Annotated in this window: 48 protein-coding genes and 1 tRNA gene (2 of these 49 running past the window's edge); 27 read left to right on the forward strand and 22 right to left on the reverse strand. The window is 47.9% G+C overall.

The window, feature by feature from the left end; genetic code table 11:
• Positions 1–488, reverse strand: the start of a protein-coding gene (locus BC349_RS16035; RefSeq protein ID WP_187257802.1) for an alpha-ketoacid dehydrogenase subunit alpha/beta. Its footprint begins 1,906 nt before the window's first position; 488 of the gene's 2,394 nt are visible here — the first part of the coding sequence; its start codon is at positions 486–488; its stop codon lies off the left edge, out of view.
• A gap of 173 nt (positions 489–661) precedes the next feature.
• Here BC349_RS16035 and BC349_RS16040 point away from each other — a divergent pair, with 173 nt between their 5' ends.
• The 5 genes from BC349_RS16040 to BC349_RS16060 all read left to right on the forward strand — a co-directional run bounded on the left by BC349_RS16040 (position 662) and on the right by BC349_RS16060 (position 3,956).
• Positions 662–1,090: a DUF1573 domain-containing protein gene (locus tag BC349_RS16040; protein WP_187257803.1), complete on the forward strand. Its 429-nt coding sequence runs from the start codon at positions 662–664 to the stop codon at positions 1,088–1,090.
• Positions 1,091–1,114: 24 nt separating this feature from the next.
• Positions 1,115–1,546, forward strand: a complete 432-nt coding sequence (locus BC349_RS16045; RefSeq protein ID WP_187257804.1) for a DUF1573 domain-containing protein — start codon at positions 1,115–1,117, stop codon at positions 1,544–1,546.
• 98 nt (positions 1,547–1,644) lie between these two features.
• Positions 1,645–2,550, forward strand: coding sequence for a polyphosphate kinase 2 family protein (locus BC349_RS16050; protein WP_187257805.1), 906 nt, complete (start codon positions 1,645–1,647; stop codon positions 2,548–2,550).
• Between the two features lie 29 nt (positions 2,551–2,579).
• Entirely contained in the window at positions 2,580–3,770 is a 1,191-nt protein-coding gene (locus BC349_RS16055) for a pyridoxal phosphate-dependent aminotransferase (protein ID WP_187257806.1), read from the forward strand.
• A 112-nt stretch (positions 3,771–3,882) separates the two neighbouring features.
• Positions 3,883–3,956: transfer RNA gene (locus BC349_RS16060), tRNA-Met, on the forward strand.
• On the opposite strand, the gene BC349_RS16065 is transcribed toward BC349_RS16060, so the two are convergent.
• Entirely contained in the window at positions 3,954–4,511 is a 558-nt protein-coding gene (locus BC349_RS16065) for a cupin domain-containing protein (protein ID WP_187257807.1), read from the reverse strand. The two genes, BC349_RS16060 and BC349_RS16065, sit on opposite strands and share 3 nt — an antisense overlap.
• Before the next feature lie 97 nt (positions 4,512–4,608).
• Positions 4,609–5,316 carry a Crp/Fnr family transcriptional regulator gene (locus tag BC349_RS16070; RefSeq protein WP_187257808.1) on the reverse strand — a complete coding sequence of 236 codons (708 nt, stop codon included), beginning with the start codon at positions 5,314–5,316 and terminating at the stop codon, positions 4,609–4,611.
• 64 nt (positions 5,317–5,380) lie between these two features.
• On the opposite strand from BC349_RS16070, the gene BC349_RS16075 reads away from it, so the two are divergent.
• Entirely contained in the window at positions 5,381–5,989 is a 609-nt protein-coding gene (locus BC349_RS16075) for a methyltransferase domain-containing protein (RefSeq protein WP_187257809.1), read from the forward strand.
• A 15-nt stretch (positions 5,990–6,004) separates the two neighbouring features.
• Entirely contained in the window at positions 6,005–6,286 is a 282-nt protein-coding gene (locus BC349_RS16080; protein ID WP_187257810.1) for a hypothetical protein, read from the forward strand.
• 42 nt (positions 6,287–6,328) lie between these two features.
• Here BC349_RS16080 and BC349_RS16085 read toward each other — a convergent pair whose 3' ends face one another.
• Together BC349_RS16085 and BC349_RS16090 are read right to left on the reverse strand one after the other, a co-directional pair.
• Positions 6,329–6,748: a rhodanese-like domain-containing protein gene (locus BC349_RS16085; RefSeq protein ID WP_187257811.1), complete on the reverse strand. Its 420-nt coding sequence runs from the start codon at positions 6,746–6,748 to the stop codon at positions 6,329–6,331.
• Between the two features lie 237 nt (positions 6,749–6,985).
• Entirely contained in the window at positions 6,986–7,666 is a 681-nt protein-coding gene (locus tag BC349_RS16090; protein WP_187257812.1) for a carbonic anhydrase, read from the reverse strand.
• Positions 7,667–7,801: 135 nt separating this feature from the next.
• Between BC349_RS16090 and BC349_RS16095 the strand changes: the two genes are divergently transcribed.
• Complete coding sequence (locus BC349_RS16095) at positions 7,802–10,807, forward strand: DNA polymerase III subunit alpha (RefSeq protein WP_187257813.1); 3,006 nt, start codon at positions 7,802–7,804, stop codon at positions 10,805–10,807.
• Positions 10,808–10,841: 34 nt separating this feature from the next.
• A complete protein-coding gene (dinB, locus tag BC349_RS16100; RefSeq protein WP_187257814.1) occupies positions 10,842–12,023 on the forward strand; it encodes a DNA polymerase IV in 1,182 nt (393 codons plus the stop codon).
• Here dinB and BC349_RS16105 read toward each other — a convergent pair.
• Both BC349_RS16105 and BC349_RS16110 read right to left on the reverse strand, forming a co-directional pair.
• Complete coding sequence (locus BC349_RS16105; RefSeq protein ID WP_187257815.1) at positions 11,964–13,166, reverse strand: hypothetical protein; 1,203 nt, start codon at positions 13,164–13,166, stop codon at positions 11,964–11,966. The genes dinB and BC349_RS16105 overlap by 60 nt on opposite strands.
• Before the next feature lie 61 nt (positions 13,167–13,227).
• Positions 13,228–13,833, reverse strand: a complete 606-nt coding sequence (locus tag BC349_RS16110; protein ID WP_187257816.1) for a Crp/Fnr family transcriptional regulator — start codon at positions 13,831–13,833, stop codon at positions 13,228–13,230.
• Positions 13,834–14,063: 230 nt separating this feature from the next.
• Here BC349_RS16110 and BC349_RS16115 point away from each other — a divergent pair, with 230 nt between their 5' ends.
• From BC349_RS16115 to BC349_RS16145, 7 genes are all read left to right on the forward strand, one after another.
• Entirely contained in the window at positions 14,064–14,534 is a 471-nt protein-coding gene (locus tag BC349_RS16115; protein WP_187257817.1) for a c-type cytochrome, read from the forward strand.
• Positions 14,535–14,559: 25 nt separating this feature from the next.
• Positions 14,560–16,575, forward strand: a complete 2,016-nt coding sequence (nosZ, locus tag BC349_RS16120; RefSeq protein ID WP_187257818.1) for a Sec-dependent nitrous-oxide reductase — start codon at positions 14,560–14,562, stop codon at positions 16,573–16,575.
• A gap of 74 nt (positions 16,576–16,649) precedes the next feature.
• Positions 16,650–17,663: a nitrous oxide reductase accessory protein NosL gene (locus BC349_RS16125; RefSeq protein ID WP_187257819.1), complete on the forward strand. Its 1,014-nt coding sequence runs from the start codon at positions 16,650–16,652 to the stop codon at positions 17,661–17,663.
• 56 nt (positions 17,664–17,719) lie between these two features.
• Positions 17,720–18,895, forward strand: a complete 1,176-nt coding sequence (gene nosD, locus BC349_RS16130; protein ID WP_246457005.1) for a nitrous oxide reductase family maturation protein NosD — start codon at positions 17,720–17,722, stop codon at positions 18,893–18,895.
• Positions 18,892–19,602 carry an ABC transporter ATP-binding protein gene (locus BC349_RS16135; RefSeq protein ID WP_187257820.1) on the forward strand — a complete coding sequence of 237 codons (711 nt, stop codon included), beginning with the start codon at positions 18,892–18,894 and terminating at the stop codon, positions 19,600–19,602. Before nosD ends, BC349_RS16135 begins: the two co-directional genes overlap by 4 nt.
• Positions 19,603–19,610: 8 nt before the next feature.
• Complete coding sequence (locus BC349_RS16140) at positions 19,611–20,378, forward strand: ABC transporter permease subunit (protein ID WP_187257821.1); 768 nt, start codon at positions 19,611–19,613, stop codon at positions 20,376–20,378.
• Entirely contained in the window at positions 20,375–20,770 is a 396-nt protein-coding gene (locus BC349_RS16145; RefSeq protein ID WP_246457006.1) for a group III truncated hemoglobin, read from the forward strand. The genes BC349_RS16140 and BC349_RS16145 overlap by 4 nt, the downstream gene beginning before the upstream one ends.
• A gap of 19 nt (positions 20,771–20,789) precedes the next feature.
• Here BC349_RS16145 and BC349_RS16150 read toward each other — a convergent pair whose 3' ends face one another.
• The 8 genes from BC349_RS16150 to BC349_RS16185 form a co-directional block, all read right to left on the reverse strand.
• Entirely contained in the window at positions 20,790–21,359 is a 570-nt protein-coding gene (locus BC349_RS16150; protein WP_187257822.1) for a fasciclin domain-containing protein, read from the reverse strand.
• A gap of 140 nt (positions 21,360–21,499) precedes the next feature.
• Positions 21,500–22,144 carry a hypothetical protein gene (locus BC349_RS16155; RefSeq protein WP_187257823.1) on the reverse strand — a complete coding sequence of 215 codons (645 nt, stop codon included), beginning with the start codon at positions 22,142–22,144 and terminating at the stop codon, positions 21,500–21,502.
• Between the two features lie 171 nt (positions 22,145–22,315).
• The gene (locus BC349_RS16160; protein WP_187257824.1) at positions 22,316–24,382 is read right to left on the reverse strand and encodes an alpha-ketoacid dehydrogenase subunit alpha/beta; all 2,067 of its coding nucleotides are present in this window, start codon (positions 24,380–24,382) and stop codon (positions 22,316–22,318) included.
• Between the two features lie 57 nt (positions 24,383–24,439).
• Complete coding sequence (locus BC349_RS16165) at positions 24,440–25,051, reverse strand: fumarylacetoacetate hydrolase family protein (protein WP_187257825.1); 612 nt, start codon at positions 25,049–25,051, stop codon at positions 24,440–24,442.
• 133 nt (positions 25,052–25,184) lie between these two features.
• Complete coding sequence (gene pth / locus BC349_RS16170) at positions 25,185–25,763, reverse strand: aminoacyl-tRNA hydrolase (RefSeq protein WP_187257826.1); 579 nt, start codon at positions 25,761–25,763, stop codon at positions 25,185–25,187.
• Between the two features lie 182 nt (positions 25,764–25,945).
• Positions 25,946–26,530, reverse strand: coding sequence for a 50S ribosomal protein L25 (locus BC349_RS16175; RefSeq protein WP_187257827.1), 585 nt, complete (start codon positions 26,528–26,530; stop codon positions 25,946–25,948).
• Positions 26,531–26,556: 26 nt separating this feature from the next.
• Positions 26,557–27,525: a ribose-phosphate pyrophosphokinase gene (locus BC349_RS16180; RefSeq protein WP_187257828.1), complete on the reverse strand. Its 969-nt coding sequence runs from the start codon at positions 27,523–27,525 to the stop codon at positions 26,557–26,559.
• Between the two features lie 109 nt (positions 27,526–27,634).
• On the reverse strand, positions 27,635–27,838 hold the full coding sequence (locus BC349_RS16185; RefSeq protein ID WP_187257829.1) for a hypothetical protein: 204 nt from the start codon (positions 27,836–27,838) through the stop codon (positions 27,635–27,637).
• A gap of 92 nt (positions 27,839–27,930) precedes the next feature.
• Here BC349_RS16185 and radC point away from each other — a divergent pair, with 92 nt between their 5' ends.
• Complete coding sequence (gene radC / locus BC349_RS16190; RefSeq protein WP_187257830.1) at positions 27,931–28,623, forward strand: RadC family protein; 693 nt, start codon at positions 27,931–27,933, stop codon at positions 28,621–28,623.
• Between the two features lie 44 nt (positions 28,624–28,667).
• Here radC and BC349_RS16195 read toward each other — a convergent pair whose 3' ends face one another.
• From BC349_RS16195 to BC349_RS16220, 6 genes are all read right to left on the reverse strand, one after another.
• Positions 28,668–28,985 carry a DUF3467 domain-containing protein gene (locus BC349_RS16195; RefSeq protein WP_187257831.1) on the reverse strand — a complete coding sequence of 106 codons (318 nt, stop codon included), beginning with the start codon at positions 28,983–28,985 and terminating at the stop codon, positions 28,668–28,670.
• 48 nt (positions 28,986–29,033) lie between these two features.
• Entirely contained in the window at positions 29,034–31,076 is a 2,043-nt protein-coding gene (locus tag BC349_RS16200; protein WP_187257832.1) for a ComEA family DNA-binding protein, read from the reverse strand.
• Positions 31,069–31,908: a hypothetical protein gene (locus BC349_RS16205; RefSeq protein WP_187257833.1), complete on the reverse strand. Its 840-nt coding sequence runs from the start codon at positions 31,906–31,908 to the stop codon at positions 31,069–31,071. The genes BC349_RS16200 and BC349_RS16205 overlap by 8 nt, the downstream gene beginning before the upstream one ends.
• A gap of 143 nt (positions 31,909–32,051) precedes the next feature.
• Positions 32,052–33,011, reverse strand: coding sequence for a DUF1735 domain-containing protein (locus tag BC349_RS16210; protein WP_187257834.1), 960 nt, complete (start codon positions 33,009–33,011; stop codon positions 32,052–32,054).
• Between the two features lie 28 nt (positions 33,012–33,039).
• A complete protein-coding gene (locus tag BC349_RS16215) occupies positions 33,040–34,497 on the reverse strand; it encodes a SusD/RagB family nutrient-binding outer membrane lipoprotein (protein WP_187257835.1) in 1,458 nt (485 codons plus the stop codon).
• Positions 34,498–34,531: 34 nt separating this feature from the next.
• Positions 34,532–37,750 carry a SusC/RagA family TonB-linked outer membrane protein gene (locus BC349_RS16220; RefSeq protein ID WP_187257836.1) on the reverse strand — a complete coding sequence of 1,073 codons (3,219 nt, stop codon included), beginning with the start codon at positions 37,748–37,750 and terminating at the stop codon, positions 34,532–34,534.
• A 261-nt stretch (positions 37,751–38,011) separates the two neighbouring features.
• On the opposite strand from BC349_RS16220, the gene BC349_RS16225 reads away from it, so the two are divergent.
• The 10 genes from BC349_RS16225 to BC349_RS16270 all read left to right on the forward strand — a co-directional run bounded on the left by BC349_RS16225 (position 38,012) and on the right by BC349_RS16270 (position 50,751).
• The gene (locus BC349_RS16225; RefSeq protein WP_187257837.1) at positions 38,012–38,887 is read left to right on the forward strand and encodes a bifunctional 5,10-methylenetetrahydrofolate dehydrogenase/5,10-methenyltetrahydrofolate cyclohydrolase; all 876 of its coding nucleotides are present in this window, start codon (positions 38,012–38,014) and stop codon (positions 38,885–38,887) included.
• A 34-nt stretch (positions 38,888–38,921) separates the two neighbouring features.
• Positions 38,922–39,521 carry a 7-carboxy-7-deazaguanine synthase QueE gene (locus BC349_RS16230; RefSeq protein ID WP_246457007.1) on the forward strand — a complete coding sequence of 200 codons (600 nt, stop codon included), beginning with the start codon at positions 38,922–38,924 and terminating at the stop codon, positions 39,519–39,521.
• 68 nt (positions 39,522–39,589) lie between these two features.
• The gene (locus BC349_RS16235; RefSeq protein ID WP_187257838.1) at positions 39,590–41,506 is read left to right on the forward strand and encodes an OmpA family protein; all 1,917 of its coding nucleotides are present in this window, start codon (positions 39,590–39,592) and stop codon (positions 41,504–41,506) included.
• 60 nt (positions 41,507–41,566) lie between these two features.
• Positions 41,567–42,670 (forward strand): DNA-processing protein DprA, encoded by a 1,104-nt coding sequence (dprA, locus tag BC349_RS16240; protein ID WP_187257839.1) that lies wholly within the window; start codon positions 41,567–41,569, stop codon positions 42,668–42,670.
• A 124-nt stretch (positions 42,671–42,794) separates the two neighbouring features.
• Complete coding sequence (guaB, locus tag BC349_RS16245; RefSeq protein WP_187257840.1) at positions 42,795–44,300, forward strand: IMP dehydrogenase; 1,506 nt, start codon at positions 42,795–42,797, stop codon at positions 44,298–44,300.
• 89 nt (positions 44,301–44,389) lie between these two features.
• Entirely contained in the window at positions 44,390–45,997 is a 1,608-nt protein-coding gene (lnt, locus tag BC349_RS16250) for an apolipoprotein N-acyltransferase (protein WP_187257841.1), read from the forward strand.
• A complete protein-coding gene (locus tag BC349_RS16255; protein WP_187257842.1) occupies positions 45,994–46,761 on the forward strand; it encodes an alpha/beta fold hydrolase in 768 nt (255 codons plus the stop codon). Before lnt ends, BC349_RS16255 begins: the two co-directional genes overlap by 4 nt.
• Before the next feature lie 17 nt (positions 46,762–46,778).
• On the forward strand, positions 46,779–49,427 hold the full coding sequence (locus BC349_RS16260; protein ID WP_187257843.1) for a PKD domain-containing protein: 2,649 nt from the start codon (positions 46,779–46,781) through the stop codon (positions 49,425–49,427).
• Between the two features lie 55 nt (positions 49,428–49,482).
• The gene (locus BC349_RS16265; RefSeq protein ID WP_187257844.1) at positions 49,483–50,238 is read left to right on the forward strand and encodes an SDR family NAD(P)-dependent oxidoreductase; all 756 of its coding nucleotides are present in this window, start codon (positions 49,483–49,485) and stop codon (positions 50,236–50,238) included.
• A 24-nt stretch (positions 50,239–50,262) separates the two neighbouring features.
• The gene (locus BC349_RS16270) at positions 50,263–50,751 is read left to right on the forward strand and encodes a hypothetical protein (protein ID WP_187257845.1); all 489 of its coding nucleotides are present in this window, start codon (positions 50,263–50,265) and stop codon (positions 50,749–50,751) included.
• Positions 50,752–50,754: 3 nt separating this feature from the next.
• On the opposite strand, the gene sov is transcribed toward BC349_RS16270, so the two are convergent.
• Positions 50,755–57,671, reverse strand: partial view of a T9SS outer membrane translocon Sov/SprA gene (gene sov, locus BC349_RS16275; protein ID WP_246457008.1) — the 3' portion only. The gene runs 331 nt beyond the window's last position; 6,917 of the gene's 7,248 nt are visible here — the last part of the coding sequence; the start codon falls outside the window, past its right edge — the gene reads right to left on this strand; its stop codon occupies positions 50,755–50,757.

Genomic DNA, 57,671 nt, shown 5'->3' on the forward strand with positions numbered 1-57,671 from the left:
GAAGCGTAGGCAAGACCCAGGGCCCGCGGCATTTGTCCGGCTGTAGGCGCCATATCGCTTGAAATATTCTTCTGGTGGGCAAGCGGCAGCCAGTTGCCTTCCGCATCCACATTGGGAGTGGCAAAATGGGAATTCATCTGGCGACCTGCACTGAAAGGATCCTGCTTTACATCCGGGTTGGCATATAATTGCGCAAAAAACTGCTCAATGGTAGCGAGTTTGCTGGCAAATACAAAGGTCTGGTCGCGGTAATAACCGGCCCGAAAATCACCCGGACGGAAAAATTTAGCGGCAGCGATCTGCGCCACTTCCTTGCCATCGCCGAATATTCCGAATTTGGCTTTGCCGGTAAGCACTTCCTTTCTACCCATCAGGCTCGCCTCCCGGCTTTCGCAAGCCAGTTGGTAATCACGGAGTACTTCATCGCAGAAGCGGTCAAAACTTAACTTTTCTGAAGTAAGCAGATCGTTTTCGATTTGATTTTCCATGCGGCAAATCTAATGGAAAAGAACAATGCGAACAACCGTTAGTATTTCAGGCTGTTTCACCCGTCGGGTGGCACCCGACGGGTGCCACCCGACGGGTGAAGAACAGGCATCACCGGGTTGATGAAAAATCGGCCACAATAGCTACATTTGTTTAGCGTTTATAGATCGGAAATATGAAAAAAATCATTCTATTCTGTTTATTATTGGCTGGAACTCAAGCCTTAGAGGCCCAGACCCAGCAGGTGGCAGGAACCGATCCGCTGCTTATTACCAGTACCTATGACTTTGGAAATATCCGCCAGGGAAGACCTGTTACCAGCGATATTCCCTTCACAAATACTGGTAAAGAAGCGTTAAAGATTGAGAATGTTTCTGCCAGTTGCGGCTGTACTTCCCCCAAATGGTCGAACGAACCGGTGGCTCCCGGACGCCAAGCTTTCATTACCGTTGGTTACAATGCCGCCGCAGAAGGACATTTTGAAAAGTCCGTGACCGTTTATTACAATGGTGGAAAAACCAGGACATTTTTCATAAAAGGGCAGGTTACCAAACCATTGTCACCTGCCCCTGTTAATAGTTCTGTACAATTATTAAAACAATAAATCCATATACTTAAATCAGTAAATATGAAAAAAATAGCACTTACCCTTTTTGCAGTTGTAATCAGTGCCGCCATTTTTGCTCAGGCTAAGAAAGCCGATGAACTGGTAAAATTTGCCGAGTTGAAGCACAATTTTGGCAAGATCAAACAGGGCACTCCGGTAACTCATGTGTTTGAATTCACCAACATTTCCGGTAAACCCCTGGTGATTGAAAACGCCTCAGCGAGCTGTGGTTGCACCACTCCGACCTGGCCGCAACAGCCTGTTGCGCAGGGAAAGGGTAACAAGATCACGGCAGGTTTCAATGCCGCTGCTCCCGGTCCGTTCGACAAAACCGTTTTTGTAAAAGTTTCCGGTGCCGACCAGCCGCTTGAACTGCGTATTTCCGGTGAAGTGTTAACTGCCGAACAATATGCCAGCTATGAATCAACAAAAGGAAAGAAAAGCGGTAAATAATACCGAATAAAATACTGAAAAATCCCTGCATTATATGCGGGGATTTTTCATTTAGTCCATCGTCATATTTAAGTATCTTGAACCAACAAACATCTCATATGGACCTGTCATCCTTATCCCAGTACCTAGATACCCTGATGGTTCAACCTGACCGGAAGATTTCGCTGAAGAAAGATTTCGAAACGGACTACGATCACAAAATGATGACGAAAGAGGAAGGGGAAAAGCTTCTGCAGACCGGTATCGAGAACCTGGCATTAATGCAGGATAAATTATATGCGCATAACCGGCACAGTATCCTGATTGTGCTGCAGGCCATGGATGCAGCGGGCAAGGACAGCGCGATCAAACATGTGATGTCGGGACTTAACCCTCAGGGCGTGAAAGTGACCAGCTTTAAAACGCCTTCAAAGGAAGAACTGGACCATGATTATTTATGGCGGCATTTTAAAGCCCTTCCCGCCCGCGGTGAAATCGGCATTTTTAACCGCTCGCATTATGAGAATGTGCTGGTAACAAGGGTACATCCCGAATACATCCTGAATGAAAATATCCCGGGCGTTGAAACAGTGGAACACATCACTGAAGATTTCTGGCAGCAGCGTTTCAGGGATATCAACCGTTTTGAAAAATACCTGTCGGATAATGGCACCCTGATCCTGAAGTTTTTCCTGCATGTTTCAAAAAAAGAACAGAAAAAACGTTTCATAGAAAGGATTGACGACCCGGCCAAGAACTGGAAATTTGCGGCTGGGGATGTAGCGGAACGGGCTTTCTGGGACGACTATATGAAAGCTTACGATGATATGCTGGAAGCCACTTCAAAAGCCAATGCGCCCTGGTTCATTTTGCCGGCCGATGACAAATGGTTCACCAGGCTATGCCTCGCTGCCATCATCTCACGCGAATTTGATAAGCTGGACGCATCCTATCCCAGGATAAGCGAGGAACAGAAAAAAGAACTCGCCCTGATGCGCGAGAAACTTATAAACGAACCGGAATAAAAATCTCAGCGCAATACTATCTTTGCGACATGTTACAAATTTCAAAAAGGGGCTCAGCCATGCCCCCTTCCCCCATCCGCAAACTGGTTCCGTTTGCCGAAGCTGCCAAGAAAAAAGGTGTCAAAGTATTTCACCTCAATATTGGCCAGCCCGACATTGAAACACCCAAAGCGATGATCGACGCAGTAAAAAACGCCGACTTCAAAGTTTTGGAATACAGTCATAGTGCCGGAAATGAAAGTTACCGCCGCAAGCTGGTTGAATACTATCATAAAGTGGGAATTGAAGTGAACCACAACCAGATTATTGTAACAACCGGGGGATCTGAAGCCATCCTGTTCGGATTTATGGCCTGCATGGATCCGGGTGACGAGGTGATCATACCCGAGCCTTTTTATGCCAATTATAATGGATTTGCAGTTTCCGCCGGTGTGGTAGTAAAGCCAATCACTTCACACATTGAAGACGGATTCGCCCTGCCGCCGATCTCTGCCTTTGAGAATGCCATCACACCCAAAACCAGGGCCATCATGGTCTGCAATCCCAATAACCCAACCGGTTACCTGTATAGCCGTGAGGAGATGGAGGTGCTGAAAGAGCTGGTGCAGAAACATAATTTATTCCTGTTTGCAGATGAAGCCTACCGCGAATTTTGTTATTCCGGCGATCACTTCAGTGCCATGAGGCTGGAAGGTGCGGAAAACAATGTGGTACTGATGGATACCATCTCCAAGCGTTACAGTGCCTGTGGTGCCAGGATCGGTGCTTTTGTAACCCGTAACCAGGAATTACTGGATGCTGCCATGAAATTTGCGCAGGCCAGGCTGAGCCCTCCGGGATTGGCCCAGATCGCTGCAGAAGCTGCCATTGATCTGCCTGACAACTATTTTGAGGGAACGAAGGTCGAATACAAAAAACGCCGGGATACACTTGTTGGCAGGCTGAATGCCATTCCGGGTGTATTCTGCCCCAATCCGGGAGGCGCCTTTTATGCCATTGCCCGCCTGCCGATCGATGATGCCGATAAATTCTGCCAGTGGCTGCTGGAAAGCTTTTCCTGGAAGAACCAGACGGTGATGCTGGCTCCTGCCACCGGATTTTACGGAACAGAAGGCCTCGGTAAAAACGAAGTTCGCCTGGCCTACGTGCTGAACACCAATGATATCAACGCTGCCATGGATTGCCTGGAAAAGGCCCTGGAGGAATATAACCGCGTCTGACGTACGTCAGACGCACGTCTGATGCCTACAGCAAAGAATCGATTATTTTTTGGGAGATTTGGGTAGAACCTCTATTTTTGCGCTCCATTTGAACGCCAAATCGTTCAGATAAGGCGAGGTAGCTCAGCTGGTTAGAGCATCGGATTCATAACCCGAAGGTCGGCGGTTCAAGTCCGCTCCTCGCTACATAAAAGCCCCGTAACGGGGCTTTTTATATTTATTCACTGCCTGTGAAAACCATATCACAGGCCACATTACACCATACAACAACTTAACCAGCCACATCGGCGGCTTCACCAGCCTGAACTCACTGGAATATTTATTGGCCAAAACGATCTTCTGCAAAAATCCCAGGTCATTCAACTGCTGCGAATACCGATCATTGACCATCTCAAACACTTCTTTAAAAAAAACCTCCGCACGCATCGCCGGAAACACTTCCCAGTTAACAACCGTCCGCCCATCATACCCATTCCACATACCATGCGGCGTGTTCCGGGGAATTTCAATTACATCCCCGGCCCGGTATTCCACCACCTGGTCTGAAAACCTTACCACCAGGTAGCCAGACAAAACGGTAAACCGCTCTTCCTGAAGTGGATGAAAATGCATGGGAGGCGGCTCGCCGATTCCGTTAAAAGCCATTTCCATCCACAGCTTATCACCCCCGGCAAAAGCCGGACCGGATAAAAATTTTATTTCCTGCCCGGTAAGTAAATTCCTGATTGAAGTTTCCTGCATAGGTAAGTTTTTAAGCAGCATAAATCTCCCCCTGATCAGGCTCCAATAAAAACAAAAAAGGAATGAAACAACAGAATCAAAGTATGAACTGAAGACGCTACTTAAAATTCGCCACCCTGATCAATCCCGCCACATCCAGCACAATGATCTTACGTCCACGGGTGCTGATCAAACCTTCGTCCTTAAAATCAGACAAAACCCGCACCACATTTTCCCGTGCTGTGCCCACCATATTAGCCAGGTCTTCACGGGAGAGATTGATCTCAACAGGCTGTAACGGAACTTCCGCCAGCTTATATTTTTCCCTCAAGACCACCAGCTGAAGAGCGGTGCGTTCCCGCACAGAACGCTGCCTGAACAAACTGAGGCTATTGGCCAGAACTGTAAATTCATGGCTGAGGGTCTTCAACAAACGACGGCTGAGCAGCGGAGAGCGCTCCAGGGCAGCCATAAAATCTTCCCTTGGAATAAAGCCGATCACACTGTCTTCCAGCAATGAACAGGAATCGGGGTAACGATCTTCAGACAATACAGCATGATATCCAAGTAGTTCCCCGGTATTGGCGACATAAATGATTTGTTCATGCCCATCCTGGTCCGCCTGGTATTTTTTGGCCTTCCCCTTTTGTATAAAATGTATCCCGGCAGGAATGCTTCCCTCCCGGAACAACAAATGACCTTTCGGCAATTCGGTTTCGGTCATATGCGCCGAAATCAATGCCCAATCCTCCGCCGGAAGATCCGCCAAAATGGATTTCGACTGGAAATCCCACTGGTCAATCTGAAACAAATGCCTGATACTCATAAGAATTAAGCCAAAAGTGATTTTTATCAACCGCTACCAGGTCACCAGGCCATAACTTTACCAAATGTACCTTCAAAGTTCCAGAGATATGGAAACGGAAAAATGGTTCGTATCAGACGCAACCTGTCACGAACTCTACCCCCAACCCATTCGTGATCTTGCCAGAAGGCACTGGACACCACTATTGGTGGCCAAAAAAGCCGCATCCTTCCTCGTAACCGACCCGGGTGTCAGGATCCTGGACATCGGCAGCGGCGCAGGAAAATTCTGCCTCGCAGCGGGCTTCCATTACCCAAAAGCTCAATTCACAGGCATTGAACAAAGGGAATACCTGGTTCAATACGCGAACGCAGCCCTGGAAACCACTGGATTACCCAATGTCAGTTTTATTCACGGCAATTTCACACAGGCAGATTTCAGGCAATACGACCATTTCTACTTTTACAATTCTTTTTACGAAAACCTTGCCTACACGGAAAAAATAGACGAACAGATCGAATACTCCACTGAACTTTTTGAATATTACAGTCACTATCTTTATAAGCAATTGTGCAATGCCCCTGCCGGAACCAGACTGGTCACCTACCATAGCCTGGAAACAGAAATCCCAACTGATTTCCATGTTGTACACACCGATATCAATGATTACCTGAAATGTTGGATTAAAGTATAAAAAACAAACTGGAAAATGGCTAAAAATCTGGATGAATACAGATGTAAACTGGTTAGTAAAATTCTGCAAAGCGGCTCACAGGAAGAAGTAAAAAGGTATTTTGATGCTGCTATCAAAGGAATGAAATCCCATAATGTAAACGGCCATATCATGGTTCGTTTTATTGATAAAGTTTTATTCGAACTGGAATCATACAGCCCAATGACCCAGGAGCCTCAACAATGGAGCAATATAAAAATGGGCAGGATATACGGACTGCAACTGAAAGGCAATATTGCTCCCGCCGCTGCAGTCTGAAAAATCAAAGAATCAGGTTACACATAACCCGGCCCTAAATCATTAACAGCAGGCGCCGGAATCGGAATGCGGGTGAGGGTGCGAATGTTTTGCATGTCCATGGCAGGAACCATAATTGCCGAGGTCACCCAATATTGCCACATCACCTTTTAACGGGAATCCTTTAAAAGCCCATTTTAAAATACCATGTTTCATATTCACCACTTTCACCGGGTCATAGCCATGGTTGATAAGGAATCCTGTTGCACGAAGGCTACGGGCTCCGCTGCGACAAACCATAACCAGTTCCCTGTCCAACGGTAATTCGCGAAACCTGGCATCAAATTCACTCAAAGGGATATTGATAATTGAAGGCACCTCAAAAGCCAACTGCTCCACTTCTTCCTTTTCGCGAACATCCACCAGCAGGGCTCCACGCTTTATCCATACACGGGTTTGTGTAGGACATATTTCATTTATCATAGTGTAATAATTATTGCGTTAAAAAAATTACGACCCCACATAGCTGTGATATCAGACACTTCACTTTCACCACTTCGCCGATCAACAGCATTTGTTCAGATCATAGTATCTATTCATCGCAAATCAATGATGATCACATCGGATAAATGGTGATTTTCATCACACCAATGCATGAGTTTACCACAAAACCAAATCGTGTATGCTTAGGAGTTAATAACCGTATTAACCCCCTGCGGATCAGTTTCCGCTTAGGATGGTCACTTTGCCATTGTCGAGGTCTTCATAAGCCCCCACCACTTTTAAAGTTCCCGCAGCTATTTTTTCGCGGATAATAGAAGATGATCCGATAAGTTGTTTTACACCGTGCTGCACATTGGCGCGAACGAAATGATCCAACAGTTCATCGCCGCTTTTACGCAGGCTTTTTATTTCTTCTTCTGATGCTATACTGTCTACGATCGACTTGATATGTCCAGGTGCTGCACCGCCTTCAAAATAAGCCTGGATGGCGCCACAACGCTCATGTCCCATGACTACCACCAGCGGCACATGCAGATGTTCCACTGCATACTCGATACTGCCCATTTCGAGGTCGCCCATGATATTACCCGCAGTACGGATTACAAAGAGATCACCCAACCCCTGGTCAAATACCAGTTCGGGCGGCACCCGGCTGTCTGAACAGGTAACCACCACCGCTTCAGGATGCTGTTCTTTCGACACTGCTTTTCTCCTTTCACGGCTCTCATCAGGATGTACGGGTTTGAATTGCGTAAATCTGTCATTCCCCTCCAACAGGTGCGACAGGGAGCCGGTAGCTGTAGCAGGTGCTGCGGTATGCCCGGTAGACGCATCAGGATTCTCCTTGCAGGCGGTAAAAACTACCACCAGAGTTAATGCCAGGAACAGTTTTTTCATATCCGGCAAAACTAGCAGCGTACTGATTTTCTAAAAGTAACCATTGTCACTTTGCCAATAATTTATTTACTAAATATTTTAGCATTTTCACTATCTTTACTCCCTGACCAGAAACAACAAACCCGAAACCTTCTCATGTACCTCAACTGCAAAACATATTTCAGTCTCCGATACGGTACTTTCTCCACGGAAGATCTGGTAAAAACAGCCGCTGAACAGGGTATCAGCAGTCTGGCCATCACGAATATCAATTGCGTGTCGGATGCCTGGGATTTCTACCAGCATTGCAGGGCAAACGGCATCAGGCCCATATTAGGGACAGAAATCAGGAACGGTGATAAATTTTGTTATATACTGCTTGCAGCCAACGCAACAGGATTTGAATGGATCAACAGTTTCCTCTCAGCCCACCTGCAAGAGGCGATCCCCTTCCCGGAAACAGCCGCTGAAAGACATTTTTTCGATAACCCGGCAGACGGATTTGTGATCTATCCATTAGAGTCCAAAGAGCCGGAAAACTTGTACACAAATGAATACATTGGCATAAAGCCGGCACATATTACTAAATTATTTAGCTTTCCGCTGCAGGAATTCCGCCACAAACTGGTGGTCCTCCACCCTGTCAGTTTCCAGGATAAAAAGCATTACAATGCCCATCGCCTGCTTCGGGCCATACATCACAATACACTATTGTCAAGGCTTGCACCAGAACAGCAGGCAGCCCCTGATGAGATGTTCCTACCCCCGGCCAGGCTGATTGCTTTCTATGCACAATATCCTTTTATTGTTACCAACACCTACCGGCTGATGGAATCCTGCAACCTGGAAATGGAGTTCCATACCGACAAGAATAAAAAAACCTTCAGCGCCACTGCCGAAGACGACCGGATATTCCTGGCAAAACTGGCCATTGACGGATGTCACCAGCGCTATGGCAAACGCAATAAGACAGCCATGGAGCGGGTGAAGAAAGAACTGGCCATCATCAACCAACTTGGATTCAACGCCTATTTCCTGATCACCAGGGACATTATCCGCTACGCACAAGGCCGGGGCTATTACTATGTTGGCCGGGGGAGCGGAGCCAATTCAATAGTTGCATATTGCCTGCAGATTACAGATGTAGATCCCATTGAGCTGGACCTGTATTTTGAAAGGTTTCTCAACCCCTACCGTACTTCGCCGCCGGATTTTGATATTGATTTTTCCTGGCTCGACCGGGATGATGTGATCGATTATGTGTTTAAACGATACGGGAAGAAACAGGTGGCTTTACTGGGCATGGTCACTACTTTCCAGTACAATGCCCTGATACGAGAGCTGGGAAAAGTATTTGGCCTGCCAAAGGCAGAAATAGACCAGTTGGCTGTGAAGGGATATTATTCACGCAATCATTCCTTTGCCTCCAAAAAAGCAGAAGACCATATCCAGCAGCTGATACTTCAATACGGCAGCATGCTGGTGAATTTTCCCAACCACCTGAGTATTCACCCGGGAGGTATGCTGGTCAGCGAAGCGCCCGTCTGCCGGTACACGGCTGTGTACATGCCGCCAAAAGGATTTCCCACTGCACAGATCGACATGTTTGTGGCGGAGAACGTGGGATTGTATAAACTGGACATACTCAGCCAGCGGGGATTGGGACATATCAAGGAAGCCATTCGTCTCGTGCGGGAGAACCGGCAGGTCAGTATCAATATTCACGAGATAGAAAGATTCAAAAAAGATCCGGGCGTAAAAGCGCAGATCAAAAAAGTTGACACCATCGGATGTTTCTATATTGAGAGTCCCGCCATGCGCCAATTGCTTAAAAAACTTGAATGTGACGATTACCTCACGCTGGTGGCGGCCAGTTCCATCATCCGCCCCGGTGTAGCCAGCAGCGGTATGATGAAGGCCTATATTGAACGGTATCACAAGCCCGACTCCTTTGAATATATCCACCCCGTAATGAAGGAATTACTGGAAGAAACTTATGGGGTAATGGTTTACCAGGAAGATGTGATCAAAGTGGCGCATCATTTTGCGGGATTGGACATGGGCGAAGCGGATATCCTCCGGCGCGCCATGAGTGGCAAGTACAGGGGCAACAAGGAGATGATACGTATCAAAGAAAAATTCTTTGCCAACTGCAGGGAAAGAGGTTATGAGGATGCTATCAGCCAGGAAGTCTGGCGGCAGATTGAAAGTTTCGGCGGATACAGTTTTTCAAAAGCACATTCGGCTTCTTTTGCGGTGGAAAGTTACCAGAGCCTCTACCTGAAAACCTATTTCCCAAAAGAATTCATGGTGGCTGTGATCAACAATTTCGGCGGTTTCTACAGCCGCGAATTGTATTTCTATGAATTGCACAGGACGGGTGCCTGTATCCATCCACCCTGCGTCAATAACAGCGACTGGTTCACCAATATCAGGGGGAACGATGTATATGTGGGTTTCATTCACCTGAAATCACTGGAACAGAGCATTGCCGAAACAATTATCGAGGAACGAAAAAAGTATGGGACCTTTCTGCATGTACAGGACCTGATTGAAAGAACAGCCATTGGCAAGGAATCGCTGAATATCCTGATCCGCATCAATGCGCTGCGATTTACCGGACGCACCAAAAAACAACTCCTGTGGGAAGCCAATATGCTGCACTCACACCAACAGGCAAAGACACCGGTAAAGGCGGCATTGTTCCGGGAGCCACCCATACATTTTGAATTACCGGAACTGCCACATTATCCCCTGGAGGAATTATATGACCAGATGGAATTGCTGGGCTTCACATTACACAATCCTTTTCCCCTGGCAGATGACGATCCGGGAAAATATGTTGCAGCAGCGGACATATCCAGCCACAAGGGAAACATCATTACTGTACTGGGATACCTGATCACGTACAAGCCAGTCAGAACCATTAAAGGCGACACCATGTGTTTCGGGACTTTCATAGATATGCACCTTGACTGGATCGACACCGTTCATTTTCCGGATAGCCTGGCCCGTTACCCGCTGAATGGAAATGGATTTTACCGGATGACAGGTAAGGTCATAGAAGATTTTGGTGTGTACAACCTGGAAGTCCATGAAATGAAAAAAGTCGGCCTCCGAACCCGAACCGCCCATTCACCCATTCACCCATTCACCCATTGACCATTCACCATTCACCCATTCACCCATTGACCCATTGACCACCAGCCGCCACATCTCCCACCTCGACCTTGATGCCTTTTTTGTATCGGTTGAATGCCTGAAGAACCCCGTTCTGAAAGGTAAACCGCTTATCGTGGGCGGTTCCGGGGACAGGGGAGTTGTGGCAGCCTGCAGTTATGAAGCGAGGCGTTTTGGTATACACAGCGCCATGCCGATGAAACTGGCCAGGCGGCTTTGCCCGCAGGCACTGGTCATCAGTGGCGACATGGAAGACTACAGCAGGTATTCAAAACTGGTAACGGAGATCATAGCCGACAAAGTGCCGGTCTTCGAAAAATCATCCATCGACGAGTTCTATATTGACCTTAGTGGGATGGACCGTTATTTTGGTTGCAGCCTCTTCGTTGCCGACCTGAAAAAAACAATCACCAAAGAATCAGGGCTACCCATCTCCTATGCACTGGCCAGCAATAAACTGGTGAGTAAAGTAGCCACCAATGAAGTAAAACCCAATGGACAGCTGGAAATACCTTTCGGCAATGAGAAATCATTTCTCGCCCCGCTGTCCATCAGTAAAATACCCGGCATTGGCAAAGAAACCTCCGAATTACTGAACCGTATGGGTGTTGAAACAGTGCACACCCTAAGTGAAATTCCTGCCCCAATGCTCCACAACCTGCTGGGTAAAAATGGCATCGAACTATGGCGCAGGGCAAACGGGATTGATGAGAGTCCTGTTGTGCCTTACCGTGAGCAGAAATCCATCTCAACAGAAAACACTTTCCAGGCTGACACCATCGACATACAATTTCTGCAGGCGCAACTGGTGAGGATGACGGAAAGCATCGCCTATGAACTCAGGAAACAGAATAAACTGGCCGGTTGCGTTACCGTCAAACTGCGTTATGCCAATTTTGATACGGTAACCAAACAAAGCAGTATTGCCTATACAGGTGCCGATCATATCCTGCTGGAAACGGCCAAAAACCTCTTCCGCCAGCTATATGACCGGCGCATGCTGGTACGCCTGCTGGGCATCAGGTTCACACACCTGATACCAGGCAATTACCAGATCAGCATATTTGACGACACACAGGAAATGATCCGTTTATACCAGGCCATTGACAGTGTAAAAAACCGGTTCGGGGAAACCACATTAAAGCGGGCGCGGGGAATAAGTAGTCTGCCGGTTCATCCACGCAATTCCCGCCAGTAAAAAAAGTGCCGCCACCAGCAGCATTTCATTTGTATGGGGTATTGCAACAAAAAACATGGAGGTAATTCCCTGGGCCATTAATGTTCCTTCGGTCAGGACAAACCCGATGATAAACAACCAGACTGAAGCCGGTAACTTTTTTGCTGCCGCCGGTATATAGTCGTGCCTGATCAGCCAGCCAAAGAGGAAAAAGGAAACGAATCCCAATAACACCAGGTGCAGGTAACCGATCACTACAGGTCTGTAGGCAAAAGCATATTTACTCAGGGCAGGAAAAACAGACAGGCCCTGCAAAAGGAACTTAATACAAAGGGCCATCAATGATAACAACCATACTGTTCGCAGGGATTTGCCAGTGAAAAAATTCCGCACATACGGTAACAGGTTTTTAAGCAGTATGATGAACGCTGCTGTTTGTGCAAGTGCGGCTAAAACAGCAGCGATATACATCCAGGAAGGGAGGCTCATCCATAAGGCAGAAAGGAAATACGCCGGGATGGCAGCCATCGCAAGCCATAGTACCGGTTGCCGCAATCTTTCCTGAAGTATCAATGGTAACTGGCTGAAAAAAAGCGCCAGGATGGCAAAGAAAAACCAGCCATTGTACTGGAAATGGAGGTAAAAGTAAATCGCGGCAAAATATAGGCGGGCATTGTTTACATGCGTAGCCATCAACCAGGCCAGGAAAAATGTTCCGGCAGCAGAAATAACCAGGAATACCAGCGACCAACGGATGGCATTGCTGACCAGGGTAGCCAGTCCGGCCCCTGCGAGGTCTTTCCAGAGTACAACGGCAAACCACCAGCTGAACAATACAGAAAGGGTTGAAAAAAAGATGGAAACCGCACCATAGCCCTGAAAGGGGAAGCTAATGAGCATCCCATAAGCCGACACAGCGTAGGCAAGCAATATCCTGCCATACTTCGCTGACAAACGTTCCGGTAACAGACCAACCAGTGCCCCCATCAGGAACAGGCTGACCCAGCCGGCAAAAGCGAAATGTGAATGGCCGTGTAATAAATTCTTATGATGCAGCCAGGGCAATGCTACCAGGATTTTCAGGCGAAGCAGTACCCCGGCTATGGCTACCAGTAATAAATTGAATAAAGCTATTCGGCACCATTTCTTACCTGTTGGATTCATTCCGGTTACTTTCCGTAAAAAAAACAAATACAGGGGGCGAAGAAGATGATTAGAATCAGGTTTAGTAAAATACTTTACCGCGCTGGATGGTCAATGACCCTTTTTCATGCAGGTTCCGGATGGTCCGGATGACCGTTTCCACCCGCAAACCCGTCATGTCCGCCAGTTGCTGCCGGGTAAGATGGAGCTTGCACAGCTTTTCACCCAGTCCCTTGGTCCTTTTATAATAATTGAGCATGGTGGAGATGCGCTGTTCCGGATTGTTATATGCAAGTTCCCTGAGTGTCAGGAATTTAAATCTGAGGCGGCAGACCAGGAGCCTGGAAAAGGTGAAATGAATATCAAAACTGGACCGCAACATCTGGTGAAAATTCGTTTTATGCAAACGGATGAGCAGGCTGTCCTCATCGGCAATCGCAGTGGCGGCATATGGGTTGTCATCAAAAAGAGGAAACTCCCCGAAACTCTCACCTGTTTCAATCATCACCTGGATGAATTCCCTGCCATCTTCGTTGATATTCACCCAACGCACGCTGCCTTCCACCAATTGATGGTAAAAACTCGCATTGGTGCCTTCCAGGAAGATAATCTCTCCCTTTTTCACCTTTTTATAAGTGGCCCCCCAACTAAGGAGGGTTTCCTCTGAAACGACCGGTCCTTCTGTCATGGTTGAGTAATTTGAGGAACAAATCTAATTTCAGGCCTTTCTTCAAGTTATGACAATTTCCCCAAACCGACCTGATTAAAGACGGGAATCAGCTGACGTTTATCAGTTATCTACATGATAATCATCAGAAACAGTTGCCATATGTCCATTTATGACCCGAATCATATTTGCTGTTTAACACCCTGCCTAAACTTGCAGCAGAAAGATTTCATACATCAAAAAAACTCATTATGAAAAAGCTCCTCCTCCTGGCTGGTTTTGCCGCCCTCCTTTATGCCTGTGGTGGTAATTCACAGCAAGAAGACAAGCAAGCCGAAACTACTCCCTCCGCTTCAGAACCCGCACCTGCCGCAACAGCCCCTGTAGATGGTGTCGGCAAATTCAAGGATGTACAGATTCCCGCAACTCTTGATGCCGCCATGGCAGATAAGGGACAAACAGTATTTGATGTAAAATGCTCCTCCTGCCACAAACTGACCGATGAAAAACTGGTTGGACCGGGATGGAAAGATGTTACCAAAAGAAATACAGCAGCCTGGATCATGAATTTCGTAACCAATGTGGACGAAATGCTGAATACCGATCCAAAGGCACAGGCACAACTGGAAATTTGTCTCGTTCGCATGCCAAACCAGAATCTTTCCGACGACGACGCAAGGCACATTTATGAATTCATGCGTAAAAATGACGGCGTAAAATAATTGAGAGCCCAAAAACAATCATACCATGAACAAAATTTCAACCATCGGCTTTGGAATACTGGCCACTGTGACGGCCCTTAGTTTCAATGCCTGCAAACCAAAAAACACCGGCACCGCCATCAGTGGTGATGCCGCTGCGAAAGCATTTGTAGCACCCGGACAATACGATGAGTTTTACAACTTCGTATCCGGAGGATTCAGCGGACAGTTAAGCACTTACGGATTACCGTCAGGCCGCCTGTTGCGTGTAATCCCGGTATTCTCGGTTGATCCCGAAAAAGGCTGGGGATACAGCGAAGAATCAAAGCCGATGTTGATGACCTCCCATGGCTTTATTCCCTGGGATGACCTGCATCACACAGAGTTATCCCAAACAAACGGTGAAATTGACGGCCGCTGGGTTTTCGGCAACGCCAACAATACACCAAGGGTTGCACGCATAGACCTGAAGACTTTCAGAACTGCCGAAATCATCGAGTTGCCCAACAGTGCCGGTAACCACTCCTCTCCCTTTATCACAGAGAATACAGAATATGTGGTAGCTGGCACAAGGTTCAGTGTTCCTCCCGATTATGTAGACGGTGACGTGCCCATCAGCTCCTACAAACAAAATTTCAAGGGCACCATCAGTTTTATCAGCGTAGGCAAGGAAGATGGCAAAATGGATATCGCTTTCCAGTTGCTGTTACCCGGGGTAAACTTTGACCTCAGCCACGCAGGTAAAGGGCCAAGTCACGGATGGTTCTTCTTCAGTTGCTATAACAGTGAACAGGCCAACACCCTGCTCGAAGTGAATGCATCCCAGCGCGACAAAGACTTTATCCTGGCAGTTAACTGGAAAAAAGCGGAAGAATACCTGAAAGCAGGAAAAGGCGAAAAGAAGAAAGTCCGTTATGCACGCAATACCTGGGATGAATCCACCCATTCCGGCAAACATGAGATCCTGGAAGAAGTGACCGTACTGGATGCCGTTGCGCTTAAGGATATCTGTTACCTCATTCCCTGTCCGAAGTCACCACACGGTTGTGATGTAGACCCTACTGGTGAATATATCGTAGGCAGTGGAAAACTGGCGGCCCTGATCCCTGTATTCTCCTATACAAAAATGCAGAAGGCCATTGCAGACAAAGCCTTTGAAGGCGAATATGAAGGTATCCCCGTAATCAAATACGAGTCGGCCCTTCACGGAGAAGTGCAGAAACCAGGACTCGGACCATTGCACACTGAATTTGATGGCAAAGGAAATGCCTATACTTCCTTCTTTGTTTCTTCTGAAATTGTAAAATGGAATATCAAGGACCTTAAGGTTCTTGACAGGGCTCCCACTTATTATTCCATCGGCCACCTGAGCATCCCCGGTGGTGACACCAAAAAGCCTAACGCCAAATATGTAGTGGCTTACAACAAGATAACCAAGGACCGTTACCTGCCCACAGGTCCGGAACTGGCTCAAAGTGCACAACTGTACGATATCAGCGGAGATAAAATGCAGTTAATTAATGACTTCCCCACAATCGGAGAACCACACTACGCACAGTCTGCCCATGCGGATATCATTCGGCCGAATTCTGTAAAAATCTTCAAAATTGAAGACAACAAACACCCATATGCAGCCAAAGGCGAAAAAGAAAGCCGGGTTGTAAGGGAAGGAAACAAAGTACACGTTTACATGACTTCCATACGTTCACACTTCTCACCTGACAACATCGAAGGTGTAAAAGTAGGCGACGAAGTATTGTTCCATGTTACCAACCTTGAGCAGGACTGGGACGTACCGCACGGATTTGCAGTGAAAGGCGCAGACAATGCGGAGCTTCTGATCATGCCTGGTGAAACCCAGACCCTGAAATGGGTACCTGAAAAAGTGGGCATTTACCCCATCTACTGTACCGATTTCTGCAGCGCCTTACACCAGGAAATGCAGGGATATGTGAGAGTGAGCCCCAAGGGTAGCAATGTTCCGCTTACATTCAGCCTCGGAAAGAATTCTTCTGATGCGAAGTCACCCGAGAACAACGGCAATGGCGGGCAGCCAAAATAAAGATGACAATGAACAGGTCTGCCCCACTATGGCAGACCTGTTTCTTTACATCGCCTCATCTAAACAAAGTGATCATGAACCATAAGCTCAGGCCCGTTACCAGGATCATCAGCCTGGTAGCAGCAATAGCAATAGCCACAGTAATATTCCTGCCGATCTGGAAAATAGACCTCGCAGCCCCCCAATACCCCGAAGGCCTTTATATGCAGATCTATGCTAATAAACTGGGCGGCGACGTGGACATCATTAATGGACTCAACCACTATATCGGGATGAACCATATTGATGAAAAAGATTTTGTTGAATTCCAGGTAATGCCAGGCTTAATAATCGGACTGGCCGTATTCGGGTTACTCACGGCAATCATTAACCGTAAATGGTTCTTCTTCGCCTGGTTTGGTTTCATCCTCGCTTTTGGTATTGTGGCCATGATGGACTTCTACCGCTGGCTCTATAACTATGGTCACAACCTTGATCCGGCCGCGGCTATTAAAGTACCCGGGCAAAGTTACCAGCCGCCATTACTTGGTTACAAACAGTTGCTCAATTTCGGCGCTTATTCCATGCCCGACAGCGGTGGATGGATATTTTTCGGTGCAGGTTTATTATTACTGGCATTTGTCTGGATTGAAATAAAAGACATTCGTAAAAAACATGTGAACCTTCCGGCTCTTGGCTTACTATTGTTCTCCAGCCTCCTGTTAACCTCCTGCAAAACCGGGCCGGAGGAAATCCCCTATGGCAAAGCTCCCTGTGATCATTGCAAAATGACCATTATGGACAAACGATTCGGCGCAGAACTCATCACTGCTAAAGGGAAAATATTCTATTTTGACGAACTGACCTGTCTCAACAAATTCAAAAGCTCAAAGGGGCTGAATACAGCAGACATTGCAGGTATGTATGTCTCAGACTTCAATGGAAGCGGACAGTTACTGGCAGTGGAAAAAGCATTTTTTGCCAGGGGTGAATCCATCCATGGTCCCATGGGCGGTAGCATTGCAGCCTTTCCGGATGCCGGCTCCCGCGATCAATTCATAAAAGATAAGGACCTGGAACCAGTTGACTGGAAAAGTATCAACCAATAATGAAAAGGCGACTTACATTTATTATTTTCCTTTTAGGGATTATGCCTGTCATTTCAATGGCAGCAACAATCACTGTATATCCCGGCCAGCTGATCCAGGCTGCCATCAACAAAGCAGCGGCAGGAGACCTGATAAGGGTAATGCCCGGTACTTACCGTGAAAAAGGTATCACGATCGACAAACCCCTGATTCTGCTTGGCATCAATTATCCCGTACTTGACGGGGAAAAGAAATATGAAATCCTTACCGTAAAAGCCGACAATGTAATCATTGAAGGTTTTACCTTAATGAATTCAGGTTATTCCAGCATGAATGACCTGGCAGCTGTAAGGGTGCTCAATGTTTCCAATGTATCCATCCGCAAAAACAAACTGGTCAATAACTTCTTTGGCATTTATTGCCAGCATGCTTCCTACACCCTGGTAAGTGAAAATGAGATCAGCAGCAATGGTATCAGTGAACTGGAAAGTGGCAATGGCATTCACGGATGGAAAAGCGATCACCTGATCATCGCTGATAATAATATTTCAGGCCACCGGGATGGTATCTATTTTGAGTTCGTAACTGAAACGAATATTTCCGGTAATAAAAGCCAGAACAATATCCGGTATGGACTCCATTTCATGTTTTCACACAACAATATTTACGTACATAATATATTTGGCAACAATGGCGCCGGTGTTGCCGTAATGTACAGCAGGCATGTAACCATGCTGCAAAACGAATTCCGTGATAACTGGGGACCTGCAGCCTACGGCATCCTGATGAAAGACATATCAGACAGCCATGCCGAAGGCAATCTCTTTTCCCGTAACACTGCTGCTGTATATATGGAAGGCAGCAGCCGCATCAGGATAAGGAAAAATATTTTTACCGGCAATGGCTACGCTATCCAGTTGCAGGCATCCTGCGATAACAACAATATAGACCTGAACAATTTCACTGCCAACAGTTTTGACATAGCAACCAATGGATCACTTGTACTAAACAGTTTTTCAGGTAATTACTGGGATAAATATGAAGGTTATGACCTGAACAGGAACGGCACGGGCGATGTTCCCTACCGGCCGCTCAGCATTTTTGCCATGATCGTCGAAAGAAATTCCAGTGCCATGATGTTGTTCAGAAGTCCAATAGTAAGCATCATCGAAAAAGCAGAAAAAATAATACCAGGCATCACACCGGAAAACCTCAGGGATGACAGCCCCAGTATGAAACCACTACCACTATGATCATCGCAACGAATGTGAATAAACGATTTGGCAGGCTCCAGGTATTGAGTGATATCTCACTGACCTGCAATAAAGGACAGACCATTGCACTGATCGGGCCGAATGGTTCAGGAAAAACCACCCTGATCAAATGCCTGCTGGGAATGGTTATCCCCGACAGCGGATTCATGACGGTGAACAATAAGAATATCGCCCGCGACTGGGCATACCGCGAGCAAATTGGTTATATGCCACAGATCAGCCGGTTTCCGGATAATATGACCATCGAACAGGTGATAGATATGGTAAAGGATATCAGGTCGGGCAGCAGCAGACACCTGGATGAAGAATTGCTGCAGGCATTTGACCTTCCGTCATTATATGGAAAACGAATGCGTACACTATCAGGAGGAACAAGACAAAAAGTGAGTGCCAGCCTGGCTTTTCTTTTCAACCCCGATATCCTGATCCTCGACGAACCAACAGCGGGACTGGACCCTTTATCGAGTGAAATACTGAAGGAAAAAATTCAGAAAGAAAAGTCTAAAGGTAAACTGACCATGATCACCTCCCATGTACTGAGTGACCTTGACGACCTGGTTTCAGAAATCGTTTACCTGCAGGAAGGAAAACTCAGGTTCCACAGTTCAGTTTCCAGCCTGCAGAAAGATACCGGTGAAGAAAAACTGAATAAGGTCATGGCAAGGATCATGCAACAAAACAGATAAGCTCCGCTATGAAAAAGATCATTAAATATATTATTCTTGACATCCTGAAAAACAGGATAGTCATCGCATATACACTACTGTTACTGGTTATTTCGCTCAGCCTGTTCATGCTGGAAGACAATCCGGCAAAATCCATCCTCGGGCTGATGAACATTACCCTCATCATAGTACCGCTGATCAGCATTATTTTCTGTACGATATACCTGTATAACTCAAATGAATTTATCGAATTATTAGTAGCACAACCCATCCGCAGAACGAGGCTGCTATCCGGAATATATCTCGGATTGGTGGCCTCGCTGCTGGTGGCTGCACTGGTTGGAATAGGCATCCCCATTCTGCTGTACAGTCCCACCGGTACCGGCCTGACCCTTCTCCTGACCGCCTGCGGCTTAAGCATTGTATTTGCTTCGCTGGCATTGCTGGCAGCAGTACTGACAAGGGATAAGGCCAAGGGAATCGGACTGGCACTGCTGTTATGGTTTTATTTTTCTTTCATTTACGATGGTCTCGTATTGATGATCCTTTTCCAGTTTGCCGATTATCCGATGGACAATACCATGATCGGACTAAGTATGCTGAACCCCATAGACCTGGGAAGAATCCTGCTGTTACTGCAACTCGACATTTCTGCCATGATGGGTTTTACCGGGGCATTATTCCAGGATTTTTTCGGAAGCAGGGCAGGGATTATATTCGCGTCTTTCGTGATGCTGGCCTGGATGATTTTACCTGCCAGTTATGCCATCAGGAAATTCAGGAACAAGGACCTATGATCACAGTAATTATGAAAAGAGATATTAACAACCGGCAAGACATTGAAATGCTGATCAACAGCTTTTATGAGGTGGTAAAGCAGGACCCGGTTATTGGGCATTTTTTTTCTGATGTGGTTAAGGTCAACTGGGAGAAGCACCTTCCTGTCATGTATGATTTCTGGGAAAACATCCTGTTCTATTCAGGATCCTATACTGGAAACCCGATGGCGGTACACAAACATTTGCACAGCCTGCACCCACTGACCAAAGAAAATTTTGACCAATGGCTTCGCATCTTTAAATCTACTGCCCGCAATCTTTTCGAGGGAGATAATACCGAATTAATCATCCAGCGTGCACAATCCATTGCGATGGTAATGGAATTGAAAATAGTGAGGGGTGAGAGGTAATCAGCACCCCTTACGAATTTCACTTCTTCGCCGGTGGCAGCAACACTTCATCCACTACATGTATCAAACCATTGCTTGCGGGTATTGATGCAAGTATTGAAGCTTTTCCGTTTACCATCACTTTACCATCCTTCACACTGATGGTGATATTGTCGCCATTAGCCTGTCCAAGTACCTGGCCATCATTCATATAATCTGTTTTTATCACTCCGACATATACATGGTACTGTAAAATATTTTCAAGATCTGCCTTGTTTTCCGGTTTCAGCAGATTGTCCAGTGTGCCTGCCGGAAGCTTATCAAATCCTGCATTTACCGGAGCAAAAACCGTGAATGGGCCGGCATTTGAGAGCACATCAACCAAACCGGCTGCCTGTACAGCTTTCACCAGCGTAGTGTGATCGGGACTTCCGATTGCCACTTTTACCACATCTTTTTGTGATTCATCGTCTTTCACTGAAGACTGTCCGCCCATTGGCTTGCTTGCCGCCGCTGCGGGCTCTGATGCGACCTGCTCAGTTGCATTATTGCATCCTGTTGTAATCAATGTAAAAAACAGGCCACAGAAGACCCATGATTTCCTTTTCATAACCAATTTGTTTTAGGGTGTAAATAATATACTAAGCTATTACAGAACCCCTGTTCACATTATGATTCAGGTCATACAAAAAAAAGCAGGTAGTAGACACTACCCGCATTACACACATGAGAAATAAAGAAAGATTTCATCTATTGCAATTCATGCAAGGGATGCCTACTAATGAGGTGAAGCAGTTTATCGTGCATATTTTCATTGCGGTTATTGTACCTGAACTCACACTCCTTGATATGCAGGTACAGTGTATTTTTATTGACACCGCGGAATTTCATCAATCGATTCCTCGTAAGCCCCCAGAAACCTGAGATATCATCACCATTGGTATTCGAATGGGGTCCTGCAGTCAACATATCACGTCTGTATAAACGCCAGTTTGAAAAATCAGCTACCGCATGAATGGCAGTCATGGAACCGGAACTTTGGTCGATATGCTGCTTTTGCCAGCTGATCAGGTTTTCGCGCGACATATCCGTTAAACCGGTTGAATACACATATCCATTCATTCGGGTAAAACCAAAATAAGATGTCTTGGGCAAACCATCCGGTGACCCGCTGAGGGAAAGATGGTTCTCAGGAAGATGATGCCGGGGAAATTCCTGGTCACAAAAATGTGCCAGTCGGGTCCGGATCATTTTAAGATACGCATTGATGGTAACCCGGCTCACACCAGTTACTCCTGCGATTTGGGTGGCTGTGAGATCTTCACAGAACAGGTGCAAAATTTCCCTGCACTTGCGTTCAGAAAGGTGTGCACCTTTCATCATTCTATTTTTCATCAAGATAGGTTTGGTTCAAACTATTTATACGAAATAATTCGGAGATAAATATCCAAACTTATCTGCGGAGCAAAAACATAAATCTACACCAGTGGGAAAATGAAAGGATGAATTGAGCCTACAAGATGAAGGGCAGGTAAGCCGGATGGCAGTGTGTAGCAGCAGGAACTATCAGGCAGACAACAATTGTTGCAGGCAATGTTTGACTTTTTCAGCATTGGGAAGCATGGCTGATTCGAGGTACATATTCATGGGAACTGCAGGAAGGTTGAGTGCGCCCATTACTTCAACAGGTGCATCGAGCCACCTGAAACAATGTTTTGAAATCCGTCCTGCAAGCGCTTCTGCAAAGGAATTGTTCTGCTGTTCTTCGGTCAGTACAAGACACTTCCCATGCCGTTTGACCGATTCATATACGAGTGCTTCATCGAGTGGATAAAGCGTGCGAAGGTCAATCACTTCCACCTGCCCCGGCAATGCGGCCGCTGCTGCTTTTGCCCAGTAAACACCCATACCATAGGTGATCACACAACAACTGTCACCTTCTTCCACCCTAAGCGCAAATGCAGGTAGTACAACAGCAGCCTTACCCAGGGGCAGAATATAATCCGATGAAGGTTCTGCAGTCCGGGCAGATTCCGTTCCCGGCACCTTGCTCCAATACAAGCCTTTATGTTCCAGCATCACCACAGGATTGGGATCCAGGAATGCAGCTTTCATCAAGCCCTTCATATCTGCAGCATTGGATGGATACACTACTTTAATCCCCTTTATGGATAACAGTGTTGACTCAATACTGCCGCTGTGGTAAGGACCGCCGCCGCCATAAGCGCCGACAGGCACCCTGATCAAAGTTTGTACAGGAAAACGTCCGCAACTCAGGTAGCAGGATTTTGAAATCTCTGTCACGAGTTGATTCAATGCCGGATAGATATAATCTGCAAATTGCACTTCCACAATAGGCTTTAACCCTACCGCACTCATCCCTACTGTAGATCCGATAATATATGCTTCCTGGATGGCAGTATTGAACACCCGGTGATCGCCGAATTTTTCAGCCAGCGTGGCGGCTTCGCGGAAAACACCACCCAGTCGCCGGCCAACATCCTGACCATAGAGCACTGCCTCCGGAAATTGTTCCATGATCTCTTTTATTGCATAAAGGGCAGCATCCACCATCATTATCTTTTCCCGGCCAACCGGCTCTCTGAGTCCCTGTTCAAACAATACGGGAGTGGGAACAAACACATGATCACCTACAGTAGCCGGATCAGGTTCAGCAGCGCTCACCGCTTCCTGGAAAGCAGTGTCAACCTCAGCCCTGGCCCTTTTCTCCATTTCAACCAGGCTGGTTTCAGTAATACCGGTTTCTAACAGGCGCGACCGCAGTAATGGCCTGGGATCCCTGGCGGCATGTAAAGCCAGGTCTTCCTCAGTCCGGTAGAACTCCTTCCTTACACCACTTGTATGATGCCCCAGCAAAGGCAGGGATGCCTGCACCAGGAATGGTCTTCTCTCCTTTCTTATTACCTGAAGTATTTCGCCCAGGCTGCGGTAAGATTCTTCAAAATCGCTTCCATTGATCCTTAAACGCCCCATACCGGGAAAGCCGCCTGCATATTCGTAGGCGTCCATCGCCCTCGCTTCTTCCGCCGACACACTGATACCCCAGCGATTATCCTGCACCAGGTAAAGGATGGGCAGCTGTTTCAGCACAGCAAACTGGAATGCCTCGCTCACCTCTCCTTCCGTTACACTGGCATCTCCAAGCGAACAAACCACCACCGGTAATTCTCCTTCGGCTGTGCATGTCAGTTTGGACGGCTGGTGTGCTTCCAGGAATTTCACTCCCTGCGCAATACCCGTTGTGGGAATTACCTGCATTCCGGTAGCACTGCTCTGGTGTATGATGGTGGGTTTGTCTTCGCCCCTGTAATTGGGATGGGAATAATATTCGCGCCCACCTGTAAACGGGTCTTCTGCCTTGGCAAGTAATTGAAGCATCAGTTCAAGCGGGGAAAACCCCAAACCCAGCAAAAGGCTCTCATCGCGGTAATAAGGACTTACATAATCTGCGGGGCTAAGCTGATAGGCCAGTGCCAGTTGAACGGCTTCATGGCCACGGGAGGTGGAATGGACATATTTACATACAGAACGATGTTGTTCATATGTATCGGCCATATACTGAACCTGGCACATGTGGCCATAGGCCCTTAATAGTATGTCTTTTCCAATCATAACAAGTGCAATCGGCCACAAATATAAACGAACACTTGTTAGCTGGCGATCGCGGAATTATTTTATTTCAACACTGAACATTTGCTTGTCTTCCAGGTAGCCCTCGAGTTCATCGCCCACCACGCACTCGCCCACACCTGCGGGGGTTCCTGTAAAGATGAGGTCGCCAATATTAACGGAGAAATAGTTGGAAATATGCGCAACAATCTTGTCAAATGAAAATATCATCAGGTTTGAGTTGCCCTGCTGCACCACTTCTTTATTCTTGAGCAAGCTGAAGTTGATGTCTTTCTTGTTTTTGATCTCGTCCAGGTTAACCCATTTACCTATTACAGCAGAGTTATCCCAGGCCTTGGCCTTTTCCCATGGAAGGCCTTTTTCCTTTAATTCGGATTGTATGTCGCGGGCAGTAAAATCAATTCCCACGGTTACTGCATCATAATATTTGCTGGCAAACCTGTCCTGGATGTATTTACCGTTCTTGCTAATGCGAAGAACCAGCTCGCATTCATAATGTAGTTCATTGGTGAATTCCGGATAATAAAAAGGGGTATGGGCCTGAAGCAATGCGCTTTTGGGCTTCATAAAAATAACGGGTTCATCCGGCACTTCATTTCCAAGTTCTTTGGCATGCGCCACATAGTTACGGCCTATGCAGAATATTTTCATATTCACTACGGGTTTAATGATTCAAAAATCACTGATCTTGAATGGATCCGTGGGATCCTGGTATTACATAGGGGTATCGAATCGGGTGGTAAAATACCAGTGGTTAGCGAAAATAACCATACTTATGCAATAATCATAACTTGTAGACCACATTGTTATAATGATTCATGGCAGAAGCCAGGCCGGCCAGGACAAAATGTTCGATTATTTCCACCGATTTGGTCACTTTCTGAAGCACGAGCGGCCACTCATCGTCTTTCCATTTGCCAAGGACAAAATCGGCCTGTCTGCCCCGGGGATAATTGCTGCCTATGCCAAAGCGAAGTTTGGGGTATTCGGTTGTCCCCAACAGTTCCTGGATGCTCCTGAGCCCGTTATGACCTCCATCACTGCCCCCTCCCCTGATCCTGAGTCTTTCGAGCGGTAATGCCAGGTCATCCACCAGTACCAGGATATTCTCCACCGGAATCTGCTCCTTATCACGCCAATATTTAACCGCTTTCCCACTCAGATTCATATATGTGGTTGGTTTGATAACTACCAGCGTCCTGCCTTTTACCTTTATTTCTGCAACGTCGGCAAGCCGGTCTGACCTGAACTGGCCATTAAGCTTTTTCACCAGTGCGTCGGCGATATCAAACCCGATATTATGACGGGTCTGATCATATTCAGCACCAATATTGCCCAGACCGACGATGAGGTATTTGCTCATGGAGTTAAAAGGTTAGAACGGAAAATTTTGAAGTGGGTAATAAAGGGGCGAAAAGCAGGCAGTTTAAATGGGAAAAGGTCAACAAGTGAAAGTTTCCTATTCACCTCTTGACCTTTTCACGTATTCACTCATTCACTCATTCACTCATTCACTCATTCACTCATTCACTCATTCACTCTCTATTACTTCTTGCCCTTTTCAGCAGCAGCTTCTTCCTGCTTCAGCTGACGGGTCATGACGATAGAAGCGATGGGAATACGGGGGGAAATCAGGATTTCCATGTTCTCCGCTTTCACGTCTTCCACACGTATGTTCTGGTTCAGCTCCAGGTTGGTGATATCAAGTTCGATGCTCTCCTTCAGGTACTTGGGAAGGGTTTTCACTTTCAGTGCCTTGATCTTGGTAACCAGTTTACCACCGGCTTTCACACCGGCAGGAGCTCCGGTCAGGTGCAGTGGCAGGGAAGCGATGACTTTCTTGTCTTCCACCAGTTCCTGCAGGTCAACGTGCGTCAGGGCGTCGGTGATCTTGTCAAACTGCATGTCTTTCAGGATACACCTGTAAGTTTTCCCGTCAATTTTTACTTCAGCAAGGAGAAATTCAGCGGTGTATACCAGCGACTTAAAAGCCTTGGCAGGCGCTACGAAATTAATTTCCTGCGCACCTCCGTAAATTACACCTGGCACTTTCTCCTCAGAGCGAAGTTGGCGGGTGGCTTTTTTCCCGGTTTCGGTCCTGAGTTGTCCTTCGATTGTAATTGTTTTCATTGTTGTTATATTTAAAAAAACTTAATTCACCCTTCACCGTTTCCCATCCCCTCCTGCTCCTTTCTCTGCGAATGAATGAAAAGACTTGTAATACTCCTCTGTTCAAACGCATTCCTTAATGCTACTGCAAAAAGACTCGCTACAGATAATACTTTGATCTTTTCAATATTCTGTTTCAGCGGGATGGTGTCACAAACCACCAACTCTTCCAGCACACTGTTCCCAATGTTTTCATATGCTTTACCACTCAGAACCGGGTGTGTACACATGGCCCTTACTGTGGTGGCGCCCTTTTCTTTCAATAACCCGGCACTTTTTGCGAGGGTTCCCCCGGTATCGCAGATGTCATCAATCAGGATCACATTTCTGTCGGTCACATCTCCAATCACCACCATGCTCGCTATTTCGTTGGCCCTTTTCCTGTGCTTGTCACAGATCACCATTTCAGCGTTGAAATAACTGGCAATTTCCCTGATCCTGTTGGCACTTCCTACGTCGGGGGCCGCAAAGGTAAGGTTTTCAAGCTTTAATTGCTCGATATATGGAATAAAAATTACAGAACTGTCGAGATGGTCCACCGGGATATCGAAATACCCCTGGATCTGCGGGGCATGCAGGTCCATGGTGATCACCCTGTCTGCCCCGGCAGCAGTTAACATGTTGGCTATCAACTTACTGCCAATTGCAACTCTAGGTTTATCCTTACGATCCTGACGTGCATAACCATAATAGGGAATCACTGCAATCACCTTGTAGGCCGAAGCTCTTCGGGCGGCATCGATCATCAGCAGCAGTTCCATCAGGTTATCGGAGGGAGCAAAGGTACTCTGCACCAGGAAAACGACATCCCCCCTGATACTTTCCTGGTATACCGTTTGAATTTCTCCGTCACTGAACTTCTGGATATTAATCCTGCCTAATGGTATGCCGTAGCTGTTGGCGATTTTCTCTGCCAGGTACTGTGATCCCGTACCGGAGAAGATTTTTGCAGTCATAGACGAATAATTGGTGCGGCGAAGATAAAGATTGACGGAAAAAGAAAATGATACCAATGCAAAAAGGTTGCGCGTTTGGCACAACCTTTTGGATTTTTATGGATTTTCTTTATCGCGACGCTACCAGTTGCTGCGCATTGCTGCCAGCCTGTAACGGCTTAACTGTAGTGGTTTGAGCGGTTTTCCGGCCGCTTACTGCTTTAAAAATAGCAGAGCAGATAAAAATGGAAAAAAACAACGCTACAACATAAATTCCCACGCAAAAGAGCATGGACTGGAATCCTCCCAGGATGGTGAATGTACGGGTGTTCATAGATACTGGTTTTAGTTTTTCGAAAAGGATATCATTGGATAAAGGGTTAAAACCCTCTTTTATGAGATAAAATTATTAATTAATCTTATTTCATGGAAGCGCGGAAACACTCAATTAAATCCTGGGCAAAAGACGACAGGCCCAGGGAAAAACTACTTAGTAAAAGTCCCATGTCGCTTAGTGACGCAGAATTGCTGGCCCTGCTGCTGAACCATGGCAACCGCGAAAAATCGGCACTCGACCTGGCCAGGGAACTAATGCAGCTCGGTCGTAACAACCTGCAGGAACTGGGCAAGCTGTCGGTCTTTGACCTGATGAAGGTCAAGGGCATCGGCGAAGCCAAAGCCGTAACCATTACTGCCGCACTTGAGCTGGGCCGTCGCAGGCAGGCGGCCATGGCCCTGGAGAGCCCGGTGGTTAACTGCAGCCGGGATGTGGCCCTTTACCTGCAACAGTTGTTCCAGGATCACCGGCATGAGGTATTTGTGGTGCTGTTCCTGAACCGTGCCAATAAAATCCGGCATTCAGAAATCATCAGTTCGGGAGGGATTACCGGCACCGTGGCGGATCCCCGCATGATCATGCGGAAAGCCATTGAACAGGAAGCAGTGGGACTGATCCTCAGCCACAATCACCCGTCGGGTAATCTTCGCCCCAGTAAGGCCGATGAAGACCTTACCTATAAAATAAAAGAGGCGGCCAAATTCCTCGACATCCGGGTCATGGACCACATCATTGTGAGTAATGAAGGGTATTTCAGTTTCGCAGACGAGGGGCTCTTATAGCAATCCGATTTTGCTTTACCCGGCAACGCCCGCACAACTACCATTTAGGCCTGCGCAGCCGGACCACCAAAATTCATCGGTATCTGTATGTCTTCGAGGTCCTTGATCTCACCATTCACATCTTCAAAACGATCGATGTTTTCGATGAGGGCTTTCATGAAACGCTTGGCATGCTGGGGAGTTAGGATGATCCTGGATTTCACCCGGCTCTTTGGGGTACCTGGCATCACATTCACGAAGTCGATCACAAATTCCGCATGGGAATGGGTAATGATGGCCAGGTTGGCATATTCACCTTCTGCAATCTCTTCAGAAATTTCTATGTTGAGCTGGTTGTTATTGGTGTTTTGATTGTTCTCCATTATACACTGTTTGTTAGGACAAAACTAATAAGAAAGCGGCAACCTTCCCTACCAGGAGAACATTAACTGGCATTTCCATTCAGACCGCTGCTTCCCGCTGATTTCATCCCAGCCTGAGCCGATTGAATTCCGGTTGAGATAATGGGTTTGGGCCCACCTGACCCACCATTGGACCTTCATGGGTCTGATAAGCCTGAACCGGGGAAGTTTTCCCTGTAACTGGACATAATATCGCCATCCCCTGTCATAAAAAGAAGGGATGGAAAATGAATAGAGCAGGTCACGTTCGTAAGCGTACACCCTGGTATCATATCCATCCGTATCAAAATAATGGCCGCGTGCAGAGAATCCGATGGCCGGATGGCTAAACTGGTATCGGCTGTCAAGGTAAAAAGCCCAGCCCTTCTGAGCCTGAATTGCTTTTTTAACTCCGACCCTGTCAAGCCTGGCCGATAGCTGCCATTGCCGGTTCAGGGTCCTTTCCACATGAAGCCGTGCATTGGCAGCCTGTTTTGGCAGGGGTATGTTCAACACATTACCTGCCAGGTTTTCGGGCTTTTCGGACCATCTTAATAGCAGCCGGATATCCCATTGACGCCGTTTTACCCATCCGATTTGCAACAGGTATTCCTGCCCGAAACCTGGTGCATCTGCCCTGAAACGCAGCCAGGGAAACCGGAAATAATCGGCATATGCCTGCAATTGCCAACCCGGTGCCGGCCGCAGACGAATACCCAGGTAAAACCCTTTCTCATTGTTCACGGCAGATTGCTCAGAAAAGGTCCGTGAATACAGGGAATTAAATCCGGGCTGGATATTCCGGTACACCAGGGAAAGGTCCGCCGCAGGGTGCAGGCTGATGACCGCACCGTTTATTGCGGCCAGACCGCCCGGGCTCCAGGCTGCTTCACCAAAGAGGAAAAAATTCTTAATGGTATAACTGTAATGGACAGCCGCGTTTGTCCAGTCTTCACCCCTTATGGCATACAAATTATATGGCTCATCCCGGGGAAGAAAGGGAAGGGAGAAATGGTAATGAACCATGCTGGCGCCGGCCCTGAAACGGGTATTAACATATTGTACCAACCCTCCTGCCGCCAGCTGCCTTAGATTTTTTCGGTCGGTCAGTTCCCCGGCACTTCGGTGATAGCCTCCTTCCGAAATACTGCTGAAACCGGTTGCGGCATTACTATCTGTCACCAGGTTGGCGCTTAATTTTTTCGCAGATCCGAAAAGGGTTATTTCCAGTTTCTTAACAGTGGCCTGCAGGGCAATTCCCCGGTGAAAATTCCATTCACCGCCCGAGCGGTATGGCTGTACTGTATTTCCCTGGCGGTATATGCTGATAGCCTCTCCGGTTTTACCAAATGACAGCCCCTGCCACTGTATTAGACCCTGGCCCATATTCAATACATAATCACCCAGCGCAATGGTTTTGATAAATCCCGACCGGCGGATAAAAAGATGAAAAGAGAAAAAATCGACAAAGGCATTGTTCTTCCGGCCAATTGTTTCACCCGCATCTTTATCGGCCGTTATTCCCATCCAGAACTGCTGCCTGAATTGATAGGTATATCGAAAATATAACCTGGATGCATTGCCTTGGTACCTGGCTTCACCCGTACTGTCAGGCAAAAACCCTTTGGCTTTCTCCAGCAGATTGCCTGTCCTCAGCAAAAGCTGGTGCTGTCCTTTGGCGAGTATGACTGCCAGGTCTTTCTCCTCGCCGGCATCTTTATTAAAAGAAAGATAGGGCAACAGTTTTCGAATGGTGGCATGATCCCAGTAAGGGATGGCCTGCAATTCATACTTGCCCAGGAACGGTCCGAATAATTCACGGTAACGCAAAAACGAACTTATCTGTATTGGATCCAGTGGCAGCAATTTTAACTGTTCTTCCTTTAACCGGTTTACATGTAATGGCTGTAACTGCAGGTATTGCAACTGTTGCAACCATTCATCATTTTCCGGTTCTGTTTCAGTATTTTCTGCTGCCAGTTCAAGGGTTTCGGCATGCTCCCGCGATGGTTCCTGCGCGCCAAGCCTTAACATGGCTAACATTAAAATCAACATAAAAACAGCCTTATTCATTTTCCTTCCGTTTTGAGGGTTTCCTGAAATGAATGGCAATTCCCGGACTCCAGCCAAGGGATGGCTGCCAACCTGTGGTCACCATCAAAGCGTATTCCTTAAGTGTATACCCGGCTTCAAAACCATATCGCAACGGTTTTGTTTCCACCTGCATGGCCAGCAATACAGCAGATAAGATTTGATATTGCAGGGACGCCCTGCCGGCAATACCTTCTCCGGTGAAATAATAAAAATTGATATCAGTGTAGAGTGAACCTGCCCATGTACGCCCGATTCCGGTTCCGGCAATAATGGTGTTTCTTACATTGGAATCTGGAGTGGCAAAGTGCGGGCCATTAATAAGGGAATGAATAAAAAAACCGGCAATGGCATTGTTGCCGGACCAGTGAATGCTGCCACCAGCCTGAAATACAGAACTGCTGCCAAAATAAATCACCCTGTATCTTTTTACCCCGAATGAAAGTCCCACTCCAATCCTCTGGCCTATTTTCAGTCCGGTGGCCAGCGCTGCACCTGTTTCCCTGAAAAATTCATTTCCATAACGGTCAAGCCTGAGTGCCATGCCCGCGTTTTCAGAAACGGGAATAGAAGCATCAGCCTGTACACTGGATAAACCACTGATAAAAAAGGGTCGGTTGGCATGGGTGCGTATCGCCAATACTGGTTTTTCTGCCAGCATGGAAGGTGTGATGAGCCTGCCTGCCGGCGAAAAAAGCAAATGGCTCCAGGAACCTGCCGAGGCATGCCAGCCGGTTTCCCGGAATGCCGGCAACTGCGCCCTGATTTGCAGGAACCCGAGCCATACTATACACACAACCAACCACAGTTTCATACACTGCAAGATCAGGATAGCTACCGCCGGATTCAAGCGTGTTTTAACGGGAAAATTCCGGGGTGAATACACCTGAGGAGGGGGATAAAAAAAGCAGGCCGCCCTGTTGGGGCGGCCTGAAGTATAAAATTCGACATACTGTATTACCTGTCGCCGGTGCGCTTCATAGTCCAGTCAAACTTCACCCTGATATGGGGAGCAGCAGGAATGGAAGCGGGCTGGTGCATAAAGAATTTAACCTTGATGGTCTTGGTTGCCGGATCATAAGCGTTTACTCCGGAAGGATCAAGACTGGCATAACGGCCATTGGCTGCAGGTTGACCATATATATTGGTAACCTTTACGATCTTATTGGTCGCTGGATCAAATTCAAATACCGGAGAATAACCACCATATCCGCTCACGTCGGCTCCGCTCATGATCGGAATGAAGTAGTCCACCCAATAATCAGGATCGAAACCATCAACCGTAACAGCGCCAGAAGTGATCAGGTGATAATTCATCGGGAATACCCCACCCAGGTCAGCCGCTTCGTCTTTCATGGTTCCGGTTACTTCATAAGCACCATCCCAGGTATTTTTCACCAGCACAATTACCATGGAGGATTTTGAATCTGAAACTTTACCGCCTGCATCCACAGTGGTAATGGTCAGAGGCAATGCATATTGCTTGGAGAAGTCAAGCTGTGTTGCATCCTTCAGTGTAAACTTAATTGGCTTGGCGAATTCACCGGGACCGAATGTCAGGTTAAAAGAGTTACCAGCCATTCCGGGATCTGTGGTAAAGAACTCTGCAGGCAGGAATTCGAACGCTGTACCATTGTCTTCATTGTAGGTATCCATAATCGCCTGGTCAAGCGTTACGGTTACACTGGTGGAAGAATTCAGTGAAGCTTCAGAATTGGCGTCTCTCCTGATATCTACCAGCATGGCAGTCTGTGGAGTGGAAACCGCATCAAATGCAAGCACCTTACTTCCGGGGTTCATCATTTTTACAATGGTGGTTCCCGCATCTCCTGCACCCTTCACTTTGTCCTTCATACAGGAACTCAAAGCGAACAGGCTTAGTGCAGCAAATACTATTTTATTTAAAACGATTTTCATATATAATATTTAGAATATTATTTAATAATTATTTGTCCCACCACATACGGCTGTTCTGGTCATCACCACCAGACAAACGGGCTGCAGCTTCTTTTACGTTCTCATTATTGGTTCCGTATTCACCTGTTCCATATACAAAACGACGGGGAATATTTCCTTTGGAAGCAGACAGTGCATATTCGGACGGAGTCAGTTCAGGGAAACCTGTTCTTCTCCATTCAGCCCAGGCCTGCATACCATCAGGATACATAGCCAGCCATTTTTGAATTCCGATTTTTTTCAGGTGGTCAGCAGCTCCGTAAGCAACACCATTTTGCAGGAGGTAGGAAGATGCATCAGCAAATCCCCACTGTGCAAATGAAGTGGCAACAGCCTGGTTGTACAGGTTAGCCGCATTTTCTGACGTCCAACCCCTTTCAGCAGCTTCAGCCCTGGCGAACAGAACAGTAGCGGCATTCAGGATTACCACGTCTTCATCTTCTTTCATGTTAACACCATCCAGGATAAAGCCAAAAGAACCGGCTGGAACCAGCACTGCATGTGCCCGATCAAGACCGTAAGGGAAACCTGCATCCATAGTACCATAACGCTGAACGCGGGGATCCTGGAAGTCATTCAGGACATCAACGATGGTGCTGCTGATGGCATCGTCAAAACGTGGGCTGGCCACATAGGTAGAATACCATGGGTTTTGGTAGGAACCACCGGGAAAATCAATCTTTGCATTGTCGCTGTTCACCGCAATATGTCCGGCTGGATGGTTCAATGCTGCACTGAATTCAGTGGCAGCAAGACCGCCAGCATTGGGATAAACCTTGCTCATGCGAAGGGCAATTTGCATACGCAGGGAATTGCCGAATTTTTGCCACTTGGCAGTATTGCCATTGTAGATGGCATCACCTTTCATGCCCAATCCACCGTCAAAACCATCCACTGCTTCTTTCAACTCCTTCAGGAGGTCAGCATAGATTGATTCCTGGGTATCATACTTGGGAAGTGGGTTACCAGATAATGCTTCGGAATAAGGGATGTCACCCCAACGGTCAGTCAGTGTCCAGAAAGCATAGGCTTTCAGGATTCTCGCAGTGGATATCTGGTTGGCATTGGAACCTGAAACGGTCACTGCTTCCTTGGTGGCATCATTCGTATTCTGGTTGATGATGTTCTGCAGGTCATTCAGGAAACCTGAATAGTTCTGGCCGAATTCCAGCTGGGGCACATCATAAAGGGAAGCACCGGGATACTGGGTTTCGGAAAAATACTGGGCATAATATCCAGGACGAGTGTACATGGAGATGGCCAGGCCACCTTCCTTTCCACCCATTTCTGCCACAGCCCTTGTGAATAAGGCCGCGGTAACCGGAACAGTAGTACCAGTTGGATCAACGTCCGTATCGCCGAAATCCTTGATCTTGTCGCAACCAGTGGAAGTTAATGCCACTGCAGCTGCTACGGTAAAAATTGTTTTATTGAGAAAATTTTTCATAATCATTAATCTTTTTTGAAGTAAGCCGATTCAATTAGAAGTTCAGTTTCAGGTTCACACCAATAGACCTGGTACCAGGCATCTGGCCGTTTTCACCATAAGTGTTACTGATTTCAGATGGATCGAAATCGCGGGTATTGGCATAGATCAGCCAGGGGTTACGGGCCACAACCGAGAAAGTTGCACCGGTAAGGGCTTTACCCAGACCCAGCTTATCTACATCAAAACGATATCCAAGGCTAACTTCCCTGAGCTTAACAAAAGTGAGGTCATACACATGCGGCTCAGAAATCCTTGCACCCTGGAACTGGTGGAAGTAAGTCTGCGCTTCCACGTAATGGGTTACAGGTTTGCCATCAGCATCAACTCCGTCTACACGTACACCACCGCCATCGGCAACTGCGTCACGTACAGGATTTCCTTTGTCATTGGTGGTACCGGTTCTGGCAGCCAGGCCGGAGAAAGCACCCCAGAAATCAGACAGGGAGAAGAATTTACCACCCTGCTGGTAGTCAATATTGAAATTCAGGTAGAAGTTCTTGTAAGAAATACTGTTCTGAACACCACCGGTGAAATCAGGCAGTACAGAACCAAAGTTCACTTCTGCTTCACGAACATGCAAACCTTCATCTGTCAACACCGGCTGTCCGTTGATACGCTTGAAGCCTGGTCCGAAGAGCTGTCCCCATGGCTTGTCCACAGCATTCACCACATAAGCAGCATAACTTCCGGCAAATGAACCGGAGGCGTTGGTGATACGCTTCAGGTCACCGGCCAGTTTAACTACCTGGTTCCTGATCAGTTTGGAGAAGGTAGCATTCAACTCCCAGTTGAAATCCTTGCTGCGGATCGGTGTCACATTCAGCAACACTTCGATACCTTTTTTCTCAATTTCTCCGGCATTGGTCAACAGTGAAGTATATCCACCGGCCTGGTTGGTAGTGATGTCAAGGGGAATGTCCTTAACAGTTCCATCCCAGTAAGTAAAGCTGAAACCAAAACGGTTCTTCAGGAAACGCATATCCAAACCAATCTCGCGCTGGGTAGTTACTGAACCCTTGATGTTCGGGTCAACCAGGCGGTTGGGCGTATTCATCATGAAGTTGGAACCCCACTGGAATTGTCCAACTGTGTAGTTAAACCCGGTCAGGTATGGGTCGATAGACTTTGGAATTTCACCCCATGAAGCACGGATCTTACCAAAGGAAATGGCAGGGATCGCATCACGGATCAGGTCACTGAACACAAAGCTCGCACCCAGTGATTTACTGAGTACATCGTTGTTGTTCGCAGGCAGTGTAGAATAATAATCCTGGCGGGCAGTGAAGTCAACAAAGATCATATTCTTCCAGCCGATATCACCCCTTACAAAACCTGAACGGTACTTGGAATTTTCCCTTTCATTTGAATAAGAGATCGGTGTCTTGGAGTTTGACAGCGCGAAGAAATCAGGTACGCTCAGACCATTGTTGGTATTGGCACGGATATCCTTATACGCTGTACGCATGATATCAAAACCGAGGTTACCATTGAAGCTGAAATCCTTCCACTTCTTGGAATAAGACAACAGTCCTTCAAAGTTTTCACGGTTGGAATAACTTTCACCGGTACCATAACGACCTCTTACACCTGTCTGGGTTGCACTTGTTTCCAGGATGGAATAAGTTTTGTCTTCCCAGAAAGTGGTCAGCTGGTTCTTGCGGTAAGTGAACTTCACTTTCAGGTCATTGGTGATCTTATACGCGAGAGACACATCACCGAAAAGACGGTCGCGGTTGTTCGTATTCTTTACGTTATCGAAATATGAGAAGAAGTTGTACCAGTAGTTACCGCCATAGAAATTAAGTGGAGTGGCTGCACTATAGGCATCCGGATTCTTGTGGTTCCAGCTGGCCAGTGCACCCTGGGGTGAACGCAGGTTCTTCAGTTCCCTCATCAGGTCCATGTCCAGGTGACGATGGAACCACTGGTTGAATGAACCAGAAGACTGGTTAGCGTAACCATCATCAAATTCACCAACTGTTTTCTGGTTGAGGTAGGTCATGTTCAGACCCAGTGTCAGGCGGCTGGTAACATCCAGAGAGGAGTTGATAGCCAGGTTGTTCCTTTGCATGCTGGAAGTCGGGATCAGACCCTTAATATCCAGATTGGTATAAGACACACGGATATTATAGTTATCAGCAGCTTTTGCAAAGCTTACGTTGTTGTTCAGGCTAACACCGGTATTATAGAAATCGCGGGAGTTATCCGGCTGAGGAGTCAGCTTCGCAGTTTTATAAGAATACTGGGAACCGGGATACCAGGCATACCAGGGAATATATTCCTGTCCTACCAGGCGCGGACCCCAACTGGCGTCATCTGAATAATCATGGTAATATTTGCCATCAAGGGCTTTCCACTCTTCCGGATGGCCTGCCTGCCAGTTGTACTGCATCAGGTCGCTTGCGCCGCCACCGGCGTAGGAGTTCTGGTATTCAGGAAGAATATAAACCTTATCCAGGGTTACACCGGAGTTTACTTCCACACCAATACCACGGGCATTTTTCTTGGCCCTCTTGGTCGTGATTACAATGGCACCACCCGCACCCTGCGCACCAAAGATGGCAGAAGCGGCAGGACCCTGCAATACCGACAGGTCTTCAATATCATCGGGGTTGATATCACCCGCAGCGCTGGAAGGCATGATGGTACCATCCACTACATATAATACGTTAGATCCACCAACCAGTTCTGATTCGCCACGAAGACGGATGGAAGCATAACCATTGGCACCCAGTTTGGCAGCCGACTGGCTTCTTACCTGAACACCGGCAACTTTACCGGCGAGGGCGTTGTTCACGTCGGCCTGGCGAATGGTATTCAGTTTTTCTTCGCCAATGGTCTGTACGGCAGAAGATGTACTACGCACGGTACGCTTGATATTATACGCACCGGTTACCACCACTTCCTGAAGTCCCTGCTCTCCGGAACCTTCCAGGGAAACAGTCACCATGCTCTGCTCACCAATAGTGATGGTATTGGGCTTTTGACCAATCGCAGATACTTCCAATACATCACCTGATTTTACTTTAATGGTGAACACACCGTTTACATCGGCTGATACACCTCCCGGGGCTCCTTTAACTTTAACAGATGCATAAGGGATGGGATTCCCTTTGTCATCAACAATCTTTCCTGTAACAGTTCGAGTCTGGCCGAATGCAAGAGACACGCATAACGACCCGATCACCATCAGTGATAGGATTTTTCTCATGTTGTGTGTTTTAAAAAAATGTGCCGTGAAATTAAGCAGTAAACAAATTGTTAAATCATTTTAAATCAGCAATTCGCGGTACTAAGGCCAGAATGTATATTACAATTCACATAAAAGACTATAAAATACTGAAATTATCTAGTCCTTGCAACCGAAAAAAGCTAATAAACATTAGTTAGACAGCATCCAAACGGAATCTGCTGCAACATGTTAAAAAAAACACATTTTTTCTGCATTGAACGGGCTCATTACCTTTGCGCCATGCAAATTTTAGACGGACTACTCGTATCGAAAGCTACCAAGGATGAATTGCGCCTGAAAGTGGCCCAACTGGTTACGGAAGGAAAAAAAATCCCTCACCTGGCCGCAGTGCTGGTGGGTACCAACGGGGCCAGCGAAACCTATGTGGCAGCAAAAGTAAAAGCCTGCCAGGAAATCGGCTATAAATCAACCCTGATAAGGCTGGAAGATGATATCAGTGAAAACAAACTCCTTTCGATTATAGAGGACCTGAACCTGGACCCCGATATCGATGGCATCCTGGTACAGTTGCCGCTCCCTAAACATATTTCAGATGAAAAAGTGATCAATACCATCCTGCCCTCCAAGGACGTAGATGGCTTCCACCCGGTGAATGTTGGCCGTATGGTCCAGGGACTCGACACCTTTATACCTGCTACTCCTTACGGTATCATGCTCATGCTGGAACATTACAGGATCAATACCAAAGGCATGCAGGCCGTGGTGATCGGACGCAGCAATATTGTGGGCCGCCCCATGAGCATCCTGCTCAGCCAGTCGGGCAACCCCGGCAACTGTACTGTCACCATTACCCATTCCCATACTAAAAACCTGCCGGAGCTTTGCCGTAATGCCGATATTATAGTGGCTGCACTGGGTATCCCCGAATTTGTAAAGGGAGATATGGTAAAGGATGGCGCTATTGTAATTGATGTAGGCATTACCCGCGTGCCGGATGCCACCAAAAAATCGGGCTTTGCCCTCAAGGGTGATGTGGAATTTGCAACTGTAGCGCCAAAATGTTCATTTATCACCCCCGTCCCCGGCGGCGTTGGTCCTATGACCATTGCAGCCCTGATGAAGAACACATTTAAGGCCTGCGTCAACAATAACTGAGAGAATTTCTCATTAATCCTAAATCATCCATCCCATGTCTCCTCTTCCCGTAATGGAGTCCTTCTACACCCTCCAGGGTGAAGGCTTTCACCAGGGCCGGGCAGCCTATTTTATCAGGCTGGGCGGCTGTGATGTAGGCTGTGTCTGGTGTGACGTAAAAGACAGTTGGGACGCGTCCAGGCACCCATTGGTTTCCATTAAGGACATAGTTGCCGGCGCAAAATCCTACCCGGGCCGCCTGGCGGTGATTACCGGTGGAGAGCCATTATTGCACGACCTGAACGAACTCACTACAGCCCTTAAAGCCGAAGGATTTGAGACCAATATCGAAACCTCCGGCTCCAGCCCGCTGAGCGGCTCCTGGAACTGGATCTGCCTTTCCCCCAAAAAGTTTAAAGCCCCCCTGCCGGAAGTGGTGGAAGCCGCAGATGAACTGAAAGTGGTAATTTTCAACAAATCAGATTTCGACTGGGCGGAAAAATATGCCGCGCTGGTTAAGCCCTCCTGTAAATTGTACCTGCAGCCCGAATGGGACAAAAAAGAGCAGATGCTGCCACTGATCATCGATTACATAAAGGCAAATCCGGGGTGGGAACTAAGTTTACAGGTGCATAAGTATATAAATGTTCCGTGAGAATATAGCTGTGCCAAAGCAAATAATATGGCCTGATTTTCGTTCTTGCTAGACCTATTACTGTAGCCATGCTCATACGAATCCTGTATTTCCTTCTCCTGATTGCCATCCTGGAACCTGCTGCTGCTCAGCAATACAATCCGGGAAAGGTCAGTTCCAAAGCCACCAAACTTTACCAGCAGGCCATGCAGGCCGCGGAAAACGGTGATTTCAGGGAAGGTATCCGGCTCCTGCAGGAAGCTGTCAAAACCGATCCGGGTTTCGCTGACGCGTGGTTGTCTATTGCCGGAATGTTCGGCGAACTTAAGGACTATGAGCAATCTGTCCTGAATTACGAAAAGGCCCTGGCCATCGATTCGGCCTATTCACGCGATTATAACCTGCCCTACTCCATCAACCTGGCCGGCATGGGACGTTTTGAGGAAGCCCTTAAAGCCGTTAACCGGTTTATGACCATCAATGACCTGAATGAATCCAGCCAGCGGGCCTCCTCTTTCCGCCGCCGATGCTACCTCTTTGCCATTGAACAGGCCGCCAATCCTGATATCGCCAATTTCAGCTTCAGGCCTGTGAACCTCGGCGATAACGTAAACAGCACCGTTTCAGAATACTATCCCACCCTGACCATCGACAACAAACAACTGATTTTCACCCGTCGGGTAAACAACAGGAATGAAGACTTTTATGAAACCCGGCAGACTGATAGTGGCTGGAACAGGGCTGCGGGACTTACCGGTATGATCAATTCCAACCTCAATGAAGGCGCACAATCCATTTCACAGGATGGCGAATGGCTGATCTTCACCGGGTGTAATTTTCCGGAAGGGGCCGGCAGTTGCGACCTGTATATTTCCTTCCTTACCCCGGAAGGCTGGAGTGAACCTGAAAACCTTGGAAACAAAATCAACACCGAATTCTGGGAGTCCGCTCCCAGCCTGTCGCCTGATAAGCGGGACCTCTATTTTGCCAGCCGCCGTCCGGATGGTTATGGGGGCAGTGATATATGGGTAACCCACCGCCTTCCGAACGGCAAATGGAGTGACCCTGAAAACCTTGGCCCGGAAATCAATACCAGCGGAGATGAAAGCTGTCCCTTTATACATGCGGACAACCAGAGCCTGTATTTCACTTCCAACGGATTACAGGGTTATGGAGGGGATGACCTTTTCCTGGCGCGCAAAGGACCTAAGGGAAGCTTCAGCCTCCCGCGGAACCTGGGCTACCCCATCAACACCATCGAAAACGAAGGCAGCCTGGTAATTACGGCAGATGGTACAACTGCGTATTATGCCAGTGACCGTGGCGACAGTAAAGGCGGACTGGACCTCTATACTTTTACCATGCGGCCAGATGTGCGCCCCATCAAGACGCTCTGGGTAAAAGGGAAAGTGATGGATGAAAAAACCCGGCAGGGACTGCCCTCGGCTGTTGAACTAACGGATATCAGTACCCGACAGATTATCAGCAGGGTACAAACAGATGAAACAGGAAACTATCTCATAACGCTGCCGGTTGGTCGCGATTACGCTTTCAATGTAAACAGAAAGGGTTACCTCTTCTATTCTGAAAGTTTTCCCCTGAGTAAAAAAGACCCCGATTCCACCTATAACATTGACATCCCATTGCAGCCAATCACTGCAGATGCCACGGTGGTACTGAAAAACATTTTCTTTGAAACCGGCAGCACGGTACTGGGAAGCAACTCGGAAGTTGAACTCGACAGGCTCGTTGAATTGTTGAAGGAAAACCCTAAGCTTCGTATCCAGATCAACGGGCATACCGACAATATAGGACAGGCAGCAGACAATCTGAAGCTTTCCAACGGCCGCGCGCAGAGCGTGGTAAATTACCTCATCTCAAAAGGAATTGATACAAAACGGCTAACACACAGGGGATTTGGTGCCACAAGCCCGCTGGCCGACAATAAAACCGAAGAAGGCAGGTCAAGGAACCGCCGGACAGAGCTGAAGGTAATTGCCCAATAAACCGTTTTTTCACGCTGTTTTTTGTTGCCCGTGCCGGTTATTTTCATAGCAAAATAAACTATGAGCGAAGAAAGGGTTTACCAGCTGGCACTGACACAGGTACCTCATATCGGTTATGTACATGCGAAAATTCTGGTTGATACATTTAAATCGGCCGAAGCTGTTTTCAGGGCGCCGCTGCGCCAGTTGGAAGCGCTGCCGGGAATTGGTGAAGCCAGGGCCCGTTCCATCATGCATTTCAGGGATTTTGCCCCCAGCGAAAAAATGCTCCGGCAGGTGGAGTCCCAGGGCATCCAACTGGTTTTTCTTTCGGATGAGACCTACCCCCTCAGATTACTTCGATGCATTGACCCACCCACACTAATGTTTTATAAAGGCCTGGCCGACCTGAATGCAGACAGGATGATTGCAGTAATCGGCACCAGGATGCACACGGAATATGCAAGGCTGCAAACGGAAAAATTCATCCGCGACCTATCCGATCACCGGATCACGATTATCAGCGGCATGGCCTATGGCATTGACGGCCTGGCACACCGGTCTGCCCTGAAATATTCCCTGCCCACCATCGGTGTGCTGGCGCACGGACTTGATTCCATTTATCCGCCGGAACACAGCGGCCTGGCCCGTGAAATGATCAGGGCCAATGGTGGCCTGCTGACGGAATTCCCGGTCGGGGCAAAGGCCGACAGGCACCATTTCCCCGTGCGCAACCGGGTGGTTGCCGGACTTTGTGATGCGGTGGTGGTAATGGAAACCGGTACCAGGGGTGGCAGCATGATCACGGCCGAGCTGGCAGATGGCTACGGAACCTCGGTCTTTGCCCTGCCCGGAAGGGTGACAGACAGGCAAAGTGAAGGCTGCAACCAGTTACTCAGGCGGAAAAAAGCAAGTATCATCACCTGTGCGCAGGATTTCCTCGATGAGATGAACTGGCTTCCACGAAAAGCGGGGTCCGTAGCACCCCAACTGACCCTTCCCTACGAACTGAATGCAGCAGAAGCTGTTATTGTCCACCTGCTGGGCACTTATGAAACCCTTCCGATTGACCAGTTATATATCCTCAGCGGGCTCAATTCAGGCGCAGCCGCATCGGCCATTCTGGAACTGGAACTGAAAAACATTATCACCACCCTGCCGGGAAAAAGGTATCGGTTGGTATAGCAAAGGATTTCAGGTGTCTGCCACGGGTCAGGTGTCTGACACTTCTAAAGTGTCAGACACCTGACCCGTGGCAGACACCCGACAAAAATTTGGGAGGTTTTTACCTGCTACCCTATCTTTGCACATGGCAACAAGAAAGAGAACAACCCCCACAATCGATTTATCCCACAAATTTTTTGGAGAAGGGCTCACCTTCGATGATGTATTACTGGTTCCTGCCTATTCGCAGGTTTTACCCCGTGAAGTAAATATCCAGTCAAGGCTCACCAAAAGCATCAGCCTGAATATCCCGATGCTTTCCGCCGCAATGGATACCGTTACCGAAGCCAACCTGGCAATTGCGCTCGCGCGCGAAGGCGGCATCGGAATGCTTCACAAGAATATGACCATTGAAAGGCAGGCCGAACAGGTCCGGAAGGTTAAAAGAAGTGAAAGCGGCATGATCATCGATCCGGTTACCCTTACCCAGGATGCCACCATTGGTGATGCCCTCCGCCTGATGAAGGAAAACAAGATCGGCGGCATTCCCATTATTGACAAGAAAAACAAACTCGTTGGCATCCTTACCAACCGCGACCTGCGGTTTGAAACCACCAATAAATCACGCAGGGTCAGCGAGGTGATGACCAGCGAAAGGCTGATCACCGCACCGGAAGGAACCGATATGAAAAAAGCGGAGAAGATACTCCAGCAATATAAAATTGAAAAATTACCCGTGGTGAAAAAGGATGGCACCCTGGCCGGACTGATCACCTACCGGGACATACTGCAATTAACCAGTTTCCCCCATGCCAATAAGGATGGTTACGGCCGTTTGCTGGCAGGTGCTGCCATAGGCATCACAAAAGATATGCTCGACCGCGTAGCGGCACTCGTGCATGTGGGTGTCGATGTGGTTACCCTCGACAGCGCACACGGCCATACCAAAGGTGTTATGGATGCAGTTAAACTGGTTAAAAAGAACTTCAAAACCTTACAGGTTATCGCAGGAAACGTAGGTACGGCCGAAGGCGCCCGAGCACTTGCTGAAGCGGGTGCTGATTGCGTTAAAATAGGAATAGGGCCGGGATCCATTTGCACCACCCGTATCGTAGCCGGTGCCGGTGTGCCGCAGCTCACCGCCATCATGGAAGCCTACAGTGCCCTGAAACCAATGGGTGTGCCGCTGATTGCGGATGGGGGTATCCGTTATACAGGAGATATGGTTAAAGCCATCGCAGCCGGAGCTGACTGTGTAATGATGGGAAGTGTTTTTGCCGGAGTGGAAGAAAGTCCCGGTGACACCATCATCTACGAAGGACGTAAGTTCAAGGAATACCGCGGTATGGGGTCCATCGGCGCCATGGCACAGGGATCCAGCGACCGTTACTTCCAGGATGTGGAAGACGATATCAAGAAACTGGTGCCGGAAGGCATTGAAGGCCGGGTGGCCTACAAGGGTTTCCTGAAAGAAGTGGTAGCCCAGTTTGTTGGCGGATTAAGGGCCGGTATGGGATACTGCGGTGCCAAAGATGTGGAAACACTTAAAGCCAGTGCACGATTCACCAAGATCACCAATGCCGGCATGAAGGAAAGCCATGCCCACGACGTGGATATCACCAAGGAAGCCCCGAATTACAGCAGGAAATAACAGGAAGGTTATGATGGTTTATTGGCCGGAGGGTTATCTTTAACCATTCAACCAGTAAACCATCAGACCATCTTATAATTTTTTGCACTTTGAAGAAATTTCCGCCATTTATACTCGCCCTGGCAACAGGTTTATTACTGGCCGCATCATGGCCTCCGCTGCCCACTACCTTTCTTATTTTCGTCGCTTTTATTCCACTGTTTTATTTCCTGGAACAGGAACCAGGTAAATGGAAATTCCTGGGCTGGGCCTTCTTTTCGATGTTAACCTGGAATGCCACCACCACCTGGTGGATATGGAATTCAACCGGCCCCGGCTCCGTGGCAGCCATTATTACCAACAGCCTGTTTATGATCCTACCCTGGCTGGCATTGTACAACGTGCATAAAAGATTAGGCGGCAGGTTCAGTTACTGGGCTTTCCTAGCCTGCTGGATGACCTTCGAATACATTCACCTGAACTGGGAACTCAGCTGGCCCTGGCTCACCCTGGGTAATGCATTTGCCGATCATCCCGAATGGGTGCAATGGTACCAGTTCACCGGCACCAGCGGCGGATCTTTATGGGTACTGTTCATCAATGTAATCCTCTTCCAGCAAATCAATGCGGTATCCGGCAACCGTAAATTGCTGATCCGATCCATGACCTGGTTCATGCTGGCAGCAGTAGGAATTCCCATGGCCGTTTCACTGATGGTAAAAGCATTCAATATGCGGCTGGATGCGCGCGTCAACAATAAACCCAAAAAGAATATTGTTGTGGTCCAACCCAATATAGACCCATACCAGAAATTCGGCGAGGGCACACAGGATGTCCAGATCAACCAACTGATACGGTTAAGCGAAACCATGGTTGACAGCAACACTGCCCTGGTAGTATGGCCGGAAACTGCCATCAATCTTCCGGGCGGGATCGAAGAAGACAGCATCAGGAAGTATTCAGTATTCAAGCCGGTATGGGACTTCCTGCACAGGCATCCCCAACTGAAATTATTGAGCGGAATTGAAGGATACAGAATCTACAGGAATGGCGGTCAGTCAGAATACGCGAGACCCATTACCGGAACCGGTTTCTGGTACGACACGTATAACACTGCCGCGCTTCTTGATTCTTCGGGTATACTTTACCGTTATCATAAATCTAAACTTGTTCCCGGAGTCGAAGCCCTCCCCTCCTTCCTCCGTTTCCTGGGCAGTTGGTTTGAACAGTTCGGCGGCACAACCGGCGGTTATGCCAAACAGGAAGAAAGAACTGTTTTACCCGATGAACACAATGGACTCAGGATCGCTCCGGCCATTTGTTATGAAAGCATATACGGCGATTTCCTAACCGGCTTCCAGCGCAACGGGGCCAATATCATTGCTGTCATTACCAATGACGGTTGGTGGGGTAATACATCGGGACATAAACAGCATTTAGCCTATGCGAGGCTAAGGGCAATTGAAACAAGACGCTGGGTGGTGCGCAGTGCCAATACAGGTATCAGCGCATTCATAGACCCCTACGGAACGGTGCTGCAGGCCCAGCCCTGGGATACCGCTGCCGCTATCAAACAGGTCATCCAGCCCAACGCAGAACAGACTTTTTATGCCAGGTTCGGTGACTGGATCTCAAAGATCATGGTTGCCCTGGCCATTGTGCTGGTAGGCTATTCCACATATACCTATTTTACCGGCAGAAAAAAAGCAGTGTTATGATGCATTACCAAAAAACCGGAGAGGGATTACCCGTTGTATTGATCCATGGCTTCGGTGAAGACAGCAGGATCTGGGAAAAACAGGCCAGTGTGCTAGCTGCACAGTTCCAACTTATAATTCCCGACCTGCCGGGGACCGGACTTTCACCATTCCGGGAACCGGTAAGTATGGAATCCATGGCCGATGGCATTGCAGCAATACTGGATCATGAAAAGATTAACAAATCCGTGGTGATTGGCCATTCAATGGGCGGTTATATTACCCTGGCATTTGCGGAAAAATACCCTGAAAAACTACGCGGTTTCGGACTCCTGCACTCTACTGCTTTTGCAGACAGTGACACAAAAAAAGAGGCCAGGAGGAAAAGCATTGATTTTATCCGGCAGCATGGGTCCTTAAGTTTTCTGGAAACCGCCACAACCAACCTTTTTGCCGAAAAAAACCGCTCCCGGATGGCAGAAACCATTAAATCCATTGCCGGTTCCAATGCTTACATACTGCCCGAAACACTTATTGCGTTCTATGAAGCGATGATGGCAAGGCCTGACCGCACCAAAGTGTTGAAAAACGCAGAGGTGCCGGTTCTGTTTATTGCAGGAAAGGAAGACCTGGCAGTGCCTTTTTCCGACACCATGCAACAGGTGCATCTTCCTGAATTGTCATATATTTATATTCTCGGGCAATCCGGTCATATGGGAATGCTGGAGGAAACAGAAAAATGCAATGTGGCAATCAGCAGGTTTTTGAGTGATTTGTCATCGTAGCAGAATAATCACAACGCATGAAAACATTTGGATTCCTTCTGATAGCACTGATATGTTTTTCTTCCGGCGCATTTGCCGCGCATATCAGGGGGGGTGAACTTACCTATCGGTACCTGGGTGCCGGCTCCGCAGCAGGCACTTCAAATTATGAACTAACCCTCAAATTATATGTCGATTGCAGTGCAAGAGGAGAAGGACAATTGGAAAACACTGTGTCCTTTACCATTTTCGATAAAGCCACCGGTCAGGTTCACCGCATCCTTAGTGTTCCCTTTGTAACCGAGGAATGGATAAGGTATGATCCAAATTCAAATCCCTGTATCCTGAATCCTCCGACAGATGTATGTTACCGGTTACGATTTTACAGAACCACTATTGCACTTCCCGATATGCCCGATGGTTACACCGTAGCATTTCAGCGTTGTTGCCGTATTGATGACATCAAAAATGTAGCCGGAAGCAGCGGAGATATCGGCGCCACTTATTCCTGTGAAATTCCAGGCAATAGAACACTGGCAACAGCCCCCGCTAATTCAAGTCCTAATTTCAATCCGAATGATGCCATCGCGATCTGCGTAGGCACCCAGTTTACATTTGATTTTTCTGCGGTGGACCAGGACAAGGACTCTCTTGTTTATAATCTTTGTAATGCATACGTAGGTGGTGGAAGGGAACCGGGAAACTGTATTACCTGTACCTCTCCGGCACCGGCTTCCAACCCGCCTTTTCAACAGGTATCCTACAGAAACGGCTTTGGAGGCACAACCCCGCTGGGTAACAAAGTAAGCATCAACCCCACCACAGGAGTAATTTCGGGCATTGCCCCTTCTACCGTAGGTCAGTATGTGGTAACGGTTTGCGTCCGCGAATATCGGAATGGCGTTTTTATCAATACCCACCGGAAGGATATTCACATTGCGGTATCCAATTGCCAGCCACTGAAGGCATTATTGTCCCCGGATTACAGCTTTTGTGATGACTTTAATGTAACCTTCCAGAATGGCCAGGTTAACCCGGCAGGTTCCACATATATCTGGAATTTCGGGGATGGCAGCAAAAATGACACTGTCAATACCGCCCTTGGAGTGGTACAACACCAATATGCCGATACAGGTACTTTTACCGTGAAACTCAAGGTGTTGCTGGCAGGTGGACAATGCCAGGACTCCACCACAACCCTGGCAAAAGTATACCCTGGTTTTTTCCCTGGATTTGTGGCACAGGGATCCTGCCTGTTAACACCATTCAGTTTCAGGGATACTTCAAGGGCACGGTATGGAACAATCTCCAAATGGGCCTGGAATTTCGGGGATGAAACTACTGATGTGGATGTTTCAACCATACGCAATCCATCCTACAAATACAATTCGCTCGGGTTTAAAACGGTAACCCTTAATGTGGAAAGCAGCAAAGGATGTTTTGGCACGGTTACCACACAAATCGAAGTGCGCGATAAACCCACCCTTGAGCTGCCATTCCGCGACACACTGATCTGCAGTGTCGATACCCTTGCTTTAAGGGCAAATGCACCAGGAACACTGAATCCCCAATTTACCTGGACTCCTGTGCAGAATATTCTGAATTCGAATTCCCCTAACCCACTTGTATACCCGAAAACAACGACCAGGTATACCGTGCAGCTTACGGATAATGGTTGCACCGCCTCTGACTCAATACTGGTAAGGGTTGTAGACCAGGTAACACTTTCAGGCATGCCAGACACCACCATTTGCCTGACCGATCCGGTTCAACTGTTTGCCTCCGGTGACGGCCTTCGGTACGAATGGTCACCGGCAGCCGGCCTCGATGACCCTTTCAGTCGCACACCGGTGGCAACACCTTCGGGAAATACCGTGTACACTGTTACGGCCGCAATCGGTGGCTGTTCTGCAACCGTACAAACAAGCATCACAGCCATCCCATACCCGCAGGCAAACGCCGGGGAGGATATCTTCATATGCAACAATGATTCCACCAGGCTAAATGCAACGATCAATGGATCAGCATTTTCATGGACGCCATCTGTTACTTTATCCGATCCGCAATCCCTGACCCCCATAGCTTTCCCGAAAGTATCAACAGCCTATATCCTGACAGTTACCGACAACCTGGGCTGCCCCAAACCGGGAAGGGATACGGTTTTTATCGGAGTGAGGCCGATCATCAGGGCATTTGCCGGAAATGACACTGCCATTGTGGTAGGGCAACCCCTGCAATTAAATGCTACCGGTGCGGACATCTATTTATGGGAGCCTTCCATTGGCCTGAATTTTACCAATATAGCCAACCCTGTTGCCCAACTCAGCCAGAACCAGACCTACACAGTAAGGGTATCCACGCCGGAAGATTGTTTTGCCTATGACACCATCAATATCACGGTATTCAGGACCAATCCGGATATTTTTGTTCCGAATGCCTTCACCCCTGGCAAGAATACCAATTCAGTGTTTCGTCCAAGACCTGTGGGCATCTCACAGTTTGACTATTTCAGGGTCTACAATCGATGGGGACAAATGGTGTTCAGCTCATCAGAAGCCGGCCGGGGCTGGGATGGCCGCATTGCCGGTAAAGAGCAGGGCACAGGAACCTATGTATGGATGGTTCAGGGCAGGGATTTTACCGGCAAAACGATTTTCAAAAAAGGAACAGTCGTGCTGATCAGGTAAGACAGGAAAACAAATGACCATCTGCAAAAAACAAATCTCAAACAACTAACTAAATATGTCTATTGCTTTAATAACCGGTGCAACTGCAGGATTCGGAAAAGCAAGTGCTGAAAAATTCGCTTCCAATGGCTTGAACCTGATACTAACCGGAAGGAGAAAAGAACGCCTTGAAGAACTTAAAGTCCAGCTTGAAAAACAATATGGCATCAGCTGCCTGCCACTCTGTTTTGATGTAAGAGACAAGAGTGCGGTTAATGATGCAATCGGTAATATCCCCGCTGAATGGCAGGGCATTGACATTTTGGTCAACAACGCCGGACTGGCATTGGGCCGCGACTATTTCGACGAGGCCGATATGGACGATTGGGATATAATGATTGACACCAACCTGAAAGGCCTGTTATATGTTACAAGGGCGGCCCTTCCTTTTATGATCAAAAAGGGCGGCGGGCATATAATTAATCTCGGTTCCATTGCTGGAAAGGAAGTTTATGAAAAGGGAAATGTTTACTGTGCCTCCAAACATGCCGTTGACGCGATCTCAAAATCAATGAGGATCGATTTGTTAAGGCATGGGATTAAAGTTACGGCCATCCATCCCGGGGCAGCAGAAACGGAGTTTTCCCTTGTCCGCTTTAAAGGCGACCCAGATAAAGCAGGCGCTGTCTATGAAGGCTATGAACCCCTTTCCGCAGCAGACATCGCAGATACGATCTGGTATTGTGCCAGCCTGCCCAAACATGTTTGCATCAATGACCTGGTCATCACCTGCACAGCCCAGGCCAATTCTTTTTTAACATTCAGGAAATAAGCCGGTAGCTGTGGAGGGACGATTATGAAGCAGAAGATTCTGTATGCACTATTTCTCACTTTTTCCGCCCAGTGGCCTGCACTGGTGCTGTCCGCGCAGGAAACCATCGGGCAGGAATCCTGTGACATATCCGGCTACAAAAAACAAATAGACAGTCTTAGTGCCTATTATCTATCAAATGGATTTAAGCTCATCAGGCAAACTTCCATGAAAATGGAGAGCCAGTATGAAATGTCCATCATCCTGCCGCTGAACAAGGGTGAATGGTACAGTGTTGTTTACATAGGCGATCCCGGCGCAAGGCTTTATGAAGTCCGCATGTATGATTTCACTGAAAAAATGGTCATTTACAAAAAAAACCTCTGGGGCGATACGGATGGCAATATCATCAACTTCACCTATGAACCCATTGCCTCTGAATACCACCATTTAAAACTCGTTCAGGTCCACAAAAAAAAGAAGACCCTCTGCGGATATGTGATGTTGTTTAAGCGGGTGAGAAATAATGACTGACTATTACTGCGCCAGCGATATCCTTATCTGCAGGCCCGCCCTGGTAGTTGTGATCGGCGCAGAAGTTGACACTTTCGGAATGGTTCGGCGCTGGTCAAAGAAAAGCCGGATATTGATCCTGTTGTTCAACACATAATCCAGAGATGGTGAAATGGTAATCACTTTTTGTCCGGCTGTCGGCAGGGCCGCTTCCTGGTCGAGCCTGCTGTTGGCAGTGGCATCATCGCGGAAGCCCAGATCCAGGCGCATGTTCAGGTCGTTAGACAATTCCTTGCTGGACTCTTTCATACCCGGCAACTTAATCTTGAATGGAAGATTGAGTCCCCGCTTCCGCCAGCCAACCCCAATAGTGTATTCCTCAGAACGGGATTCGCTCAACTGAAAATCGATGAGGCTCAGGCTAAGCTGACGGCTTTTCTTGTATTCAAACCGGGCCGTCAGCTGGTTGGTAAACTGCATGTCTATATCAATAAAGGGGGCAAATGCCTCTGAAATGGAAATATTCGGCACCAGGAAATAAGGATAGAAATTACCGGTAGCCGTATCAATAAAGCCCGGTGCATTGTAACTGAACGGATCCTGGAACAACAGGTTGTTGTTGAAACTGTTCATGCTCAGGTTACTGGTATAAGCATGTGTGATAGTGAAACTGGTAAATGTTTTTTCCAGTGCGGGTATACGGGTTAACCCGGTATACGTCAGCCGCCAATTGGGCTTGGGCATGATCTTACGGAAAGGATTGGATTTAATATCCCCGTTTTCCTGCTCAATCAACGATACACTCCCCGGATCCTTGTTGGTATAGGCGGCAATAAAGGATGGTATCAATACATCCTGCGCATACCGGCTGTATCCGGTATAATATCCGTCCGATAATTTTTGCTGTGTCGGATCCAGCTGCTGCCAGTAAGGATTCTTCAATGCATTGCGTTCAGACAAAATGATCCGGTTTTCCTGGAATCGCTTAAAGGTTGCAGTTACCTCATTGGGCCTGAATTTGTCAAACAGGGTCTGGAAGGATATGTAACTGACATTGAAGCTGCCTGCCACATAGGGACTAAGTCTCGCAAAACTTCCATTGCCCACTGTGTCCTTATAGAGTTCAGAATAATTTTTACCGAATGTCTTATCCAGGTTGAGGTCTATCACCAGGTCGCGCAGAGGGATCAATTGCGCGGTTATACTTAACCGTTGATTGAAGTCCTGGCGGTTGAGGTTGTTCAGCAGGGGGTTATTGGTAATGCGTCCCTTGCGGGCGAAGTCATTGATAAAGGCGGTATCCGGCTGTTGACCGAAAACAAATCCCCAGCCCGGAGCAGTTGCCTTGCTGTTCATGCCCAGGAAACGGGTACTGTCGGTATAACCTGCCAGTGAAGTTGAACCGGTTTCACTGTATTGCACACTCACCCTCTTTACGGAAGTCAGTATCCTGCCGATCACCTTGACTGCAAGCCCCAACTCAGGCAATTCATTGGGATCCCTTTTCACCCTTTGTTTTTTCTTACCTGCGGCAAGTGAATCCGCACCTGTTTTGGGTTGTTCCGTTTTAGGTGCAGGTTGCGGTGCATCCCAGTCAAGTGCCCGGAGGAATCTCGACTTGGCATACAAACGCATAAAGTCTAGTTCACCTGTTATATTCTTTTCCTGGGCATTGCTGATGAAATTACCCAGGCTCTTTGCAAAAGCATCCTGTGATGCAGTGAGCCAGTTATATCGGGCAACATACCCAAGCCTCACTGTTGTCCAGTCTATCAACGGCAACTTCGATGTCGGCAGGGTGTAGGTAATGCTGGCGGACTGGTCATAAGTGGTATTCCTGCCCCCCTTCCAGAACAATTGCCACATCCTTCTTCTTTCAGCACGATCAAGCCTTCCGGAGTCTTCGTCTACCCTTGCCCGGTTGGTTGCAGAAAAATCAATATTCAAAGACCTGGTGAGGTCCCACCTGAGGTTATAATAACGATCAAACGTAAAGTACTTATCATAGGTCTCAGGGATCACACCTTTGGGACCACCCACATTTCTCGGCCTGATGGCACCGAACTGGCGGTTCACATCCGCGCGGAAACTAAGTAATGAAGGCGTATAGTTAAGGTTGAAATCCTTCACCAGGTCATACCATTTTGAAGGGCCCCTGAATGATTTTTTAAATGGCTCCCAGTACTTTGGTGTAGTGGTGAAATTATATCCGAGTCCTCCCCTGTGCCTTGTCATCTCTTCAGATTCAATAAGGGGGCTATACCTTTCCATTTTGGTATAGGAATAACTGACGTCAAAATTCTCGATGCTGTAAATCTTCTGCTTCCTGCCACTGGTATTCACTTTCCGCACATTCGTAAAGTTTACCGTTTTGGTGGTGGTAACATCCACAGATTCTTTCCGGATAGAGTCGCGAGCTGCACCAGAAGCTGCGTCCAGCTTGTCTTTCAGTTTAACATCAAGATCATATGGATCGTATTGAGGCGTAAGGATTGTCTGGGAATAACCTGCATAAACGGGAATTGACATGCCTGCTTTTGCCGGAAGTAATTTGCCCATTTCCAGGTTTGCAGCAGCATCAATCTGGGTAAAATTCTCGCGGCTTCTTTCATTCACCCTTTGTTCCAGGTTGCCAAAACCAATACTCCTGGTTGCACCTGATAGAGATACTGTACCCAAGTCGGCAAGTTTGATATCAACCCGGCCGGTGGCAGCCCATCCTCCATCCTCATTCAGGGATGACAACCTCAATTCATTGAACCATACTTCAGTACAGGCAGGTGCTCCGCTATTGTTCACTATGCCAAGGAACATTCCCCGGACTTCCCCCAGGTTAGGATTTCCGAAAATCGCATAACTCTTACCGTCATCATCCGTTTCTGAATAATACAGGTTTGGCTGGGATGCATTGTTGCGGCGGATCTTCAGGTCGATCAGCCTTTGCATGGACAATTGCAGTTCATTTTCCAGCGGCCATACCACATCTGCGGTGGCATCGGAATAAGTTCCGAATGGCGTCACTTTCAGCGGTATCCTGATTTCATAATAGTTGCCCACAAAGTCATTTCCGATACGGATAATGGCTGAGAGATCTTTATCCTGAATGGCCGGTGATCCCTGCACACTTTCCGCATGCACAAACATTTTCAACTCGCCATACTGACGAAGGTCCATGTTCATGGTCTTGAAAACTCCGCGGCCATCACCACTGCTTAAATTACACACCTGCATACTCATGGACTGCTCATTCTGCAGAATATTGATATTATTATTGCTCAACTGCTGAACCCTCAGGATGCCAGGCGGAATCACATAGTTTACAGGTCGCCTGTTACTGTTCTCTTCCACATTGACTGCAAGCACATTAAAATTGGTAGGGTTATTAGCCGGAAGCGGCTTATAGGTGCCGGTGGTATCAAGTTCAAACGAGAAACGGCGCCACTGGTTCCGAACCAGTTCCAGTTTGGCAAAACGGGTAATGACAGAGTCCTCAAATCCTGTCAGGAACATCCTGATAAAACGAATCGATTTAAAGTCGGGAATGTTGCCAACCTTCTGCTCATATTCGGCAATAGGAATCCTGAAAAGATACCATTTCTGTTCAACCCCTTCAGTTGAGAATACCCGTGAGTCGGTAATATGGTTCTGACCAACTACCATATCCTGGGGCCGCAGGTTAACCCTGTACTGGAAATATTCTTCCAGTTCATTCAGGGTATTGTCGCGGTTCAGGTCTTCCTGGTCAGGATACAGGGTGAATGCGGTCGTTATGGTCGAGTTGTTGTCCGCGATCGGCGAGTTACCGTGTGGGTTATTGATAGCCTTATAACGAGCAAGGATATCCGATTTTGAATTATCGTATGACTGGTCGCGGTAGTTGCGGAAATTATCATTGGACGGATCCGCCAGGGCCTGCTGGTAGGCAGGGGAACCGGTTCCGAAATTAGCTGCCAGCTGGTTGAGGTAGGAGTTGAATTTTCTTCTTTCAGCGTCATCGTCCAGGCCGTCGAATCCAACGTCCTGGAATGGTCGGTCGGCCGGGTCATTGCTGAATGCGGTGGTCACCTGGATCGGGTTATTCGGCACCCTGCCCCATCTGGTGGCAGAATCAACTGCGGCCTGGATGGTGGGGGTAGGCAGGCCGTTCTCGAATTGCCTGCGACCATCCCGCAGCACATCTTCCGAAACGTTACCCAGGTTGAAATAAAGCTGTCCGCCTGTGCTGTTCGGCTGCATCAGGAAAGGGTCCTGCATCCAGAACTCGATGAATTCCACATTGCCGGTTTCAAAATCAACCTGGTCAAGCCCGCGCATGATGCCACCCCAGCGTTGTGACGGGTTCAGCAACTTGCCGTTTGAGTTCACACTTCCTGGTCGCGCATCAAAATTATAAGGGCCCCTTTCCGTCGGGTAATAGGCAAGGTCAAAAGTGACCAGCTGGGCCAATCCGAAATCAGGAGTTTTTGCGGGGAAAAGTTGTTGCTGTAACACCGCACGGATCCGGGGATCAGTAAAATTCTGGTAACCGGCGACGGGGTTATTGGGCGCCCTTTTATCCTGCAGGTTAGGTTCAATATTATACCAGGCGATCTTCGCCCGGTTATATCCGTAAGGCAGTGAATCATTCAATCCGCCTTCCGGAAACAAACCATTTCCCTGCGGCGTGGAAGACAGCGACCAGTTGATCAGCGGGAATCGCAGGTCAATGCTGTTGCGGGTTCCTTCAAAATCATCCACGTAAATCAATCCGCTTTCGCCCTTCCCTATTTGTGGTGCGTGCCCGGGTTTCAATAAGGCACCTTCGCCATAGGCTGTGATGGTACTCATTTCCGAAGTACTGTAAAACGGGATTTTATCCAGCCATCTTGTCAACCGGGGTGTTTCCGCCCGGTAACTGAAATCAAGCCCGTACATCGTATTGCGGATCGGGTCTTCACTGTAATTCATTTTGGTGAAATAGGGTCTTTCTCCCAACTTAACGATCTGGCCACCGAAAGTGAAGGATTCTTTCGCGGTGTTCTTTGCCATATAATCCCACCGCAAACCCATATAATTCCTTTGCTGGATTCCAAATGTGGCATTATTCTCATAGCCCACCTGAACCGGTATGCCCGAGTTCAGAATTGCCTGGTTGATGATCTTCACCGAACCCAGGTTATAATCCACAATAAAATCAATCCCTTCTACCAGCGCGCGGCCACCGGCGGAAACCGTTACCGAACCCTGCGGAACGTTGAATGCCCCCAGCGGGATATCGGAGGTCGCCTGTCCCTTGGCAGTACCACTGATGATGTATCGGTCGAGGTTGGCATAGGTTTTCGCAATTTCCTTAATGGTATCATACAGTGGCTGGAACACATATTTGTCACGGATATCCTGCGATACCCCCTGGAAGGCAATGCTGTCCAGGTCGCGGCCGAAAGGTTCCAGTAAGGGGAAGATCACCCTGGCCTGGTTGGAGATCATGGTATACCCTTCAATAAAGTCAAAGACCCCGTCGGGCTGCGGGTCGCGGTTATTGTTAAGCCTGTCGAGGCTAAGTACCGAAATGAGCGGCAACCCGCTTTTCGGTCCCTCAGGGAGGTAACGTTTGGCACCCAGGCTGGGCTCCTCATACAGTACATTCAGTTTAAAATCGGTTGGGGTAATACTAGATATATATCCGCCATCACGGGTACGAAGCGCGTACACGTTTTTCATCATCAGGTCAAAAATCGGAAGTGTGGTCCTTTGGGAAGTTGCCTTCAGCAATTTAAGGAACAGCACTTTGGGGTTTCCGGCAATAATAGCGGTGGTGTCGGGCGGAACATCCTGGGAGAATTCACCCACCTGCAAAACCTTTCCGTTATAAGTGTACTGGAAGGCCACACCCAAAACCTCATCGGCCTGCAGGGGCTGGTTGAGGGAAATAAATCCCACCTGGGGGTTATAATAATAATCATTGGGGCCTAATTTGCGGGCGAAGGTTTTTTCAAAATCCTGCACCGGCCTTAATCCCAGGCTCCCAAGTTTGGAAGTAACCTGGGCCGACAGGCGACTGTTGGGATCACTGGTCAGTGTCTGGTAAAGGCCATTGATCGTATTGGCGGGCAGGGAATCAGGTCCCGGGGTGGCAGGGTAATTATAAGGATTCTTTTCGCCAAGGTCGGCCAGGGCAACCACATCACGCGTTTCGGTGGTGGCGCCGGAGCGGTTGGTGACCCAGACCTCAATGCGAAGGATATTAACCAGCGAATTCACTGCAGGCAGGCTTCCCATGGCTTTGTTATAGTTCTTGCGGAAGAACTGCGACAACAGGAAGTGACGGTTCTCCTCATAATCATTAGCCTTGAATTCAAACTGGGTAGTGGCAGCTCCGCCGATCAGCCCCATGGACTGCCGTTGTGCCCGCTGGTTAGCCATTACACCGGTAATGAACAATTTTCCGAATTGTAACTGGGTCTTGATACCGAACAGCGACTGGGCACCGGGGATCAGTGACCCCTTGGTGGAAAAAGACACGTTACCCGCCTCAATCCGTTTGATGATCTCATCAGAAGTGCCGGTATAATCAAGCTTAAGCTGGTTCTCAAAATCAAAATTCGCCTGGGTATTGTAGGTAATCGGGAGCTTCATCTTGCTTCCGATATTTCCCAGAATGCTCAGGTTGGCATTCATATCAAAATCAAATCCGCCGTTCCTTCGGGCTCTTTCCGGAAGTGTTGGGTTCTTGATATTCTGACCCTGGTACCCTGCAATGATATCTACATTCCCCTGTGGCCGGATATCCACTTTACCCGTTCCGAATATGCGGTTGAAAAAACTTTCAGATAACTGGAGTTTGGGCCGGATGTTTTTCCGGTTCAGTTCGCTCAGTACATCTGCCCTTTTACGAAAATACTCCACTTCCTGCTGCCTGGCCTTAAAGCGGAGGTACTCTTCAAAAGTCATGTAGGTGGGTG

It is taken from the genome of Flavihumibacter stibioxidans, from assembly GCF_014332695.1.
GTDB classification, from domain to species: domain Bacteria; phylum Bacteroidota; class Bacteroidia; order Chitinophagales; family Chitinophagaceae; genus Flavihumibacter; species Flavihumibacter stibioxidans.

Bases quoted from the DNA above. Each gene is read 5' to 3' on its own strand.
- BC349_RS16040 (WP_187257803.1), top strand. From the start codon at position 662: ATGAAAAAAATCATTCTATTCTGTTTATTATTGGCTGGAACTCAAGCC.
- BC349_RS16045 (WP_187257804.1), top strand. From the start codon at position 1,115: ATGAAAAAAATAGCACTTACCCTTTTTGCAGTTGTAATCAGTGCCGCC.
- BC349_RS16050 (WP_187257805.1), top strand. From the start codon at position 1,645: ATGGACCTGTCATCCTTATCCCAGTACCTAGATACCCTGATGGTTCAA.
- BC349_RS16055 (WP_187257806.1), top strand. From the start codon at position 2,580: ATGTTACAAATTTCAAAAAGGGGCTCAGCCATGCCCCCTTCCCCCATC.
- BC349_RS16065 (WP_187257807.1), bottom strand. From the start codon at position 4,511: ATGCAGGAAACTTCAATCAGGAATTTACTTACCGGGCAGGAAATAAAA.
- BC349_RS16070 (WP_187257808.1), bottom strand. From the start codon at position 5,316: ATGAGTATCAGGCATTTGTTTCAGATTGACCAGTGGGATTTCCAGTCG.
- BC349_RS16075 (WP_187257809.1), top strand. From the start codon at position 5,381: ATGTACCTTCAAAGTTCCAGAGATATGGAAACGGAAAAATGGTTCGTA.
- BC349_RS16080 (WP_187257810.1), top strand. From the start codon at position 6,005: ATGGCTAAAAATCTGGATGAATACAGATGTAAACTGGTTAGTAAAATT.
- BC349_RS16085 (WP_187257811.1), bottom strand. From the start codon at position 6,748: ATGATAAATGAAATATGTCCTACACAAACCCGTGTATGGATAAAGCGT.
- BC349_RS16090 (WP_187257812.1), bottom strand. From the start codon at position 7,666: ATGAAAAAACTGTTCCTGGCATTAACTCTGGTGGTAGTTTTTACCGCC.
- BC349_RS16095 (WP_187257813.1), top strand. From the start codon at position 7,802: ATGTACCTCAACTGCAAAACATATTTCAGTCTCCGATACGGTACTTTC.
- BC349_RS16105 (WP_187257815.1), bottom strand. From the start codon at position 13,166: ATGAATCCAACAGGTAAGAAATGGTGCCGAATAGCTTTATTCAATTTA.
- BC349_RS16110 (WP_187257816.1), bottom strand. From the start codon at position 13,833: ATGACAGAAGGACCGGTCGTTTCAGAGGAAACCCTCCTTAGTTGGGGG.
- BC349_RS16115 (WP_187257817.1), top strand. From the start codon at position 14,064: ATGAAAAAGCTCCTCCTCCTGGCTGGTTTTGCCGCCCTCCTTTATGCC.
- nosZ (WP_187257818.1), top strand. From the start codon at position 14,560: ATGAACAAAATTTCAACCATCGGCTTTGGAATACTGGCCACTGTGACG.
- BC349_RS16125 (WP_187257819.1), top strand. From the start codon at position 16,650: ATGAACCATAAGCTCAGGCCCGTTACCAGGATCATCAGCCTGGTAGCA.
- nosD (WP_246457005.1), top strand. From the start codon at position 17,720: ATGGCAGCAACAATCACTGTATATCCCGGCCAGCTGATCCAGGCTGCC.
- BC349_RS16135 (WP_187257820.1), top strand. From the start codon at position 18,892: ATGATCATCGCAACGAATGTGAATAAACGATTTGGCAGGCTCCAGGTA.
- BC349_RS16140 (WP_187257821.1), top strand. From the start codon at position 19,611: ATGAAAAAGATCATTAAATATATTATTCTTGACATCCTGAAAAACAGG.
- BC349_RS16145 (WP_246457006.1), top strand. From the start codon at position 20,375: ATGATCACAGTAATTATGAAAAGAGATATTAACAACCGGCAAGACATT.
- BC349_RS16150 (WP_187257822.1), bottom strand. From the start codon at position 21,359: ATGAAAAGGAAATCATGGGTCTTCTGTGGCCTGTTTTTTACATTGATT.
- BC349_RS16155 (WP_187257823.1), bottom strand. From the start codon at position 22,144: ATGAAAAATAGAATGATGAAAGGTGCACACCTTTCTGAACGCAAGTGC.
- BC349_RS16160 (WP_187257824.1), bottom strand. From the start codon at position 24,382: ATGATTGGAAAAGACATACTATTAAGGGCCTATGGCCACATGTGCCAG.
- BC349_RS16165 (WP_187257825.1), bottom strand. From the start codon at position 25,051: ATGAAAATATTCTGCATAGGCCGTAACTATGTGGCGCATGCCAAAGAA.
- pth (WP_187257826.1), bottom strand. From the start codon at position 25,763: ATGAGCAAATACCTCATCGTCGGTCTGGGCAATATTGGTGCTGAATAT.
- BC349_RS16175 (WP_187257827.1), bottom strand. From the start codon at position 26,530: ATGAAAACAATTACAATCGAAGGACAACTCAGGACCGAAACCGGGAAA.
- BC349_RS16180 (WP_187257828.1), bottom strand. From the start codon at position 27,525: ATGACTGCAAAAATCTTCTCCGGTACGGGATCACAGTACCTGGCAGAG.
- BC349_RS16185 (WP_187257829.1), bottom strand. From the start codon at position 27,838: ATGAACACCCGTACATTCACCATCCTGGGAGGATTCCAGTCCATGCTC.
- radC (WP_187257830.1), top strand. From the start codon at position 27,931: ATGGAAGCGCGGAAACACTCAATTAAATCCTGGGCAAAAGACGACAGG.
- BC349_RS16195 (WP_187257831.1), bottom strand. From the start codon at position 28,985: ATGGAGAACAATCAAAACACCAATAACAACCAGCTCAACATAGAAATT.
- BC349_RS16200 (WP_187257832.1), bottom strand. From the start codon at position 31,076: ATGAATAAGGCTGTTTTTATGTTGATTTTAATGTTAGCCATGTTAAGG.
- BC349_RS16205 (WP_187257833.1), bottom strand. From the start codon at position 31,908: ATGAAACTGTGGTTGGTTGTGTGTATAGTATGGCTCGGGTTCCTGCAA.
- BC349_RS16210 (WP_187257834.1), bottom strand. From the start codon at position 33,011: ATGAAAATCGTTTTAAATAAAATAGTATTTGCTGCACTAAGCCTGTTC.
- BC349_RS16215 (WP_187257835.1), bottom strand. From the start codon at position 34,497: ATGAAAAATTTTCTCAATAAAACAATTTTTACCGTAGCAGCTGCAGTG.
- BC349_RS16220 (WP_187257836.1), bottom strand. From the start codon at position 37,750: ATGAGAAAAATCCTATCACTGATGGTGATCGGGTCGTTATGCGTGTCT.
- BC349_RS16225 (WP_187257837.1), top strand. From the start codon at position 38,012: ATGCAAATTTTAGACGGACTACTCGTATCGAAAGCTACCAAGGATGAA.
- BC349_RS16230 (WP_246457007.1), top strand. From the start codon at position 38,922: ATGTCTCCTCTTCCCGTAATGGAGTCCTTCTACACCCTCCAGGGTGAA.
- BC349_RS16235 (WP_187257838.1), top strand. From the start codon at position 39,590: ATGCTCATACGAATCCTGTATTTCCTTCTCCTGATTGCCATCCTGGAA.
- dprA (WP_187257839.1), top strand. From the start codon at position 41,567: ATGAGCGAAGAAAGGGTTTACCAGCTGGCACTGACACAGGTACCTCAT.
- guaB (WP_187257840.1), top strand. From the start codon at position 42,795: ATGGCAACAAGAAAGAGAACAACCCCCACAATCGATTTATCCCACAAA.
- BC349_RS16255 (WP_187257842.1), top strand. From the start codon at position 45,994: ATGATGCATTACCAAAAAACCGGAGAGGGATTACCCGTTGTATTGATC.
- BC349_RS16260 (WP_187257843.1), top strand. From the start codon at position 46,779: ATGAAAACATTTGGATTCCTTCTGATAGCACTGATATGTTTTTCTTCC.
- BC349_RS16265 (WP_187257844.1), top strand. From the start codon at position 49,483: ATGTCTATTGCTTTAATAACCGGTGCAACTGCAGGATTCGGAAAAGCA.
- BC349_RS16270 (WP_187257845.1), top strand. From the start codon at position 50,263: ATGAAGCAGAAGATTCTGTATGCACTATTTCTCACTTTTTCCGCCCAG.